The organism is Geomonas diazotrophica (genome assembly GCF_018919385.1).
GTDB classification, from domain to species: domain Bacteria; phylum Desulfobacterota; class Desulfuromonadia; order Geobacterales; family Geobacteraceae; genus Geomonas; species Geomonas diazotrophica.
This window is the reverse complement of sequence record NZ_JAHLMF010000011.1, coordinates 1-57,671: the sequence shown is the minus strand read 5'-3', so window position 1 is coordinate 57,671 and position 57,671 is coordinate 1. Positions and strand designations below refer to the sequence as shown.

The 57,671-nt window shown below is 65.4% G+C and carries 41 protein-coding genes (1 of these 41 running past the window's edge); 22 read left to right on the top strand and 19 right to left on the bottom strand.

What is annotated here, in order from left to right:
* The 7 genes from moaA to KOM00_RS13095 form a co-directional block, all read left to right on the top strand.
* Positions 1–487, top strand: partial view of a GTP 3',8-cyclase MoaA gene (gene moaA / locus KOM00_RS13125; protein ID WP_216499392.1) — the final stretch only. 494 nt of this gene lie to the left of the window's left edge; only the last 487 of its 981 coding nucleotides appear in the window; its start codon lies beyond the left edge, outside the window; it ends in the stop codon at positions 485–487.
* Positions 488–596: 109 nt separating this feature from the next.
* On the top strand, positions 597–1,028 hold the full coding sequence (locus KOM00_RS13120; RefSeq protein ID WP_216499391.1) for an MOSC domain-containing protein: 432 nt from the start codon (positions 597–599) through the stop codon (positions 1,026–1,028).
* Between the two features lie 41 nt (positions 1,029–1,069).
* Positions 1,070–1,246 (top strand): hypothetical protein, encoded by a 177-nt coding sequence (locus KOM00_RS13115; protein ID WP_216499390.1) that lies wholly within the window; start codon positions 1,070–1,072, stop codon positions 1,244–1,246.
* A 150-nt stretch (positions 1,247–1,396) separates the two neighbouring features.
* A complete protein-coding gene (locus tag KOM00_RS13110; RefSeq protein ID WP_216499389.1) occupies positions 1,397–2,209 on the top strand; it encodes an electron transfer flavoprotein subunit beta/FixA family protein in 813 nt (270 codons plus the stop codon).
* A 108-nt stretch (positions 2,210–2,317) separates the two neighbouring features.
* Entirely contained in the window at positions 2,318–3,667 is a 1,350-nt protein-coding gene (locus KOM00_RS13105; protein WP_216499388.1) for an electron transfer flavoprotein subunit alpha, read from the top strand.
* Between the two features lie 289 nt (positions 3,668–3,956).
* Positions 3,957–5,927 carry a (Fe-S)-binding protein gene (locus tag KOM00_RS13100; RefSeq protein WP_216499387.1) on the top strand — a complete coding sequence of 657 codons (1,971 nt, stop codon included), beginning with the start codon at positions 3,957–3,959 and terminating at the stop codon, positions 5,925–5,927.
* 227 nt (positions 5,928–6,154) lie between these two features.
* Positions 6,155–7,495, top strand: coding sequence for a radical SAM/SPASM family putative metalloenzyme maturase (locus KOM00_RS13095; RefSeq protein ID WP_216499386.1), 1,341 nt, complete (start codon positions 6,155–6,157; stop codon positions 7,493–7,495).
* Here KOM00_RS13095 and KOM00_RS13090 read toward each other — a convergent pair.
* The 5 genes from KOM00_RS13090 to KOM00_RS13070 all read right to left on the bottom strand — a co-directional run bounded on the left by KOM00_RS13090 (position 7,479) and on the right by KOM00_RS13070 (position 13,504).
* Positions 7,479–9,776: a response regulator gene (locus tag KOM00_RS13090; RefSeq protein WP_216499385.1), complete on the bottom strand. Its 2,298-nt coding sequence runs from the start codon at positions 9,774–9,776 to the stop codon at positions 7,479–7,481. The genes KOM00_RS13095 and KOM00_RS13090 overlap by 17 nt on opposite strands.
* 67 nt (positions 9,777–9,843) lie before the next feature.
* Positions 9,844–10,704: a substrate-binding domain-containing protein gene (locus tag KOM00_RS13085; RefSeq protein WP_216499384.1), complete on the bottom strand. Its 861-nt coding sequence runs from the start codon at positions 10,702–10,704 to the stop codon at positions 9,844–9,846.
* A 146-nt stretch (positions 10,705–10,850) separates the two neighbouring features.
* Complete coding sequence (locus KOM00_RS13080) at positions 10,851–11,261, bottom strand: hypothetical protein (protein ID WP_216499383.1); 411 nt, start codon at positions 11,259–11,261, stop codon at positions 10,851–10,853.
* A gap of 5 nt (positions 11,262–11,266) precedes the next feature.
* Positions 11,267–12,439: a vWA domain-containing protein gene (locus tag KOM00_RS13075; RefSeq protein ID WP_216499382.1), complete on the bottom strand. Its 1,173-nt coding sequence runs from the start codon at positions 12,437–12,439 to the stop codon at positions 11,267–11,269.
* A 3-nt stretch (positions 12,440–12,442) separates the two neighbouring features.
* The gene (locus tag KOM00_RS13070) at positions 12,443–13,504 is read right to left on the bottom strand and encodes a hypothetical protein (RefSeq protein ID WP_216499381.1); all 1,062 of its coding nucleotides are present in this window, start codon (positions 13,502–13,504) and stop codon (positions 12,443–12,445) included.
* A gap of 158 nt (positions 13,505–13,662) precedes the next feature.
* Between KOM00_RS13070 and KOM00_RS13065 the strand changes: the two genes are divergently transcribed.
* Both KOM00_RS13065 and KOM00_RS13060 read left to right on the top strand, forming a co-directional pair.
* On the top strand, positions 13,663–14,007 hold the full coding sequence (locus tag KOM00_RS13065; protein WP_216499380.1) for a YtxH domain-containing protein: 345 nt from the start codon (positions 13,663–13,665) through the stop codon (positions 14,005–14,007).
* Between the two features lie 36 nt (positions 14,008–14,043).
* Positions 14,044–14,235 carry a ferredoxin gene (locus KOM00_RS13060; protein WP_216499379.1) on the top strand — a complete coding sequence of 64 codons (192 nt, stop codon included), beginning with the start codon at positions 14,044–14,046 and terminating at the stop codon, positions 14,233–14,235.
* Between the two features lie 143 nt (positions 14,236–14,378).
* Here KOM00_RS13060 and KOM00_RS13055 read toward each other — a convergent pair whose 3' ends face one another.
* From KOM00_RS13055 to KOM00_RS13045, 3 genes are read right to left on the bottom strand one after another with little or no spacing between them, the layout of a single operon-like run.
* Complete coding sequence (locus KOM00_RS13055) at positions 14,379–15,566, bottom strand: cytochrome b/b6 domain-containing protein (RefSeq protein WP_216499378.1); 1,188 nt, start codon at positions 15,564–15,566, stop codon at positions 14,379–14,381.
* Positions 15,563–17,278 (bottom strand): nickel-dependent hydrogenase large subunit, encoded by a 1,716-nt coding sequence (locus KOM00_RS13050; protein WP_216499377.1) that lies wholly within the window; start codon positions 17,276–17,278, stop codon positions 15,563–15,565. The genes KOM00_RS13055 and KOM00_RS13050 overlap by 4 nt, the downstream gene beginning before the upstream one ends.
* Before the next feature lie 57 nt (positions 17,279–17,335).
* A complete protein-coding gene (locus KOM00_RS13045) occupies positions 17,336–18,523 on the bottom strand; it encodes a hydrogenase small subunit (RefSeq protein ID WP_216499376.1) in 1,188 nt (395 codons plus the stop codon).
* A 286-nt stretch (positions 18,524–18,809) separates the two neighbouring features.
* On the opposite strand from KOM00_RS13045, the gene KOM00_RS13040 reads away from it, so the two are divergent.
* The 5 genes from KOM00_RS13040 (at position 18,810) to KOM00_RS13020 (ending at position 33,882) form a co-directional block, all read left to right on the top strand.
* Complete coding sequence (locus KOM00_RS13040; RefSeq protein WP_216499375.1) at positions 18,810–23,432, top strand: pilus assembly protein; 4,623 nt, start codon at positions 18,810–18,812, stop codon at positions 23,430–23,432.
* Between the two features lie 2 nt (positions 23,433–23,434).
* Positions 23,435–28,651: an MBG domain-containing protein gene (locus KOM00_RS13035; RefSeq protein ID WP_216499374.1), complete on the top strand. Its 5,217-nt coding sequence runs from the start codon at positions 23,435–23,437 to the stop codon at positions 28,649–28,651.
* A gap of 69 nt (positions 28,652–28,720) precedes the next feature.
* Entirely contained in the window at positions 28,721–30,211 is a 1,491-nt protein-coding gene (locus tag KOM00_RS13030) for a M15 family metallopeptidase (RefSeq protein ID WP_216499373.1), read from the top strand.
* A 390-nt stretch (positions 30,212–30,601) separates the two neighbouring features.
* A complete protein-coding gene (locus KOM00_RS13025) occupies positions 30,602–31,357 on the top strand; it encodes a substrate-binding domain-containing protein (protein ID WP_216499372.1) in 756 nt (251 codons plus the stop codon).
* 32 nt (positions 31,358–31,389) lie between these two features.
* Positions 31,390–33,882, top strand: coding sequence for a methyl-accepting chemotaxis protein (locus KOM00_RS13020; RefSeq protein ID WP_216499371.1), 2,493 nt, complete (start codon positions 31,390–31,392; stop codon positions 33,880–33,882).
* 105 nt (positions 33,883–33,987) lie between these two features.
* Here the strand turns inward: KOM00_RS13020 and flgM are convergent, their stop codons facing one another.
* Positions 33,988–34,272, bottom strand: a complete 285-nt coding sequence (gene flgM / locus KOM00_RS13015) for a flagellar biosynthesis anti-sigma factor FlgM (protein ID WP_216499370.1) — start codon at positions 34,270–34,272, stop codon at positions 33,988–33,990.
* Between the two features lie 395 nt (positions 34,273–34,667).
* On the opposite strand from flgM, the gene KOM00_RS13010 reads away from it, so the two are divergent.
* The 6 genes from KOM00_RS13010 to KOM00_RS12985 all read left to right on the top strand — a co-directional run bounded on the left by KOM00_RS13010 (position 34,668) and on the right by KOM00_RS12985 (position 40,804).
* Positions 34,668–34,868, top strand: coding sequence for a hypothetical protein (locus KOM00_RS13010; protein WP_216499369.1), 201 nt, complete (start codon positions 34,668–34,670; stop codon positions 34,866–34,868).
* Between the two features lie 13 nt (positions 34,869–34,881).
* Positions 34,882–35,250 (top strand): rhodanese-like domain-containing protein, encoded by a 369-nt coding sequence (locus KOM00_RS13005; protein ID WP_216499368.1) that lies wholly within the window; start codon positions 34,882–34,884, stop codon positions 35,248–35,250.
* Between the two features lie 261 nt (positions 35,251–35,511).
* Positions 35,512–36,936, top strand: a complete 1,425-nt coding sequence (locus tag KOM00_RS13000; RefSeq protein WP_216499367.1) for an OmpA family protein — start codon at positions 35,512–35,514, stop codon at positions 36,934–36,936.
* 222 nt (positions 36,937–37,158) lie between these two features.
* Positions 37,159–38,154, top strand: coding sequence for an aldo/keto reductase (locus KOM00_RS12995; protein ID WP_216499366.1), 996 nt, complete (start codon positions 37,159–37,161; stop codon positions 38,152–38,154).
* Positions 38,155–38,385: 231 nt separating this feature from the next.
* Positions 38,386–40,458 (top strand): transketolase, encoded by a 2,073-nt coding sequence (gene tkt / locus KOM00_RS12990; RefSeq protein WP_216499365.1) that lies wholly within the window; start codon positions 38,386–38,388, stop codon positions 40,456–40,458.
* Between the two features lie 52 nt (positions 40,459–40,510).
* Positions 40,511–40,804, top strand: coding sequence for a J domain-containing protein (locus KOM00_RS12985; RefSeq protein ID WP_216499364.1), 294 nt, complete (start codon positions 40,511–40,513; stop codon positions 40,802–40,804).
* 250 nt (positions 40,805–41,054) lie between these two features.
* On the opposite strand, the gene KOM00_RS12980 is transcribed toward KOM00_RS12985, so the two are convergent.
* The 9 genes from KOM00_RS12980 to KOM00_RS12940 form a co-directional block, all read right to left on the bottom strand.
* On the bottom strand, positions 41,055–41,516 hold the full coding sequence (locus KOM00_RS12980) for an SRPBCC family protein (RefSeq protein WP_216499363.1): 462 nt from the start codon (positions 41,514–41,516) through the stop codon (positions 41,055–41,057).
* A gap of 19 nt (positions 41,517–41,535) precedes the next feature.
* On the bottom strand, positions 41,536–42,132 hold the full coding sequence (locus tag KOM00_RS12975) for a chemotaxis protein CheD (protein WP_216499362.1): 597 nt from the start codon (positions 42,130–42,132) through the stop codon (positions 41,536–41,538).
* A 37-nt stretch (positions 42,133–42,169) separates the two neighbouring features.
* A complete protein-coding gene (locus KOM00_RS12970; RefSeq protein WP_328758478.1) occupies positions 42,170–44,707 on the bottom strand; it encodes a hybrid sensor histidine kinase/response regulator in 2,538 nt (845 codons plus the stop codon).
* A 237-nt stretch (positions 44,708–44,944) separates the two neighbouring features.
* Positions 44,945–47,908, bottom strand: a complete 2,964-nt coding sequence (locus KOM00_RS12965) for an NAD-glutamate dehydrogenase domain-containing protein (RefSeq protein ID WP_216499360.1) — start codon at positions 47,906–47,908, stop codon at positions 44,945–44,947.
* 201 nt (positions 47,909–48,109) lie between these two features.
* Positions 48,110–49,750 carry an anaerobic C4-dicarboxylate transporter gene (locus tag KOM00_RS12960; RefSeq protein WP_216499359.1) on the bottom strand — a complete coding sequence of 547 codons (1,641 nt, stop codon included), beginning with the start codon at positions 49,748–49,750 and terminating at the stop codon, positions 48,110–48,112.
* A 432-nt stretch (positions 49,751–50,182) separates the two neighbouring features.
* Complete coding sequence (locus KOM00_RS12955; RefSeq protein WP_216499358.1) at positions 50,183–50,404, bottom strand: glutaredoxin family protein; 222 nt, start codon at positions 50,402–50,404, stop codon at positions 50,183–50,185.
* A 15-nt stretch (positions 50,405–50,419) separates the two neighbouring features.
* Positions 50,420–50,614, bottom strand: a complete 195-nt coding sequence (locus KOM00_RS12950) for a hypothetical protein (protein WP_216499357.1) — start codon at positions 50,612–50,614, stop codon at positions 50,420–50,422.
* Positions 50,615–50,789: 175 nt separating this feature from the next.
* Positions 50,790–52,202, bottom strand: coding sequence for a sigma-54-dependent transcriptional regulator (locus KOM00_RS12945; RefSeq protein WP_216499356.1), 1,413 nt, complete (start codon positions 52,200–52,202; stop codon positions 50,790–50,792).
* Positions 52,199–53,971, bottom strand: a complete 1,773-nt coding sequence (locus KOM00_RS12940; RefSeq protein WP_216499355.1) for a transporter substrate-binding domain-containing protein — start codon at positions 53,969–53,971, stop codon at positions 52,199–52,201. The genes KOM00_RS12945 and KOM00_RS12940 overlap by 4 nt, the downstream gene beginning before the upstream one ends.
* A gap of 192 nt (positions 53,972–54,163) precedes the next feature.
* Here KOM00_RS12940 and KOM00_RS12935 point away from each other — a divergent pair, with 192 nt between their 5' ends.
* Positions 54,164–56,062, top strand: coding sequence for a methyl-accepting chemotaxis protein (locus KOM00_RS12935; RefSeq protein WP_216499354.1), 1,899 nt, complete (start codon positions 54,164–54,166; stop codon positions 56,060–56,062).
* A gap of 336 nt (positions 56,063–56,398) precedes the next feature.
* Positions 56,399–57,025 (top strand): fibronectin type III domain-containing protein, encoded by a 627-nt coding sequence (locus tag KOM00_RS12930; protein ID WP_216499353.1) that lies wholly within the window; start codon positions 56,399–56,401, stop codon positions 57,023–57,025.
* 371 nt (positions 57,026–57,396) lie between these two features.
* Here the strand turns inward: KOM00_RS12930 and KOM00_RS12925 are convergent.
* On the bottom strand, positions 57,397–57,671 hold a 275-nt coding region (locus KOM00_RS12925), incomplete at its 5' end, for a hypothetical protein (protein ID WP_216499352.1).

The following is a 57,671-nucleotide window of genomic DNA, read 5'->3' as shown; positions in this document are numbered from 1 at the left end:
CGTGAACGACCAGGAGATCCTGGACTTCGCGGCGCTCACCCTGGAAAAGCCGTTCACGGTCCGTTTCATAGAGTACATGCCGACCTTGAAGGACGAGGGGTGGGGTGCCCAGAGCATGCCGGGAAGCGAGATCCTCGCAGCCATCGGCGAGCGCTATCCGCTCCTGCCGCTGGTCAGCTCGGAGATGGCGGGACCGGCCAGGAACTACAAGATACAGGGGGCGTCGGGCGCCATCGGGATCATCACCCCGGTCTCCGGCCACTTCTGCGAGAGCTGCAACCGGATCAGGATCACGGCGACCGGCCGGGTGCGCGGCTGCCTCTTCTCGGACCAGGGGACGGAGCTTAAGCCGCTTCTGGCCTCCGGGGACCCCGAAGCGCTTGAGCAGACCCTGCGTCGCATCGTGACCCAGAAGCCGGGAAGGCACCATATCGCGGAAGAAGGGGCCGAGCAGTCGGTGGTGAACATGTCGAGGATCGGCGGGTAAAGGCAGGGGCTAGGGACTAGGGGCCAGGGGCTAGCGAAAAAACGGGGTACAGGGGACTGGCTCCGCAGGTGCCTGTCCCCCTGACTACCCGGCTCACATGGAGGAAGTTATGAGCGCATCGGTAGTGGCGGTCAACATAAGCCGCAACAAGGGCGAGAGAAAGAAGGCGGCGCCGGAGGTGCACCTTAGGGAGAACTTCGGCATCATCGGTGACGGTCACGCGGGGGATTGGCATCGCCAGGTGAGCCTCCTCGCCCAGGAGAGCATCGACAAGATGGTGCAACTGGGGCTTTCTGTGGGCGCCGGGGACTTCGCGGAAAACATCACCACGCGGGGGATCGACCTGATGCACCTCCCGATCGGCGCGCGGCTCGGCATCGGGCCGGTGGTGCTGGAGATCTCCCAGATCGGGAAGGTCTGCCACACCCGCTGCGCCATCTACTACCAGGCCGGCGACTGCGTCATGCCCAAGGAAGGTGTCTTTGCCACGGTGGTAAGCGGCGGGGTGGTGCGCCCCGACGACAAGATCGAGCTGCTTTAAGCGCAGCATATTTTCAGGATGTCTAAAGAAGGGGAGAAGTCATGAAGGACAGAAGCCAGAAAAAAGTGAACATCATCTCGATCCGTATGAGCGACGACGAGCGGGACGCAATCCAGAAGCTGATGGACAAGAGGGGGAAGAAGGCTTCCTTCATCATGCGCGAGGCGTTCGCTCTGTTCCGTGAGCAGTGGGAACTTTCCCGGCGGATGGAGGCGTAAGCCGCCAGCCACCAGTGCCTCGCGCCGAACTGCCACCGGAACCCTGATGGACCCGGCGGACGCAATGGACCTGGTGGAGCCGATGAACTGTGGCTGAAAGTCGGTGGAAGCTTTTCGGTCAATGTTTGTTTGTGAAGGAGAGGAGTTCGCATGTACGTAGTTGCTTGCATCAAACAGGTGCCGGATACGACCCAGGTGCAGATTGACCCGGTCACCAACACGCTGGTGCGCGATGGCATTCCCTTCATCGTCAACCCTTACGACACCCATGCCCTCGAGGAAAGCCTGCGCATGAAGGCCCGCTACGGTTTCAAGGCCGCCGCTCTCTCGATGGGGCCGCCCAACACCGAGGCGACGCTGAGAAAGGCGCTGGCTTTGGGCGTCGACGAGGCGATCCTCTGCTCGGACCGCGCCTTCGGCGGGGCGGACACCCTTTCAACCAGCAACGTGCTGGCCGCGGCGATCAGGAAGCTGGCCCAGGAGGACGAGGTGGGGATCGTGTTCTGCGGCAAGCAGACCATCGACGGCGACACGGCCCAGGTGGGCCCGGGTATCGCCATACGCCTCGGGTTCTCGCAGCTCACGCTGGTGGACCGGATCGAGCACCTGGACTTCCTGTCCAAGAAAATAAGGGTCCGGCGCAAGCTGGAAGGGCGCTACGAGATCGTGGAGGCGAAGCTCCCGGCCATGATCACCGTGGTGCGCGAGCTGAATCGCCCGCGCTACCCGACAGTCCCCATGCGGCTCAAGGCGGCCAAGGCCGAGGTGAAGGTCTGGGACAACAACGAACTCAAGCTGGACCCGAACAGCGTCGGCCTTAAGGGGTCTCCCACCTGGGTGAGCAGGATCTTCTCGCCGCAGCGTGCCGCGGGCGAGATCATCGGCGACGGCATGGGCGACCCGGCGGGGACCGCCCGGTTGCTGCTGGAGAAGCTGGTGGCGAGCGACATGCTGGCGGTGTAATCGCCAGGCCGACCGGAGCAGGAGCTCCCCCCCAAAAAACCTCCCCATCGGGGAAGGGTACGAGGACCTGTCGGCGCTGTGTAATTTATTAACGAGAGGACTGAGCTGATGGCTGAAGCCAAAACCAAACTGAAGAAGCCGCGGGGCAAGGTTCGCCTGATCGAGGGGAAGTGCATCGCCTGCGGCGCGCGCTGCCAGAGCAGCTGTCCGGTGGACGGCATCCAGATGAGCGAGGGGGGCGAGCCGCAGATCGAGCTCTCCAAGTGCATCGGCTGCCTGAAGTGCGTGAAGGCCTGCCCTGGGTCGGCCCTGGAGATCTTCTACTCCCCCGAGGAACTGGAGATCCTGGCGCAGCTCGCCGGGCAGCAGGAGCTGGCCGAAGAGGATGCGGACCCGGACGAGCTGGCGCGCCGCGAGCTGGTGGCGGCCTACCGCGGGGTCTGGGTCTTCGTGGAGCAGACCGAGGGGGAGGCGGCCCGCGTATCCTGGGAGCTCATGGGCAAGGGTAAGGAACTCGCCGCCAAGCTGGGGGTCGAGCTCTGCGCGGTGGTCATGGGGGACCAGGTGGAGCACCTGTGCCACGAGTCCTTCAGCTACGGCGCGGACAAGGCCTACCTCATGGACCAGCCGGTGCTCAAGCACTACCGCACCTACCCGTACCTGGACGCCCTGTGCCACCTGATCGACAAGTTCAAGCCGGAGATCGTCCTCATGGGCGCGACCGGCATGGGACGCGACCTGGCCGGCGCCGTGGCGACCCGGGTCAAGACCGGCCTCACCGCCGACTGCACCGGCCTGGACATCGACGCCAAGCGCAACCTCATGCAGACCCGCCCGGCCTTCGGCGGCAACATCATGGCGACCATCATGTGCGACCGCTTCCGTCCCCAGATGGCGACGGTGCGCTCCCACGTGATGCCGATGCCGGCGCAGATGCCGGGTCGCAGCGGCAAGATCGTACCGGCCAGCCTCCCTATCTCCGAGGCGGACATCTTCACCAAGGTGCTCGAGGTGATCCGCGACAAGAAGGCGGGTGACGTCGACATCGCCGGCGCGGAGTTCATCGTCTCGGGGGGACGCGGCATGATGGCCAAGGAGAACTTCGCCATCCTGCAGGAGCTGGCCGACGAGTTGGGCGGCGTGGTAGGCGCCTCGCGCAGCGCAGTCGACGCGGGATGGATGCCGGGCGACCGCCAGGTCGGGCAGACCGGGAAGACGGTGCGCCCCAAGATCTACATAGCCTGCGGCATCTCCGGCGCGATTCAGCACCTGGTGGGTATGCAGGACTCCGACCTGATCGTCGCCATCAACCGCGACAAGGAAGCCCCCATCTTCGAGGTGGCCAATTACGGCATCGTGGGCGACCTGTTCGACGTGGTCCCGGCCCTTGTCGCCGCCCTGCGCGAGATGAAGGCGAGCAAGGGGAGCGTCGAGGTCAAGGACAGCAAAGCGGCGTAGCGGACGGCTTCTCCCGTCGCAGCCGGCTTACAGGAACTCTCCCTCGCCCTTCGGGCCTTCTCCCGCCGTAGGGCTTCGACCCGCAGGGAGGAGAGGGGAGGGGTGAGGGGACCGCTTGCCGTGGTAATGCGTCGACGTGGGGTTGAGGCATCCCCCTCCCCCTGACCCTCTCCCACCTCCGGACGGCGCCCTACGGTGGGCGAGCCCGGGGGGCGAGGGCTGAGTGGGCCTCGGGAGAATGGAGCAAGCGACCGCCACCGCTTACCATCACACTTACAAGGACACGCATATGCAACCTGATCCTGTCATCTTCACACCGCTTCTGGCCGCAGCCTGCGCGATCTTCGCCTGGAGCTGCTACCGCCGTTTCAGCCTCGTCGCCGTCGGCGCCGCCGAAGACCGTTTCTCGAGCCTCCCGGAAAGGCTGCAGGGGATGTTCGAGTTCGCCTTCCTCCAGAAGAGGGTGGTGAGCCGTCCCTTCGGCGTCAACCATCTCTTCATCTTCTGGTCGTTCCTGATCCTGGCCGTTGCCAACACGGAGTTCCTGGTGGCGGGGGTATTCCCTGCGGCCAGGCTTTCGGCAGTTCTGCCGCAGGCGCTCTACCTGCCGCTGGTCTTCGTGTTCGACGTGGTCTCGCTCTGCGCCCTTACCGCCGTGGCGATCGCGCTGGTGAGGAGGGCGGTGGCGCCTCCCTACGAGGGAGCCCGCACCGGCGAGGCCTTCGGCATCCTCTCCATGATCGGCACGCTGATGCTCGCCTACTTCGGGCTCCACGCGGCCGAGATCGCCCTGGGCGCGGAAGGCGCCGCCCAGTCCATGCCGGTCTCACGGGCGCTCTCCTCGCTTCTTTCGGGGGAGGGGGGGGAGACGCTGAAGAGTGTGGCCCAGGTTTCCTGGTGGCTGCACGCAGGCGTGCTCCTGTTCTTCCTGAACTACCTTCCCTACAGCAAGCACATGCACATCCTGGCCGCGATCCCCAACTGCTTCTTCAAGGGGCTCGATGCCCCGAACACGCAACCGCGCGAGGAGTTCGTCGAGGGGAACGTGTACGGCGCCGGGAGCATCGACCGCTTCACCTGGAAGGATCTCTTCGACTCCTTCTCCTGCACCGAGTGCGGCCGCTGCGAGAAATCCTGCCCGGCCGCCAGCACCGGCAAGCCGCTCAACCCGCGGCTGGTGATGCACGACATCAAGGTGAACCTTCTGGCCAACGGCGATCTGTTGCAGCGCGGCGGCGAGCCCACCGTGCCGGTGATCGGCGACGCCGAGGGGAGCATCAGGCCCGACGCTCTCTGGTCCTGCACCAGCTGCGGCGCCTGCCTGGCGGCCTGCCCGGTCTTCATCGAGCAGATGCCCAAGATCACCAAGATGCGCCGGCACCTGGTGCAGATGGAAGCCGATTTCCCGGAAGAGCTCCTGAACCTCTTCGAGAACATGGAGCAGCGCTCGAACCCGTGGGGGATCGCCCCCGGCGAGCGCGGCAAGTGGGCCGGCGGCCGCGACGTGCGGCAGTTCGAGGCGGGCAAGACCGAGTACCTCTACTTCGTGGGGTGCGCGGGATCCTTCGACTCGCGCAGCAAGCAGGTTACCCTCGCCATGACCCGGATCATGGAGGCGGCCGGTGTCTCCTTCGGCATCCTCGGCAAGGAGGAGAAGTGCTGCGGCGACAGCCTGCGCCGGCTGGGGAACGAGTACCTCTTCGACAAGATGGCCAGGGAGAACGTGGCGCAGTTCCAGGAAAAGGGTGTGACCAAGGTGGTCACCCAATGCCCCCACTGCTTCACGACGCTCAAGAACGATTACCGGCAGTACGGGCTGGAGCTGGAGGTGATCCCGCACGCCGAGTTCATCGAGTCGCTTCTGGCCCAGGGGAAACTGAAGCTCGACCACCACGAGAAGAAGGGTGGCAACATCGTTTTTCACGATTCCTGCTACCTCGGCCGCCACAACGGGGTCTACGAGGCGCCCCGCACGGTGATCGCGCAGGCCACCGGGAGCGCGCCGGCCGAGATGGAGAGAAACCGCGAGAATTCCTTCTGCTGCGGGGCCGGCGGCGGTCGCATGTGGATGGAGGAGCATCTCGGCGAGAGGATCAACCTGAACCGGGTCAACGAGGCGCTGGCGGGCAAGCCGAGCACCATCTGCACCACCTGCCCCTACTGCATGACCATGATGGAAGACGGCCTGAAGGATCGCTCCAACGGCGGCACCAACGTGAAGGACATCGCGGAGCTGGTGGCCGAGGGGCTTAAAGCCTAAGGAAAAATCCTGGGTTAGGGATAAGCAGGGGCTAGGGGGGCGGGCTGGAACAAAAACAGCGACAACCGGCTCCACACGAACTCTTCGCCTCCCGGGAACGGCCGGACGGGACGTCTTGATTGGGGCGGCACCTCCCCGGTCCGGTCGTCTCCCGGGGGGCGAGGGGGTAGTCGAACCTCCTCCCGTACCTGGGAAGGCACACACGCGACTAAGACGAGGATCGATAGATGCAGACCAACGCAGCGGCGCTGTCAGAATTCATGCCGGCCAACGAGCCGGCCTTCCGGGAATACCCTTCCAAGCTGTTCGTGGAAACCACCAGCCGCTGCAACCTGAACTGCGTGATGTGCATGAAGCAGAACGGTGACGGCAGCCGGGACAGGGACGGCGACCTCGACCTCGCCACCTTCAGCGAACTGGAACCGGCGCTCCCCAACCTGGAATCGCTGGTCTTGAACGGCGTGGGCGAGCCGCTACTGAACACGCGCCTGGAGCACTTCATAAGCCGCGCCAAGAAGCTCATGCCGGCAGGAAGCTGGATCGGTTTCCAGAGTAACGGGCTGCTTTTGTCGCACCTGCGCGCCGTGTCGCTTCTGAACGCCGGCGTGGACCGGATCTGCCTCTCGATGGACGGTGTCGACGCCAACACCTTCAGCTCCATCCGCTCGGGGAGCCAGCTGGTCGACCTGGAGCACGCCCTCAACGCCCTGGGCGCCGCCAAGACCGCCTGCCGCCGTCCCGACATGGAGATCGGCGTCGAGTTCGTGGTGATGCGCGACAACCTGGGGCAGCTTCCCGCGGCGCTCTCCTGGGCGGCCGAGTTCGGCGTCAGCTTCGCGCTGGTCTCCCACCTGCACCCCTTCGACGAACCGCACCTGCAGCAGTGCAGCTACGACATCTGCACCGACGAGGCGATCACCCTGTTCCAGAGCTGGAAGAGCAAGGCCGACCTAAAGGGGGTCGATATCCGCCGTTATTTCGAGGTTCTCTGGAATTACCGCAAGACCGACAAGGACAGGCAGATCATCGATTTCGTGGCGGCCATGAAGTCCGATGCCCAGCAGCGGGGGATCACGCTGGACCTGAAGAGGCTTTTTACGCTGGATATGCCGAAGATCCACCACAGCCAGGATATCTTCGAGGAGGCTGCGCAGGTTGCGCGCAGGACCGGGATCGACCTGCGGCTGCCGGAGATAGCCCGGCGCGAGAAGCGCGGCTGCAGCTTCATAGAGAAGGGGAGCGCCTTCATCTCCTGGGACGGCGGCATGCACCCCTGCTACCACCTGTGGCACCACTGCAGTTCCTACGCCAACGGCTGGCAGCACCCGGTGCACCCCTGGGTGTTCGGCAACGTGAAGGAACGCGGCGTGATGGAGATCTGGAACAGCCCCAGGTTCCGCGGCTACCGCGAGAACGTCGTGCGTCACGACTACCCTTCCTGCGCCGAGTGCAACACCTCCCCCTGCGACCTGGTGCAGGCAGAGCGTTTCGACCAGGATTGCTACGTCAACACCGAGCCTTGCGGCAGCTGCCTCTGGAGTTCCGGCGTGTTCAGGTGCCTGGACTGACGTTTCTCAGGATCTCCCTCAGTTCCGAGAGCTTGTAGGGTTTCTGGATGAACCCGGCGACCTCCTTGCCCAGGAATTTCTGTTTCAGCTCGACCTCGCTGAAGCCGCTGGACATGACGACCTTCACGCCGGGGGCGAGCTTTTTCAGTTCGTTCAGGCACTGGTCGCCGTCCATGTTGGGCATGGTCAGGTCCAGGATGACCACCCCGATGCCGGGGGTGGCCTGGTACGCCTCGAGCGCTTCCTTACCGTCGCTGGCCGTTATCGGGGAAAAGCCCAGTTCTTTGAGCATCTCCGACCCGATGTTGCGCACGGTCTCCTCGTCATCGACCAGAAGGACGTTCCCGGCCCCTTGCCACTGCACGGAAGCCCTGGGCTGGGGCCTTGCGGGCTCTGCCCGCTGGTCGCTGGCCGGTATGAGCACCTTGATGGTGGTCCCGAGGTCGGGCTCGCTGTAAACCACGATGGCCCCCTTGTGCCCCCTGACAATCCCCAGGACTGCCGCCATCCCCAGGCCGCGACCGGTGAACTTGGTGGTGAAGAAGGGATCGAACAGCTTGGCCAGGGTGTCGTCATCCATGCCGCAGCCCGTGTCCGTTATCTCGAAATATACGTAGAGCCCCTCCGGAAGTTCCTCGTTTTGCCACACGTTCCTCAGGTAGCTGCGGTCGCACTCGATGCTGCCGGTTTTCACCGAGATGGTCCCGTTTCTTTCCCCGATGGCTTCGGATGCGTTGATGACCAGGTTCATGATGACCTGGCGGATCTGTGTCGTATCGGCTTCGATATGAGGAAGCGACTCGGCGAGATCGAATTGCAGCACCGCCTTCTTCGAGATGGAAACCTCGAGCATGTGCAGCATCTCCTGCAGGAGGCGGTTCAAGTCGAGATGTTCGATGATGAACTTGCCTTTGCCGGAGTAGGCCAGCATCTGGGCCGCCAGGTCGGCGGCGCGGGCCGAGGCCTGCTCTATGCTGCGCAGGTTGCCTATGGCCGGCGACTCCTTGTTGGTCCGCATGAGGGCAAGTTCGGCGTTGCCCATGATGGCCATGAGGATGTTGTTGAAATCATGGGCGATCCCTCCGGCCAGCACCCCAAGGCTTTCCAGCTTCTGGGAATGCAGGAGCTGTTTCTCCAGCTGCTGCTGTTCTTCGACCATGCGCCTGCGCTCGGTGACGTCGCGGGCCAGCATTATGAAGCCGGTGCAGGGGGTCCCCATCGCGGTGACCGAAAGTTCGAACCACATCTCCCCCTGCGGCAAGGCGAGGGAATATACGGCCCCTCTGTGAGAGCCGTTTTTCTCCGCCTCCGCCAAGGCCGCCATGATGATCCGGGCCGGTTCTTCCGGCAGTATGTCCGGGATGCTCCTCCCCATGAACTGCTCCGGCGGGAGGTAAAGGAGGTTCATGGCCGATGAGTGGAACTCCTTGATCACCCCGTCCCGGTCGGTCCGGAACATGAGGTCCGGCATCGAGTTCAGGATGGCTTCCTGAGACTCCTGGGCGAGACGCACGCTCGCCTCGGCGCGCTTGAGCTCGGCGATGTCGCCCTCCAGCCGCTGCGCCATCAGGTTGAAACTTCTGCAAACCGTTTCGATTTCGCCGACCGAGGAGGAGGTCACCCTGGCCGCCATGTTCCCCGCCGTGAGCTGGTCGGCGACCCGGGCCAGTTCGCTGACCGGGCGCAGCACCAGCCGGTTCGCGGCAACGTTCAGGGTGATGGCGAGGGTGAGCGACATGAAGAGCATTCCCACCAGGATGATGGCGGTCTGCCGCAGCAGTTGCGCGTGGATGTTGTGCTTGCTGAGCCCGATCCGCACCGCCCCCTGCACCGATGAATCGACCATGATCGTTTGGGACAACTCCACGACGTCCAGGTCCTTTTTCAGGGCCGCGATGATGGTGCCGATGGGAGCGTCGGGGGGGAGCTTGTCCAGGTAGGGCTTTAGCTTGGCGCGGGAGCTGTTCAGGCTGGCGACGGCGGTGGTGAGGGCGTTTCCCCGTTCGTCCTCGATCACGGTGTAGATGATCTCGTCGTCGTGCACTTCGGCGACCAGGGCATCCAGCTGCAGGGTGTCTTTCAGGATGAGCGCGTCGGTGCAGACCGACGAGACATACCTCGCGAGCCCTCTCCCCTTGTTCTCGAGCGAGCGCTCAAGCTTGTTCTTCTGGGCGGCGAACAGGGTTGCCGCCACGGCCACTGAAAAAACGAGGATGATGCTGAAGGAAAGGAGGAAAAACCTTCGCCGCAGACTCAGATTGTTGATCTGCCACCACCCCATGAATACCTGCCTTCCCCTGGCGGCGCCCCCTGCGGTTTCCGAAGCGGGCTCCCTTGTGGGCGGATACCTACTTGATGTTCATCCTGAGCCACTTCTCCATCTCGCGAACCGAGTCGTAGTCGGCATCCCTGGGGACGATGAACCTGTCGATCTTGATGGCCGAGAGAATCGCTTTCCCCTCCGGGTCCTTATGCATGTTCAGGAAGATGTCCCTGACGCGCGCCTTCAAGGCGGGGTCGATGTCCTTGCGGGTGACGATGGGAGGGATGCCGTAGCGGGGTGACCTGGCGATGATCTTGGTCTGGCTGGTGAAACGCGGGTCCTTGCTGGCGGCGTAGTTGTAGATCAGGCTGTCCACGCTGGCGCCGTCGACGATTTTCTTCGCTACGGCTTCGATGGCCTTGTCGTGGGTCTTGGTATAGATGATCCTGCCGAAAAACTTCTCGGGGGGGAGGTTGAATCTCTTGCCGATCATGTAGGTGGGGACGATCTTGCCGGTGTTCGATTTGGGGTCGGTGAAGGCGAAGCTCTTTCCTTTGAGCTGCGCCAGGTCGGTGACGTTGCTGCTTTTGTGCGCGATGATGTAGGCGTAGTAAAAGGGCTCCCCGTACGATTGCGGCGCCACGAGGAGCTCGACGCCGAACTTCTCCTTGTCCATCACGTAAGGCCCCGAGCAGACGAAGGCCATTTTCAGCTCGCCTTTTTCCAGCAGCCTGTCCGTCTCGTCGTAATTTTGCTTTTGCACCATCTCGACCGGTCGTCCCAGTCGCTTGCCCACGTATTCGATGATCTGCCGGTAGTATTTCACCGTTTCCTGCGGCGAGATCATGGCCGCGACGCCGAACTTCAGCGGTTCGGCTGACGATGCTGTAACGTCAGCAACGCAAAGAGTAGAGATAAGAGCAGCTAGGACTGCGGCCAGCTTCATCGCGTACCTCCTGCAAATTCCGATTGTTTCTGATGCAGATCTGTATGCCCTGGAAAGTCAAAAGGACTTTTTTATGACAGAGTCACGAATCATTGACACAGTTTAACACCGCGGGCAGAGTAATCAAACCGGTGCACTGCCATTAATTACAGATCCCCGGTCATCTCCTGCAACAGGTACAGCTTGGGATTCACCTTGCGCACGCAGTCGATCACCTCGCGCAGCATCGTCTCGTCCAGCCCGCACTCCTCGTCGATCCCCTGGAAATAGGGGTACCCCTTGGGGAGCGGGGTGAGCGCGCCGTCGCGCAAGAGCATCACGTCGACCAGCTCGTTGATCCTTCCCTCGGCTTCCCACGGGTCGCGGTAGTTGAACTGCCGCGCCACCACATGCAGTCCCATTCCGTTCTCGAAAATCGCCTTCACCTCGAAGGAGAATTCCCTGGGGGCGCTGTAGTTCTCGCTGCGCCCGGAGCGCACCATCACCTGGGCGCCCGCCTCCCTCAGGATCTCTCCGACCGATTCGGCGGTCATCGGCACCGGCGTCGTTTCTTCCATATCCGTCACACCTCCAGTCTCAGTTCGATGCCCCACGGGGCCGGTTTCTCCCCCTCCGCGGTCAGGACCCACAGGGTCGGGAGCTCCATCTGCTCCGGTACCGGGCCGATGCCGTCGGTGAGGTAGATCACCGCGGCGGGGAGGGGATGCATGGTCTTCGCGTACTCGAAGACGGGGCGCAGGTCGGTGAAGCCGCCGCCGTCGTAGCGTTCCGGCACGAAGGCGCTCCCCTTGAACGCCTCCACCTGCTGGATCCTGCTGTTGGCGTAGAGCACGGTGATGGCGGCGTCGCGGCCGCGGGCGATCTGCAGCAGCTCCGTGGCGAACGCCTCCCTGAGCTCGACGATGTCGGTGGAGTCGCTCACGTCGATGCCGACCAGGAGTGTCAGGCGGTGCCGCTTGCGCGAACCCGGGGTGTCGTGCTCGAAGCGGCGGTGCTCGCGCATCCAGGTGCTCTTCCTGCCGATCCTCCCCGCGGTGGCGACGAACTGCCGGAGCACCTGGCGCCAGGGGATGGGGGAGGGGCGTAGGATCGCCTCCACCACCCCCCTCACCTCGGCCGGGGCCTCGCCGTCGCTGCCGCGCAGGCTCTCCCGGGTCACCGCGCGCAGCATCTCCTCGGCCAGCGGCAGCGGCGTGCTGTCGGCGTCGCTCCAGATGGCGTGATCGTCGAGCGTGGAGGCCCCAGCGGGATCCCTGCCCGCCCCCGAGGCCCCCTCGACCTCCTGCGCCTCGTCGCCGAAACCGCTTCCCGAGAGGTTGCCGACGTCGAAGGGGCGCACCAGCAGCCGGTAGTACTCCTCGGCGGCGAGGCCGTCGGGTAGGTCGAACTGGTTCGGGTAGATCGCGTCTTCGGGGAGTCCCGGGGTGTCCGGGTTGATGGCCAAGTCGCAGCAGAGGTCCCAGTCGTGCGAGTTCCTCCCCTTGCCGCGCAGCATGTGCAGGTGCAGAAGGTGCTTCACCAGGTGCTCGAGCAGCGCCTGCTGCTGGGTTGCGCTGAGGAGGGAGAAGGGGGCGGGATCGACGGCGAGCGTCGGGGTGCCGTTGCGGATGGTTACCCCGGCGGCCTTCCCGTTGAGCGGGCGTTCCTCGCGGCGCAGGTTGAGCAGGAAGTGGCCGTAGAAGGGGCGCTCCTTCAAAAGCCGCACCACGGCGTTTTGCAGCGTGCCGGGTGACACCGGTTACCCCGCCTGTTGGCTGATCGCCTGCATGGCGTCGAAGATGACGGCGTCGTGCTTGTCCTTCACCAAAAGCAGCGCCACTTCGGGGATCTTCAGGAGCGATTTGACGAAGCCGAAGCGGAGGTCGCGCGGCAGGACGGCGATGTAGGATACGAGGTTGTCTTCCTGCTCCTCGCTGAGTCCGGGGGAGACCTGGAGCAGGGCGGAAAGGTCGTTGATGGTGGCGGCCTGCACGTCGTCGCGCTGCGCCTCGGCCCGTCCGGCCACGCCCGCCCAGTCGTTTAGCACCTCGTCCGCCGTCACCGGCCTTCCCTTGCGGTCGGAAAGCCAGCGCATGAAGGCGATGGCGGCCTCCTTGCCGACGATCCCGGAGTAGACCTCCATCTCCAGTTCGGCCGGGAAGCGGCAGTTCTTCTTGAGCACGCTCACCATCTCCCAGGCGCGCTCGCTCGGCTCCACCTGCATATCCATCGGCATCCCCTGCTTGGCGAGGAAGCCGTGGTTTCCCGCGAGGAACTGGCGCACCTCGCCGGCGAACTCCCGCCTCTGGGCGTAGCGTGCCCAGCACTGGTAGTCGGTCTCCACGAAGAGCATCACCATGCGGTCGATGAGCGCGCGGTCAAGGGTCGCCACCTGGTAGCTCCCGTCGGGAGGGTTGATGCTGACCACCACCTTGTGGCGGCGCGAAAGGGTATGGGTGTGGATGGCGCGCAGCATCCCCTCGCCGGGGGGCTCGACGAACTGGAAGATGGCCTGCAGGGTGTCCTCCTGCTGGGCCCGGTTCAGCTCGTCGCAGTGGATCACGGTCGGGAGCTCCTCGTCCCCCGGCAGCCACGACGGGCGCGACCACTGCATCACGTCGCCGCTTCGAAACGGGATGCCGACCAGGTCGCCCACTTCCATCTGTCCCAGGCGCAGCGAGACGTAGCGCCGGTCCAGCTCGCGGCAGGCCTGGAGGATCCCCGCACTCTTGCCCACCCCGCGGTGTCCCACCACGCAGGGGGTGAGGTCGGTCTTGGAGAGGATCTCCTTCACCACGATCTTCATCTGTTCCACGTTCATGGCTTTGCCACCTTCCTGCATCTGAAGTTCGAGCCGAAACGATATCTTACACAGATTCATGAGAAGGTGGAAGGGGAAATTGGCAGCCCGGTTGGACGAAGTTAATTTTGTTGGTAGTATTACGGCTGTTGTCAAAACCAGCGGACGGAGGAGACGGTATGGGACACAAAGAGTGCTGCGAAGGAGGGTGCATGGTGAAGCTCGTGGTGGGGGGACTGATCGGAGCCGGGCTCGCGCTGTTACTCGCTCCCCAGGCCGGCAAGAAGACGCGGAAGTACCTCGCCTCCTTGGCCGAAGACGTCGGGGGCAAGGCCAACGATGCGGTGAGCGACTTCGCGGAGACGGTTTCGGACTTCGTGGAGCGTGCCAGCGACCGCGCCGCGGATTTCCTGAAGGAGAAGGAAAGCCTGACCAAGGAATCCAAGAAGATGTTGCTGACGGCGCTGGAAAAGGCACAGGAGAAACTGGAAGAGCAGAGGAAAAGGCTTGAGGATAGCATCTAGCGGGGTCTTCACAATCAAACAACAGGAGGTATCACCATGGCAAAAGAACCCTGGGTCGACCAAGACGTCTGCATCAGCTGTGGTCTTTGCACCGACAACGTACCGGAAGTGTTCCGGTTTGCCGACAACGGCAAGGCAGAGGCCTATGACCCGGCCGGCGCTTCCGAGGACGAGATCCAACGTGACGCCATCGACGTCTGCCCGGTGAGCTGCATTCATTGGCGCTGATGCCCCGATAGCAAAGGACGCAGCAAAAAGGCCGCACCCCCAAGGGGTGCGGCCTTTTTAGTTACCCCTCACCCCGACTCCGTGGGGAGAGGGGATGCTGCGGACCTGCTTCTCGGGCGCTTGTCGTTGTCCATTGTCCATCGTCAATCGTCAATTGCATCCGCGTCTTCGAACCTGGTCCCCTTGCGGCACCAGCGGCCGCCGCTCACGATCGAGGAGAGGGCGCCTTCGCGCTCGACCGTGTCGGCGCGGACCGAAAGGTAGACGTGGATGGGAATGAAGGCGAGGAAGATCCACATGATCAGCTGGTGGGCCAGGCGCAGATACTGCACCCCGACCAGGTTGTCGAACCGGACCAGGTAACCGAAGAACCAGTTGTCGGGGGAGTAGAGCGCGTACAGGGCGAACCCGGTGAAAAGCGCCAGCAGCCCGACCCCGAAGATGGCGGTGTAGGCGACCTGCTGCAGCGGGTTGTGACCGATGTAGTGCGGGGGACGATCGAAGCGGCAGAAGAGGTAGTTCTGCGCCACCTGGAGCAGGTTCTTCAGGTCGCGCAGCCGCACCGGGAACAGGGCGTACCAGCGCTGGAACCGGTTGGAGGCGAGGAAGAGCCCGGCGATGCGCAGGATGGCGGCGCACAGAAGGAGCCACCCCGCCACGAAGTGGGTCAGCCTCAACCAGCTCAGATAGTTGGAGTAGCCGTCGGTCACCCCGTAGACGAACCGGCTGCTCCCCATCAGCAGGCCGGTCAGGGAGAGGATGACGATCAACAACACGGACAGCCAGTGCAGCACGCGCAGCTGCCAGTCCCACACCGGGACGTAGTAGAAATCCCGAGGCTCCTCGCTGCGCCGGCTCTTCTGCCTGGTGGCCCGCACCGGGATGTAGCCGAGGAATTCCCACCGCTCTGTGCCGTCGGCGGCAATGCTCCCTCTCCCAACGCCAAGCGCGCGGAAGCCGTGCGTCATCTGCATCTCCGCCTGGAGCTCCGCGCGGTAGCGGGTCGCCTCGTCCGGGTGGCAGAGGTAGAGGATGGTGTCCACCTCGCCGCGGGCGATGAGCGCCTCCTCGCCGGAATCCACCCGCCGCACCCGGGCCACGCTCCGGGCCAGTTGCGGCTCCAGCGGGGTGAAGCCGGTCTGCTCGTAGTGACGCAGGTCCTCCTTCTTGGAGGCGGCGCTCAAAAGCGCCAGGTCGACCGGGTCCGCGGTCCCGAAGGGAGCCCCAAGGGCTGCGGCGATGAGCAGGTCGCGCCGCTTCCTCCCGGCAAAGGGGACCGGGTCGCCAAGCTCGATGCGGATTTCCGATTCCGGGATCTGGTAGAGGCTCATTGCACCTTTACCTCCACGCCGCCGCCACCGGGCACCAGAAGGTGCACGGCGCAGGACTCGCACGGGTCGAAAGAGTGGATGGTGCGCAGCACCTCGATGGGGCGCTTGGGGTCGGAGAGCGGGTGCTTGCCGTCGCCGGCCAGGGCCTGCTCGAAGGGCCCCATCTGGCCGCCGGGGTCGCGGCCGGAGCTGTTCCAGGTGCTGGGGACCACTGCCTGGTAGCGCGAGATGCGCCCGTTTTCGATCTCGATCCAGTGCGACAGGGTGCCGCGGGCCGCCTCCATGAAACCCGTTCCCTGGGCCTGGCGGGGCCAGCTCGAGGGCTCCCAGAGTTCCGGGTTGAAGGTGGCCACGTCACCGGACCGGATCCTCTCGTTCAACTGGGCGAACCACTGGTCCATGCGCCGGGCCAGGAGCACCGACTCCAGCGCCCGGCAGTAGGTCCGTCCCAGGGTGGAATTGAGCGCGGCGACGCCGCCGCCGAGCCTGGCGAGCCCCTCGCCGGCGAGCCCGACCGTCTCGGCGTGTCCCTGCGCGCAGGCGACCATGATGCGGGCGTTGGGTCCCACCTGCACGGCGCGCCCATCGTAGCGCGGCGCCTTGCACCAGGTGTACTTGGGGTGGTCGGAGAGCTCTTTGAAGGGGGGCTTCGGGCCGGTGTAGTTCGGCTCGGTGCGCCCCTGCCAGGGATGGAGCCCCTGCCGGTCCCCCTCGGGCTGGCTGTACCAGGCCGAGGAGATGAACTCGGCGATCTTCTTGGGATCGAAGGGGTGGGGCGTGCCGTAATCGCCGTCCAAGACCAGCCCGGCCGGGACCACCCCTCCCGCCGGGGCGCCCGAGCAGGAGTAGGCGCTCTCCCCGGTGGCGAGGAGGGTGGGTGAGGAGACGCCGATGGCCGCGTATTCCGGGTAGAAGGAGGCGATGGCGAGGACGTCCGGGTAGTAGACCTCGAGCACGAAGCGCCTGGCCTGGTCGATCATCCCGGCGATCTCGTCCAGGCGCACCCGGTTGATGGCGATCTGGTTGTCGAGGTTGATGGAACAGGCCATGCCCCCCACCAGGTAGTTCGGGTGCGGGTTCTTGCCGGCGAAGATGGTGTGCAGGCGGATGATCTCGCGTTGCCAGGAGAGCGCCTCCAGGTAATGGGCGAGCGCCATCAGGTTCGCCTCGGGGGGGAGGCGGTAGGCGGGGTGTCCCCAGTACCCCCCTGCGAAGATGCCGAGCCCCCCGCCGGCCGAATCAGCCACCCGCTTTTGCACCTCCCGGAACCAGGTTGCCGAGTTGTTGGGCCAGGGGGAGAGCGAGGCTGCCAGGCGGGAGGTGGCGGCGGGGTCGGCCTTGAGCGCGCTCATCACGTCGACCCAGTCCAGGGCGTGCAGGTGGTAGAAGTGCATCACGTGGTCCTGCAGGGTGGCCATCCCGGAGACCAGGCTGCGGATCAGTTCCGCGCAGGGGGGGATCTTGCACTTGATGGCGTCCTCGACGGCGCGGACCGACGCGATGGCGTGCACGCCGGTGCAGACGCCGCAGATGCGCTGCGCGAAGGCCCAGGCGTCGCGCGGGTCGCGCCCCTGCAACACCCTTTCGATCCCCCTGAACTGGGTCGCGCAGGCCCAGGCGTTGCCGATCCTCCCCCCCTCGCTCTCCAGCTCGATGCGCAGGTGCCCCTCGATTCGGGTGATGGGATCGATGACGATACGCTCGCGGGCCATCGCGACCTCCTTTTGGTGTTCAAAACCAAAGACGCCGAATATCAGCTCTAAAAGCTGTTACGCCCTTTTGTCTCCCTCTTCTTCCGGCTTCTCCTTGTCCCCGAGTACCGCGAGCGGCAGGGTCTCCGGCTGGGCTTTCTTCGCCCTCTTCTTCGCGATCACGGTGGCGGCCGAATGGACCATCACGCCGCCCACCGAGGCGACCACGGCGGCGGCGCCGATGGTGTTGGCGGTTGCCTCGACCCCCAGGCCGGGGACCACGAAACCGGGGAGCCTGCGGTAGAAGGGGGTCATCCGGTCGTAGAAGTGGCGCTCGGTGCAGCCCAGGCAGGGATGTCCCGCCTTGATCGGGAAGCTCTGTCCCAGGTTCCACTCAAGCGTCGCGCAGGGGGCGAAGGTGGCGGGACCTTTGCAGCCGAGGCGGTACAGGCAGTGTCCCCGACGGGCGTTCTCGTCGTCGAAGCGCTCGGCGAACTGCCCGGCATCGAAGCTGGCCCGGCGCGGGCACTTGTCGTGGATCCTCTGGCCGTAGGCGAAGAGCGGGCGCCCCATGCCGTCCAGGGGCGGGGGGTGTCCGTAGGCGAGGTAGTAGGTGAGGGTGGCGGTGATGGTTTCGGCGATGGGGGGACAGCCGCTGATGTTGACCACGGGGCGGTCGGTGATGACGTCTGAGACTCCGACTGCGCCGGTGAGGTTGGGGGAGGCCGCCTGGACGCAACCGTACTCGGCGCAGGCGCCCACGGCCATGATGGCGTCCGCCTTCTGCGCCGCGCGGCGCAGGATATTGGCGGCCGAATCGCCGCCGATGGTGCAGCAGGCCCCGTCGTATCCCAGGGGGACCGACCCGTTCACCAGGAGCAGGTGCGGCTTCGCAGCCGCCTCACGCAGGACCTCTTCGGCGGCGCTTCCCGAAGGGGCCATCAGCAGTTCGTTGTAATCCAGGGAGACCTGTTCCAGGACCAGCCGGTCGATGGGGCTGCTCCCCGAGCGGAGCAGGCTCTCCAGGCAACCGGTGCATTCCTGCAACTGCAGGTAGATGACGCTTGGGCGTCTGGCGCCCGAGAGCTTCTGCGCCATCTCCTCGGCCAGGGCATGGGAGCCCCCCGGGAGCGCCGCGGCGGCGGCGAAGCAGGCCGCCATCCTGCCGCAAAAGGTGAGAAACTCGCGCCTGCTGACGCCGCGCCGCGACAGAAACTCCTCGAAGGTCTCGCCGCGCGACCAACCGCCTTCCACGGGATCTTTCATATCCGTTCTCCAACTCCGCTTCCTTCCCGCTGGGGAAGGCAGGTGCGAGAACCGCCAGGGCCGATGGGAGTGCCGTCGAATGTTCCAATGAACACGAGGAAAAGATTAACGCTATAAAAAACTATGTCAATTAGAGGTTTGGCCGGTTCCCCGGCCGGAACTCCTTAAAAGGTGTGGGGACTTTTTTTTCGCACTCTCGACGCTATACTTCTCTGATTGAAATTTTCTAATAATAGAGGCGCGTCCGGCATCCCGACGCGAGCCTTTAATGGGAGAGGTGGCCGAGATGGGAAAGGGTAGGGTACTGGTCGCCCGGGTGATCGCCCCGGCTGTCGTATGCTTTGTGGTGCAGGTGCTGCTTTGGCTGCCGCTGCAGGCGCGGGGAGAGGATGCCGCGGTCTCGATGCCGGCCTATTGCAGCGTCCCCCCCTTGCCCGGCCTGGGCATCAAGCCGAACCTGCTCCTTTTGATCGACAACTCCGCCAGCATGTACGATCTCGCCTACACCGACCCCGGCACCTTCTGCCTGGATGACAGCTTCGATCCTGCCCACAACTACCCCGGCTATTTCCAGCAGGACAAGCTCTACCGCTACGTCGTCGCCAGCGACAGCTTCGCCGTCGCCACCGGCACCGGCATCGACGGGAGCAGCTGCAACCTGGCCGGCACCACCTTTTTCTGCGTCAACGTGGATGCCAAGAAGAAGGCGGACCGCTTCCTCGCCACCGGTAAGTTCCTGAACTGGCTCGCCATGAGCAAGCTGGACCTGGAAAAGCTGGCCCTCACCGGGGGGAAGTACGACCCGGCCACCGGCAGGCTTCAGGCGGAGTCGCGCGGCTGCCAGGGGAAACGGTACGTGAAGATAGTCAACGACGGCAACGGCGTGCCGCTTCCGGTGACCTTCGGGGTGCGCGGACCGATCCCCTCCGAGTCGGGGTACGTTTCCCAGTCCAGCCACGGCGGCCCGACCCGGATCGACATCTACCCGGCCAGGTACAACAAGGACGACTGCCTCGCGGCGGTGCGGAAATGGCAGGAGGGCGCCGGCGCGACCGACCTCGCCGATTCCGCCGGCAGGTGCCTGGGGCCGCTGTACGACGCCAACAACGTGCCGACGCCGGGCAAGATCTTCACCCAGGCCCTGAGCCTTTGTTACTCCCATCGGGCGGGGGCCCCGATCCTTCCCGGCGAAGTGACCCTGCTGCAGGCGGACTGCGCGACCCGCTACCTGAAGGTGTACGGATCCAACCTCATGAAGATCGTCAAGAACACCGGCGACGACGTCTGCGCCAGGGGGATCTTCCACGACCTGCGGAACCACGAGGGGATCACTTTCAGCTTCGGGTACCTGGGGCAGTGCTACAAGATGGGTACCGGCGGCTGGCTCCCGCAGTGCGCGCCCTACGTGATCGAGGACTTCTGCAGCGACCTCACCGACCCGTGGCTGGCCGACCCGTCGGCCAACGCGAACCAGGCCGGGAGCAGGGCGAGCCTCCCCTCCTTCATCCTCGACGCGGGTATCACGAGCCTCGGCGCCGTGGCGCTGACCGCCCAGGTTCGCCTCGCCCCGGATGCGGCGCCCGCAGGGCTCGTGCAGCAGTTCGCCTCCGACATCAATTTCGGCGCCATGGTATTCAACGACGACGGGGCCGGTTCCGAGTGCGGCGGCGCCATCGGCTGCTTGAGCCACTGCAGTAACGCCAACGACCCCGTGCCACACAGCGAATGCAACTTCAACGTGGACTGCGACGGCGCTATCCCGAACTCCGGCGTCTGCCGCCCGGATCCCCGCAAAGACGGGGGGAGGGTCATCTCCTACCTCAACCTGTCGCCGCTGGGGGATCACTCCAGCGGGCTGGTGGCGGCCATCGACGCCGTCAGGGGGACCTCCTGGACGCCGCTGGCCGAGACCTTCTACGAGGCCATCGGCTATTTCGCCGGCAACCCCTCCTTCAGGTTCCAGCCGGAGGACTACGACACGGCGTACCCGCCGTCGAAGTACGGCTGCCAGAGGAACAACGTCCTCATCCTGAGCGACGGCATGTCCACGGCGGACCGCGCTGCCGCCACGAACGGCTTCGTGGAGGCGGCGGTGGCGAGGTGGGGGGGCGGGGGCGATCCCATGCCCGCGAGCCAGGTCACCGGCTCCGGCACGGCGGCGACGGCCGCCCCGGAAAACGCGGGGAGCTACAACCTGGACGACCTCGCCTGGATCGCACGGCACCGCAACATCATCGACCCGGCTCAGCCCATCGAGCTGCAGAGGCAGTACATCACCACGCACGTGGTCTACACCGGGCCCCCCTGCGGCGACCCCGGGACCGGGACCGGGTACAACGCGGACGGCAGCTGCGCGACCGGCGACGAAGGGGTCCCCGAGAAGATGATGCAGCTCACCGCCGCCAAGGGAGGGGGGAGCATCAAGACGGTGCAGGATCCCGCCGGCTTGCAAAACGCGCTGAAAGGGGTGTTCCAGCAGGTGATCGGCGGCCCAAACGCCGGGACCAGCAGCTCGATACTGGCAACCGGGGAGGGAAACGGCGCCCTGTTCCTGCAGCCCCAGTTCTACCCGAACAAGAGCTTCGACGGGGGGCAGAGCTCGGCCGCCTGGATCGGGGAGCTGCAGGCTCTTTGGTACTACATCGACCCCTTCGTGGGGAGCAGCGGCGCCGCGAGCGGCATCAGGGAGGACACCGACGGCGACAAGACGCTCGACCTGAAGCGGGACCGGGTGGTCCGGTTCGTCTCGGACCCGGCGCTGGGCGAGGCCCGGGCCAGGCTCTACCTGGACGCCGACGGCGACGGGGTCGTCGACCCGGGGCAGCCGGCCGGCTACCCGCTGGAGGTGGCGCCCGAGGCGGTGCAGAGCCTTTGGCGCGCCGGGCGGCAGCTCCGGGAGAAGGGGGCGTCGGACCGGACCATCTACACGCAGACCGACGGTGCCTCCCTGGTTCCCTTCCTGGACGGCTCGGTGGCGGGAAACCGGCAGTTGCTGCTGGCCCGGGACCAGGCCGAGGCGGAGCAGATCGTCGCCTTCGTGCGGGGGATCGACGACAGTGAAGGGAGGAGCGGGGCGCCCACGAGGGACCGCGGCGTGGCGGCCTACGGCGGCAGCGACAAGAAGGTCTGGAAGCTCGGGGACATCGTCTCCTCCGCGCCGGTGCTGCAGACCTCGGTCCCCCTCGGGAGCTACCACCTTCCCCCCCCGCGCGGCTACGGGGACGGCTCCTATCTGCAGTTCATCGACCCCGGGGGGACCTACGCCAACCGGGGCACGGTCTACGTCGGCGCCAACGACGGCATGCTGCACGCCTTCCGGCTGGGGATGCTCAAGGTACGTCCCGGCAAGTCCGAGACCTGGCCGGCAGATCGCAAGGCGGTACTGCTCGGCAGCGGGGTGGGGGAGGAGGAGTGGGCCTTCGTTCCCCAAAACGCGCTCCCCTACCTCCGGTACCTGAAGGAGCCGCTCTACCCGCATCTGTACTTCGTGGACGGCCCCACGGCGCTCGTCGACGCCTGCATCGGCGATCCCGAGCGCTGCAGCCGCGACGACTACTGGAACTGCCTCAGGGAGGGCGCGGGGAGCTGGCGCACCGTCCTGATCGGGGGGATGGGGCTGGGAGGGGCGAGCAGGCCGGCAGGGGCCTCCTGCAGCGACCAGGGGAGCTCCGCCACCTGCGTCAAGGCCCCGGCGGTGGGCGTTGGGGGGCTCTCCAGCTATTTCGCCCTGGACGTGACCGGGCAGGGGGGGGACGGCAGCGGCACGCCGCGGCTCCTCTGGGAGTTTTCCCACCCGGAGCTCGGTTTCGCAACCTCCGGCGCGGCGGTCCTGCGCATCAAGGCGCGCACCCTGAAAGGAACCGACCTGGTCCACGACACCGACAAGAACGGGCGCTGGTTCGCCGTCTTCGCCTCGGGCCCAACCGGTGCGGTCGAGAGGGAGAGCCGGAGCTTCACCGGCACCTCGGACCAGAACCTGAAGCTCTTCGTGATCGACCTGAACGCCGTACCGCCGCTCACCCTGGGGCGCAACTACTGGGTCATCGACACCGGCATAGCCAACGCCTTCGGCGGCAGCATGGCGGGTGCGGGGATCGATGCCGACAAGTGGGACAGCTCCCCCGCAAAGGTCGGGCAGTACGAGGACGATGCCCTCTACCTCGGCTACACCCGGCTCGCCGCGGGAGGGGGGTGGACCGGAGGGGTGCTGCGCCTTTTCACCGGGCATGACCCGGACCCGGGCAACTGGAAGACAAGCCGGGTGATCGACGACGTGGGGCCGGTGACCGGCGCGGTGGCCAAGCTCCAGGACCGCCAGTACAAGAGGCTCTGGCTCTACTTCGGGGGGGGGAGGTACTTCAACACCCAGGACGACCTCTCCCCGCAGCGCGCGCTCTACGGCGTGAGCGAGCCCTGCTACGCCGGCGACAACACCCTGCGGGGGGACTGCAGCACCCCCACCCTCAAGCCGTCCGACCTCAACGACGTCAGCGACGTAGCCACCGCCGTTCTCCCCCGGAACCAGGGGAGCGGCTACCAGGGGTGGCGCATCCTCCTCGACCCCGCCTCCGGCGCCCTCGGGAGCGAGCGCGTCGTGGACAGCCCCGCCTCGGTCACCGGCGGCGCCGTCTTCTTCCCGACCTTCAAGCCCCCCCTGGACCCCTGCCTGGAGGGGGTCTCCTACCTGTGGGGGGTGCACTACAGCTCGGGCGCCGGCATCCCCTTAGTCTCGGCCCAGGCCCTGGTCCCGCTCGCCAACGGCAGCAGCGCCGAGATCGACGTGGGGAGCCTCGGCGACCGGGGCAAGCGGCGCAGCGCCCCGCTGCCGGGTAAGGCGCTCAAGCCGCGGCTGGTCACCAACAGCGGCCTGAAGCCTCTGAAAAAGATCATCCACATCCAGGAGCGCTAGCTATGCGAGAGGTGGCTGCGGCAAGAAGAACCCCGGTGCCGGACGCGCGGGAGATGCCCCGTGGGCCCGGCCGCGAGACGAGGAGGTCGCTCGTTGCGATCGTGCTGTTATCGCTGTTGCTGGCGTTGACGGCGTCCCCCTCCCTTGCCATCTCGCCCGGCCTGGACGGTTTCGGCATCTACAACGGCGGCAGCGTCGCCATCAGCGGCTCCGTGCACGCCATCGCGCAGCAGCGCCAGGACGGGAAGATCGTGATCGGCGGCGACTTCACCCTCGCCGGCGCCGCCCAGACCCGCAGGAATATCGCGAGGATCAACCCCGACGGCACCCTGGACACCTCCTTCGTTCCTCCCCTTCTGGACGGCCCGGTGCATGCCCTGGCGCTCCAGCCCGACCCGGTCAGCTCAGCCAACCCGGACCTCGTGCTGATCGGCGGCGGCTTCACCACGGCCGGCGCCACCTCCCGCAAGGGGGTGGCGAGGCTGTCGGGGGGCGACGGTTCCCTCGACCCGGGCTTCGACCCGGTCACCACCCCGGCACCGGTGAGCGTCAACGCCATGCTCCTGCTGCCGGGAGGGAGCGGCATCCTGGTGGGGGGGACCTTCGCCGAGATCAAGGCCGGTGTAGCGACCCGCAACCTCGCCGGGGTGTCGGTGGCGGGGGCGGCCAGCGGGGAGCTCAGCTGGAGCTATCTCGGCGGGCTCGGAAACGACGCGGGGAACGTGGCGGTACACGCCCTGGCGCTGCAGGACGGGTCGGTGCTGGTCGGCGGGGAGTTCGCCACCCCTTGGTCGGCCAACATCGCCAGGTTCTCCGCCTCCGGGGAGTACGACGCCGGCTTCAGGCCTCCCGCGCCGGGAGGGGGGGTGCGCGCCCTGGCCGTGCAGGAGGACCGCTATATCCTCGTGGGGGGCGATTTCTCGGGAGGGCTCCTCGCCCGCGACTACCTGGCGCGGCTCAAGGAGGACGGCACCCGGGACGACGGCTTCGATGCCGGCTTTATCCAGGCAGCCGGCGCCCGGGTCTCCTCGCTGCTGCCGCAGCCCGACGGGAAGATCCTGGTGGCGGGGGAGTTCGCCGTGGGACCTCCCCTGGCCCAACGCAGGAACCTGGCCCGCCTGAACCTGGACGGCTCGCTCTCCGCGGTGACCTTCCCCCCGGCGGACGGGGCGATCCGGGCGCTGGCCAGGCAGGGGGACGGCAAGATCCTGGCCGGCGGCGACTTCGCCAACATCGGCGCGGCCCCGCGCACCTCGCTGGCGCGTTTCTATCCCGAGCAGGGGGCGCTGGACGACGACCTCCCCCAGTTGGTGGACGACCCGTGGGAGATGGTGGTCAGGGCGTCGCTTGGGACCGACGGCAGCACCTACCTTGCCGGTACGTTCACGACGCTCATGGGGAATGCGGCTCCCTACAACGCAAGGCTTAAGCAGGATTGGTCCCTCGACCACTCTTTCGGGCCGCTGGAGTTAGAGCAGCGCGTCTTCAGCATCGCGCAGCTCCCCGACAGGGGGATGCTCCTTGCGGGCGAGTTCCTGACGGTCAATGGCGTCCCCCAGCGCGAGCTGGTACAGGTGGACCGGGCGGGGGTGCCGGGGCCGGCCTCGTTCAACACGGCGGTCGATTCCCGCCTCAACGCGGGGTGGGGGTGGATATCGGCGCTGGTCCAGCCGGCCGACGGCACCCTCGCCGAGGACGGCATGTTCTACGTCGGGGGGTACTCCGATGCCGTCTCGACCTGGCGCTACCTGTCCCGGTTCAAGGGTTCGGGGGAGCGCGACGAGAGCTTCGTTCCCCCCGCCGAGCTGGACGGGGTGGTGACCTTCCTGGCCATCCAGCGCGGCAACCTGCTCCTGGTCGGCACCGACACCGGCAAGGTGCTGCGGCTGCTGCCCGACGGCTCCCTCGACCCCGCCTGGAACGGCGGCACACCGGTGCAGTTCCCGGGGGAGGTGGACACCCTTTTGGAACTGCCCGACGGGGGGATCCTGGTTGCGGGGAACCTGAAATACCCCGGCAGCGTCACCGACCCCGTCACCGGCCTGCCGGTGCCGCTCTGGAGGAACCTGGTGCGCCTGGGCAGCGACGGGGCGGTCGACGAGGGGTTCGTGTTCGAGTCCCGCTCCAGCAACCCGGTCTACCCCTCCCTCATCACCAACGTAACCCTCCAGGCCGACGGCGGCATGCTGGTCTACGGCATCTTCGACCGGCTCTACGACGGCTTCGGGACCGTGCTCGACCGCTCCTGCCTGGCTCGGGTCACCGCCGAGGGGCGCCTGGACCCCTCCCTCGACCTGGCCATACCGGTCCCGGGGTGGGGGCCGGGGGGGCTCGTGAACAGCGTGACCCTGCAGCCCGACGGCAAGATGCTGGTGGCCGGCGATTTCGTCGGGGTGGGGGGAAGGAACAAGCTGGCCCGCTTTGCCAACGGCTGGAGCTCCGAGGAACTCTCGGTCTCCCCCGCCGGGGACACGGTTACCTGGCTCAGGTCCGGGAGCGCACCCGAGCTCTGGCGGGTGAGCTTCGACTACAGCGAGAACCCCGACGCGGCCGCCCCGGTCTGGATACCGCTGGGGCAGGCGCACCGCATTCCCGGGGGATGGCAGCTCGACCGCCTCGACCTTCCCTCGCTGGGCACGGACGTAAACCGCTACCTGCGCGCCAGGGGGGTGGTGGCGGGGGAAGCGGGGAGTGCCGGGGACCTGGTGGAGTCGGTGCGGCTTTACCGTCTCAGGCCCCGGAAGGTCACCGTCACCGTCACGGCCCACGCAAAGGAAAAGATCTACGGCGCGGCCGACCCACCGCTCACCTACAGCTTCGCCCCTCCACTAAACGGCGCCGACCGGATCAGCGGGGAACTCTCCCGGGTCTCCGGCGAAAACGTCGGGAGCCACGCCATCACCCGGGGGACCCTCGCCCTGGGAAGCGGCTACGACCTCGTCTTCAACGGCGCCAGCCTCACCATCACCCAGGCCCCGCTGCTGGTGAAGGCCGACGACCAGGCAAAGACCGCCGGCTTCGCCAATCCCCCGCTCACAGCAACCTTTTCCGGACTCGCCCCCTGGGACAGCGCGGCCAGCCTCGGGGGAGCTCCGCTCATCACCACGGCGGTCGATGCCGCCACCCCCAGGGGGAGCTACCCCATCCACGCCGAGCTGGGGAACATCACCAGCGCAAACTACCGCTACAGCTTCGCCGACGGCAGCTTCACCGTCGCCGGGCGCCCCCAGAGCATCACCTTCGCGCAACCTCCCCCGAAGGTCTACGGTGCCCCCCCCTTCGCAGCCGGGGGGAGCGCCGGCAGCGGGCTCCCCGTGAGCTACGTCAGCTCCAACCCGGCCGCCGCCGTCGTGGTCGGCGGGGAGATCCGCATCACCGGCGCGGGGAGCACCGTGATCACCGCCTCCCAGGGGGGGGACGGTTTCTGGGATCCGGCCCCCGAGGTCCCGGTGACCCTGGCCGTCGCCAAGGCCCCCCTGCGGGTGGTGGCCGAGGACAAGTCCCGCGCCTACCTCACCCCGAACCCCGAACTGACCGCAGCCTACCTCGGGTTCGTGAACGGGGAGGGGAACTCCGTCCTGACCGGCGCCCCTGCGCTAGCAACCCTCGCCAGCCTGTCGAGCCCGGCCGGGAGCTACTCCATCGTGGCCGGCGCCGGCACGCTGCAGGCGGCGAACTACCAGCTGGTGCCGGTGAACGGCACGCTGACCGTGTACAGGTCGTGCCAGGAAATCACCTTCCCCGCCATCCCGGAACGGACCTTCGGCGATCCCCCCTTCCAGATCGTCGCCTCCGCCTGCAGCGGGCTCCCGCTCGGCTTCCGCAGTTCCAACCCGGATGTGGCCCGCGTGGACGGCGACGTCATCACCATCACCGGCGCGGGGAGCGCGGTAATCACCGCTTCACAGGGGGGGGGCGGCGACCTGGAAACGGCCCCGGAGAAATCGCAGCCTTTCGTGGTGCACAGAAACGGACAGCAGGTGAGCTTCACCTCGCCGGCCCAGAAGGTGGTGGGGGACCCACCCTTCGACCTTGAGGGGAGCGCGAGCAGCGGGCTCCCGCTCAGCTACCGCAGTTCCGACCCCGCCGTGGCTACGGTGGAGGGGAGCACGGTGACCGTCGTCGGCGCCGGCACCACGGTCATCAGCGCGCTGCAGGAGGGAAGCGGCAATTACCTCCCCGCCTTGCCGGTTTCGAGGACGCTCGCCGTGGCCCAGGAGGGAACCCCGCCGCAGCTCTCCCTCTCCACCCTCAACGCGGGGGCGAGCACCGCCAACCCGGTTCTCAACATCATGGGGAGTGCCGCGGACGTCTCGGGCATCGCGAGCCTCAGGGTGGCCGGCAGCGAACGCAGCGCCGACGCGGCGCTCTTCAGTTCCGCCGTCATGTTGGCCGACGGGGAAAACTCCATCGTGGTGACCGCCCGGGACGGAGCCGGAAACGCGACCACGCACACCTTCAGCGTCACGCTGGACGCGCTGGCGCCGGTCCTGGCGGTGAGCGTCCCCGCGGACAACAGCGTCACCGATGCCGTGAGCTGCGCCGTCACGGGGACCGCACCCCCGGGGAGCACCGTGAGCATGGCGGTGAACGGCGCAGCCCTGCAGCTCCTCCAGGTCGGCGGCGGGGGATTCACGGGAAGTGCCCTCCTCGCCGAAGGGGTGAACACCATCGAGCTGAACGCGGAACTGGATGGACGCAGCGCGAGGGTCAAGCGGAGCGTCACCTTCAACCCGGCAGCCCCGGCGCTCTCCGTGAACGACCCGGTGCAGGACCTGAGGACCGAGGCGGAGTCGGTCACCATCCGCGGCACGGCGGGGAGCGCGGCGGCGGGAAGGGTGCAGATAGAGGCGGGAGGGGCCGTGTTCGCCCCCGAGGTGGCCGCCGGACTCTTCCAGCAACAGCTGCCGCTTGCCCTGGGGGAAAACCGGATCACGGTACGGGCCAGCTCCGCCGACGGGACGACCAGCGTGGCGCACAGGAACCTGGTGCGGATCGGGCTGATCGGCGGCGACCTCGACGGCAACGGCAGCGTCGATATCCGGGATGCCTTGCAGCTATTGAGGATCTCGCTGGGGGCGGAGCCGGCGACCGCCGCGGCACTGGCCCACGGGGACCTGGCCCCGCTGGTGAACGGGGTGCCCCGGCCGGACGGTGTCATCGACGTGGGGGACCTCCTGGTGCTCTTGAGGAGGATCGTGGGGGTGCTGCATTTTTAGGAACTTTTCCTTGCCTTTCCCGCTCCAACATCGTAAAGACGTCTCTAATCTATCCACCAGGAGCGGCGCATGAAAAGGAGTTGGCGATCCATCTTCGGCGGCTGTGTGTTCTTAACCGTCGGCCTCGTTATGGGGTGCAGCTCCGGGGGGGAGCTGCCGCGGCGCATCGGCGAGAGCCTGGACGGCCTCGCCCGCAACTCCGAAAGCGGCCAGTTCCTCTACGTCGACCCCGGCACCCCCGGGCTGCCGCAGGCGACCCTCTACCCGGTGCGGCGCTCGCTTTTGGGGTGGGAACTCGCCTTCCCGCCGGTCGCGGTCAACCTTGGGCGCAACGGCGTGGCGCCCCCCTTCGAGAAGCGGGAAGGGGACGGGCGCACCCCGGCCGGGATCTTCCCGCTGCGCACCGCCTTTGGCTATCCGGCCACCTTTCCCGGCAAGTTCCCCTGCCGCCAGGTCGACACCCAGGACCTCTGGGTGGACGACCCGCAATCCCCCGACTACAACCGCTGGGTCTGGCGCGGCGAGACCAGGGCCGCCTCCTTCGAGGAGCTCCTGCGTCCCGACCCGCTCTACCGGTACGCCCTGGTGCTCGACTACAACAGCGAACCGGTGGTGCGCGACCTGGGGAGCGCCATCTTCATCCACGTCGAGCGCGGGCCGGAGACCGGCACCGCCGGCTGCGTCTCGCTGCCGGAAAAGGAGCTGGTGCAGCTTATGGGGTGGCTCGACCCGGAGCAGCGCCCGCAGGTGGTGATCGGCACCGCCTCCGCCGTCGCGGCCGCTTCCGCCGGCATCGCGGGACAGCTGCCGGCCGACCTGCCGGCAGGGCTTAAGGGGAGGCTCGCCGAGGGGGGGCGCCTCCTCGCGCTGCGTCACGGCACCGGGGGGTTCTTCGCCGCCGCCGTGTCGCTGCCGGAAAGCGTCGGACGGCAGATGCAGGAGAAGAACTCCTGGCGCCCGGAGTGCCCGGTCCCCCTGGACCAGCTCGCCTACCTGGTCACCTCCTTCTGGGGCTTCGACGGCAAGCCGCACTACGGCGAACTGGTGGTGCACCAGGCACTCTCCGCCTTCTTCATGGACTCCCTGCACCACGCCTACAACGGCCGTTTCCCGATCGAGAGGATGGAGCTCATCGACGCCTACGATGCCGACGACTTCCGTTCCATGGCGGCCAACAACAGCTCGGCCTTCAACTGCCGCGAGGTTCCCGGCAGGCCCGGCGTCTTCTCCAGGCACAGCTACGGCGCCGCCATCGACATCAACCCGCGGCAGAACCCGTACCTGATGCTGGAGGAGGGGGCCCGGCCGCAGACGGCAGGGATCACGGGGGGCGCTGCCGCCCGCGAGTTCTGTCTGGGGAACCCCGCCCTGTGCCGCGTGCTCCCCGCCACTTCCGCCGACCACCTCGACCGGCAGCAGCAGCGCCCCGGCATGCTCCAGCCGGGGGACCCGATGCTCGCCCCCTTCCGCCAGCGCGGCTTCACCTGGGGGGGGAGCTGGCGCTTCCCCGATTACCAGCACCTCGAATACGACCTCGGCAGGCTCCTTTCCGGGCCGTAGCGGTCGAGTCGACCCATTATTTTTGATTAACCATGGTGTTCCGCTCGTCCCTCTCCCTCTGGGAGAGGGTGCCCGGGGGGCGGACGAGGGCTCTGCCGGCTGCTGGTATTTGCCCCATGCCAACGCTCACCCTGACCCTCTCCCGTTGCGGCCCAACACCCAGGAATGACAGGCCCATTTCAGTTCTCCCCGTCTCTTCTGCTCCTCTGCCGCACCAAGACCACCCGCAGTCGCTCTCGCCTTCGACTCCCGTCCCTTCCAACCTCGATGCCGTCGCCGCAACCGACCGAGCGCCATCTGCCCGATGCCGTATACGTATGCGGCTTTTTTTATCTCTAATGGTTTTATCAACAGCACCGATACATAGAAAAAAATTCCCGGAGGTACTTAATGAAAGCGATGGTGAAACTGGCAGTTTGTGGTCTCGTGGTGCTGGCATCGGCAACAGCCTACGGGGAGGATATCAAGGTCGGTGGCGGCGGCGCCTCCATCAGTGCGGTGTTCAACCCGATAAAAGCCCCCTTCGAAAAGGCGACCGGCGACACCCTGATCATCCTGCAGTCCTCGCCCAAGGACGGCCTGATCGACCTGGTCAAGGGGAAGGTCGAGATGGCAACCGGCGCGGTCCCCTTCGAGTCCATGGCATCGGGCGCGGAGAAGGAGGGGGTCAAGGTGAACCGCGATGCCCTGGTGGTGCAGCAGATCGCAGAGAACCGGACCGCCATCTTCGTGCATCCCTCCAACAAGGTCGCCAAGCTCTCCAAGGAACAGTTGAAGGGGATCTTCACCGGGAAGATCGGCAACTGGAAGGAGGTGGGCGGCGACGACAAGGACATCATCGTGGTATGGGGCAAGGGAACCCCGGGTCAGAACGCCCAGTTCCAGAAGGAGATCCTGGACGGGGCCGGGGTGACCAAGGACATCCTGGACACCACCAACTACGCCAAGATCAAGGAAGGTGTGTCCGCCACCCCCGAGGCGATCGGCATCGACCCCTTCGGCATGGCCGACGCCTCGGTGAAGGTCGTGGAGGCCCCGGCGCTCATCAGCCCGATCCTGGTGGTGACCCAGGGCAAGCCGTCGGCCAAGCTCCAGAAGGTGCTCGATTACATCAAGGGCGATGGCGACAAGTACGTGAAGAAGTAACCGCGACGACGCGAACCTGAACTGGTGCCATTATGACGATAAAGACCAAGCTGATCTGCAACGCCCTGCTCACCCTTGCCGGTATCGCCGTCATCGGCGGGGTGAGCCTCCTGGGCATGAAATTCGTTCAGGGCAAGCTCTTCATACTGACCGAACGTTCCACGCCGTTCCAGTTGAAGACCATAGAGATGCAGCGCTCCCTGCAGGAGCACACCGCGAACCTGTCCGAGGTCGCCGTCGCTGCCAACGTCAACTCCCTCGCCGCGGCTCGCAGCAACGCGGAGCGCACCCTGTCGGAGCTGCACAAGGCGGGGGGGGAGCTTGCGGCACTGAAGGGGAACGAGGGGGCAGCCGCCGACGTGGAGGAGGTGGAGCGTCTTGAGCGGCTGACCCGGGAGATGTTCGACACTACCCAGGGAAGGCTCAAGGCCGAGGAGGGGGCGCGCCAGGCCGACCTGGCCATGAAATCGGAACTGACCGAGATCACCCGCAAACTCTCCGAGCTGGATGTTTCCATCCAGAAGCGTCAGAAATCTTCGGCGCGCCAGCTCTCGGTCTCCAGCGGTTCCGCCAGCGAGATCACCCAGAAGCTGATGAACCTGACCACCGCGAGGGACTTCCTCAAGGACGCCAATTTTGCCCTTGCCGAGCTGCTCAAGGCGACGGGCAAGAAAGGGGTGATCATCGCCCGCGGCAAGCTGGACGCGGCCCTCAACGAGTTCGGGAAGAACCGGCTGGTCACCGCCGGGGACCCCAGCGTGAAGGCCCCGGTGGAACTGGCGGCCGACGCGCGCAAGCTGGTGAACGGCCCGCAGGGACTCCTCGAGCTGAAGGGGGGGGTACTGGCCAAGGGGGGAGAGCCTTCCCCCGAGTACGAACAGATGGCGCAGAACGTGGCCGCCAAGCTTTCGGGAGCGGTGATCGAGATCGAGCAGTCGGTGACACTGGCGACGGGCAAGTACAACCAGGAAAGCCGCAGCCACGACGATTCCTTGAAGGGTTCGAACATGGCGGGGGACATCCTGGCCATGAACGGGACCCTGATGTCGCTCGGTCTGGACATAAAAAGCGGCATCAAGGAGCTCTTCGCGGCCCGCACCAGGGAGGAGATCGCCCAGGTGAGCGGCGAGCTGCGGCAGAAATTCACCACCGCCGAAGGAATCGAGGGGCGCATGGCGGCCGCGCTCGGTTCCAGGAACACGGCCGAGGCGGGGGTCCTGCGCGGGGTGGCGGCCAAGCTCGCGGCCATCAAGTCGCAGTTGATGAACAGGGACGGGGTGATCGACAAGCTGCAGCTGGTGGTGCAGGTCCGCGCGCAGGCCGCCGCGCTGAACCTGAAGCTCAAGGAGTTGGTGGCCCAGCAGAACGAGCAGGGGAAAAAGGGGGTCACCGCGGCGCAGGGGGAACAGGAGAAGGCGGTCGCCTCGGTGAACCGCATGGTGCGAAGCTTCGTGGTGGCGGTGTCCCTTCTGGGGGCGGCCATGATGATCTTCGGCCTGGTCACCAGCGTCCTGCTGGCGCGCTCCATCACGACGCCGGTCCGGGAACTGATCGTCCTGGCCACCGGGTTTGGCAACGGCGATTTCAGCGCGCAACTGGACGCCCGGCGCAAGGACGAGTTCGGCGAGGTGGCGCGGCACTTCAACCAGACCACGGCCAAACTCGGCGAGATCACCGGCGCGCTCAGCCGCGCCATCGGCAAGCTGGCGGAACACTCCCGCCACCTCTCGGTGACCGCGGAGGAACTGGCGCAGGGGGCGCGCGAGCAGGCCATCGCGACGGAACAGTCCGCCGACGCAGTGGGGCAGATGTCGCAGAGCATCAACGAGGTGGCGGGGAGCGCGGCCCAGGCCTCGGAGGCCAGCCAGCAGGTGCTGTTAACCGCGGGGCAGGGTGGGGAGGTGGTCGCCACCACGGCCCGGGGGATGGAGCAGATCGCCGCCTCGGTGCGGGAGGCAGCGGCCCAGGTGCACAGCCTCGGGGAGAGATCGGAGCAGGTCGGTTCCATCGTGGGGATCATCAACGACATCGCGGACCAGACCTCGCTTCTGGCTCTGAACGCCTCCATCGAGGCCGCCCGTGCAGGCGAGATGGGGATGGGGTTCGCGGTGGTTGCCGACGAGGTCCGCAAGCTCGCCTCCCGCACCACCGAGGCCACCTCCGAGATCGGCGCCATGATCCGGGAGATCCAGGAGGGGACCACACGCACGGTGCGCGCCATGGAGGCAGGCACCCAGAACGTCTCCGACGGGGTGCGTTGCGCCGGTGAGGCGAGCCGCTCCCTGGAGCAGATCCTCACCGTTTCGACCCGTGGTGCCGAGATGGCGGAGCGGATCGCGGCGGCGGCCGAGCAGCAGTCGACCGCCATGGTGGAAATATCGGCCAACGTGGACGGCATGGCCGATATCACCAAGCGCGCCGAGCAGTCAACCGACGAGGTCAGGCGTGCCTCGGTGGAATTGCGGCAGATAGCTGAGGAGCTTTCCGGCATGGCGGCCTGGTTCCGGCTCTCCGGGGCCGCCTAGCCCCGCCGGGCGCGGGAGGGCTGCATCGGCAAGGGAGCACCAAATGAAAACGGCGCGTCACCGGTTGGGTGACGCGCCGTTTGGCGTTTCAAGGGAGGCTGCCGCTCAGACGCCGCTCGCTGCCGAGAGCATCTTCTCTGCCACCTGCCGGGAATCCACCCGGTATTCTCCCGACTGGATCTGCGCCTTGATGGCGGCTACGCGCCGCGCCTGCTGCTGGTCCAGCTCCTTGGTGGAGATCTCGGACAGGGACGTGGAAAGCTCAACCAGGTCTTGCTGGCGTTCCGGGCTGCGGCCCGATTGCTGCGCCCGGGTCCGCGGCGCGGTATCCATCCTTCCCTCTACGGGAATTGCAGGCTTGGCCTGCTCTATTTTATCGGTGATGTTCATATCTCCGGCTCTTTGCTCGTTGTAGGTGTGTATGCGGGAACTATCTGAATGGTAGTTGTTTTTCTGCATAAAGCCCAGTGATTTTTATTTCATTATCATTGCGGCAGATCATCGCCCGCAGGGACGTTCGCCAGACTACCCGGCGCACCCCGACAGTCATTGCCTTCCCCCTTGAGTGCATCGTTGTTCTTCGACTCCTCTTTGGCGTCTCCGCATCCTTTCCCCCGGTTGTACCCTGTCAACTTGACGATTGCGCCGGGTGCTCTGCTACCTGCTTCTGCTCCAGTCACCGTAAAAAACAAAGATTGGCGTGTTGACATTAAAATACACTAAGTTATTTTTGATGGGTGCCGCCCGCCGGGTAACAGCGGGATGACCGGCAAAAGGAGGAGGCCATGGCCACTGTGCAAGCGCAAACCCAGGCGCCGTCGACCGTTCCCGCCCCGGCGGTGAAGCAGCATTCCTTCGCGACCTTCGCCCTGAGCGTCACCCTCTTCATCGTACTGGCCATCGCCCTCTTCGTGTACCTCACCTTGAGGAGGAAGGTCGACGGCAAACACGTGGACCAGAAGGCCGGCGACGAGGGGGAGGACTGACCACGGAGGGATCATGCAGCGCGATCTGGCGGTTTCAACGGATTGGGTATGGGAGCGGATCAAGGAGGGGGAGCCGCTTTTTTTTGTCGAGTTGCGGCACCCGGGCGACGCCGACTTCGCCGTCCAGAGGGTCCGGGGGGCGCTGCGGGTCAACTTCGACGACGCCAGGCGGCACCTCCAGGAACTGCCGCGCGACCGCCTGGTGGTGGTCTGTTCGGCCGCGCCGACCGACGAGCCTGCCCTGGAGCTGGCCGCATTCCTCGGCGACAACGGTGTCCGGGCGCGGGCGCTCGAGGGAGGGGTGTCCGGGTACCTCGAGGCGGGGCTTCCGGCAGAGGAGGTCAAGGCGGCCCGCGACATGACCCGCTCCCGGGGCGAGTGAGCCGCGAACTGTGCATGCTTTGCGCAGCGGCTCCCAGCGCGGTTTTTGGCGGGTTGACAGCCAGACGAATGACGATATATTGGTAAACGTTAATTTTTCCGGCAGTGGCAGACGAGGCGCTGCGGGTACTGAATCAGGGAGTTAGCGGGATCTTTCACGCCGGCTAGGGCCGGGACTGGATGGGCCGGACAGAGGCCGGCTCGAAAAAATTAGCGGGAGGATCCCGGGAGAGGGATCCTCCTCAACAAGGAGGCTACCACGATGAAAAAGATCACCGGCTTTATCTGCATCATGGTCCTGGCCGTGATGGCGCTGGCCGCCACGGCGCACGCCGGAGAACGTGCGGGGGCGTTCTCCATCTCCCCCTTCGTCGGCGGGTACATCTTTGACGACTCGAAGCTGCCGCAGCGCAACTACACCCAGGACCGTCTGCTGGGCGGCTTGAGGCTCGGCTACGACTGGACCGACAACTTCGCGACCGAGCTGGTGGGGACCTACCTCAAGGTGGAAGACGCCGCCACCGACGATGAACACGGCATGTACTCCTACCGTCTCGACCTGATCTGGAACTTCATGCCCAGGTCCGTCATCGTCCCCTACCTCGCCCTGGGGGGGGGCGGGACCACCATCAGGTACAAGCACGCCAATTCCCATGACGGCACGGCCAACGGCGGCGCCGGCTTCAAGATCTTCCTGAACGACAACATCGCCCTCAGGGCCGACGGCCGCCGCATCATCGACTTCCAGAGCGACCACGCCCGGGAAAACATCGCCAGGAACTGGGAATACAGCCTCGGCCTCACCTTCGTGATGGGCGGCCGGACCATGAAGGCCGCTCCTGCCAAGGCCGCCGCTGCCGAGCCCGGTGGCACCGTAGCCCCGCCCCCGGCCCCGGCGCCTGCGCCTGCGCCGGCACCCGAACCGCAGCCGACAGCCGCCGAGCCGACCCCGGGGCACTACAAGTACTGCATCACCCTGCAGGGCGAGTTCGACATCGACAAGGCCATCGTGCGCAAGGAACTGCGCGACCAGATCGCACAGGTCGGCAACTTCATGAAGAAGTATCCGACCACCACGGCAGTCATCGAGGGGCACACCGACAACGTCGGTTCCTACAACCACAACATGGACCTCTCCCAGCGCCGCGCCCAGGCCGTGGTCGATGTCCTGACCGAGCAGTACGGCATCGATCGCTCGCGCCTCGCCGCCAAGGGGTACGGCTTCACCCGCCCCATCGCCGACAACGCGACCGATGAAGGGAAGCAGAAGAACCGCCGCATCGAGGCGATCATCGACTGCGCCTTCGACGTGCAGCAGGTCACTCCGCCGGAGCGGCTCTGCATGTCCCTCGTGGTTGACTTCGATCCGGGCAAGGCCGAGATCAAGCCGCAGTACCGCGACGAGATCGCCAAGGTGGCCGACTACATGAAACGCTACACCACAACGACCGCCGTCATCGAAGGTCACACCGACAACACCGGCGACGCAGCCCACAACATGAAGCTGTCCCAGCAGCGCGCCCAGAACGTGGTCGACTACATGGTGAAGAACTTCGGCATCGAGCGCTCCCGTCTCTCCGCCAAGGGGTTCGGCTCGACCCGCCCCGTCGCCTACAACAACACCGCGGAAGGGCGGCAGAAAAACCGCAGGATCAACGCCATCATCGACTGCGTAGTCAACAAATAGCCATGAGCGGCCAGGGCACCAGCGCTCGCCTTCAGCACCCTGGCCTTCGGCAACCCTAACCAGTGCTGCCGCAAAAATAGCCCATATCCTATATGGGCTATTTTTGTTGCCGGCGTTTTCAGGCGGTTCCAGGTCCTACGTTTTAATTCAACCCGGATGGTGGACACGTAGAACGTGGAACGTAGAACGAAGAACATAGAGCCTGTTTTGCGGGAGGTTTCCATGCACAAACGAAAACTGGGGCAACAGGGGCTGGAGGTGTCGGCGCTTGGGCTTGGCTGTCGGGGGCTGACCTACTGCTACGGTAGCGGCGACCTCTCCGAGTCGATTCGGGTGCTGCGCCGCGCCATCGAACTGGGCATCACCTTCTGGGATACGGCCGAGGTCTACGGCCCCTTCTGCAACGAGGAGCTCCTGGGACGCATCTTGAAGGAGGTCCCGCGCCAGAAACTGGTGCTGGCGACCAAGTTCGCCTGGCGCTTCGGCCCGCACGGCAGGCAGATCGGGCTCGACAGCAGCCCGGCGCAGGTACGCCGGTCGATCGACGGCTCCTTGAAGCGCCTGGGGACGGATTACATCGACCTCTACTACCAGCACCGCCTGGACCCCGCGGTCCCGGTCGAGGATACGGTGGGCGCCCTGTCGGAGCTGGTGCGGGAGGGTAAGGTGCGTTACATAGGCCTTTCCGAGGCGGGGCCGGGCATCGTGCGTCGGGCCCACGCCGTGCACCCGCTTTCCGCGGTGCAGTCGGAGTACTCGCTGTGGGAGAGGGGGGTGGAGGACAAGCTCCTGCCGGTGCTGCGCGAACTGGGCGTCGGCTTCGTGGCCTACAGCCCGATGGGGAGGGGTTTCCTGGCGGGGAAGATCCGCACGCCGGACGACCTGGAGCCCTGCGACTGGCGCCGCAAGAACCCGCGCTTTCTCGCCGAGAACCTGCGCCACAACTTCACCCTGGTCTCCATGGTCAACGAGCTCGCCTGCGCCCACGACGCCACCCCGGCACAGGTGGCGCTCGCCTGGCTGCTGCGCCGCGGCAGCGACATCGTCCCGATCCCGGGGACAAGGCACCTGCGCTACCTGGAGGAGAATGCGCAGTCCGTGGGGCTGAAACTGTGCGACGACGTCTGGTGCACCCTCGACAAGTCCGTCTCCGGCTTCCGGGTGGCAGGGGCGCGCTCCCCCGAGGCGGCGCTGCGTTTCGTCGACGGCCCGGAGTAGTCGGCCCCTGAAAGGGAACAGTCCGGGAGCAAAACTGTATCAGGAGAGCGTGGCCAAGTCATAGAGTCGGCAGACACAGTTCCTATTTGCCCTATCACTTGTTATAGTCATGGCAGGAAGCATCGCACTTTTCCTGTCACAGTTCCTTCAGAAGCTTCTCGGAGATCGATGAAAGAAGCGTGGCGGAAACGGTGCGATGCTCCCGGACCTCATACCTGAAGGAGCAGCGCCATGACCACGCATCCCGTTACCGACCCCGCCGCCGACCTGGACCAGCTCTGCATCAACACCCTGCGTTTTCTGGCTGTCGACGCCATTCAAAAGGCCAACAGCGGCCACCCCGGCATGCCGATGGGGGCCGCTGCCATGGCGTACCAGCTCTGGACCCGATTCCTGAAGCACAACCCGGCCGATCCGGGGTGGTTCGACCGGGACCGCTTCGTGCTCTCCGCGGGGCACGGCTCCATGCTGCTGTACTCCCTCCTGCATCTGACCGGTTACGACCTCCCGCTGGAGGAGATCATGCGCTTCCGGCAGTGGGGGAGCCGCACCCCCGGGCACCCCGAGCGCGGCCTCACCCCCGGCGTGGAGGTGAGCACCGGGCCGCTGGGACAGGGGTTCGGCAACGCGGTCGGTATGGCCATGGCCGAGGCGCACCTGGCGGCCCGCTTCAACCGCCCCGGCTTTCGCCTCATCGGCCACTACAGCTACCTGATCGCCGGCGACGGGGACCTGATGGAGGGGGTGGTCTCGGAGGCCGCCTCCCTGGCGGGGCACCTGCGACTGGGGAAGCTGATCTGCCTCTACGACGACAACCGCATCACGCTGGCCGCCTCGACCTCCCTGAGCTTTTCCGAGGACCGCGCCGCGAGGTTCGCCGCCTTCGGCTGGCAGGTACTGGAAGTCGAGGACGGCAACGACCTGGCGGCCATCGCGGGCGCGCTCGATGAGGCGCGTGCCGAGTCCCGACGCCCCAGCCTGATCATGGTGCGCACCCGCATCGGTTTCGGCTCCGGCAAGCAGGACAGTTTCGAGGCGCACGGGGCGCCGCTGGGCGCGGACGAGGTGCTGCGCAGCAAAAAGCGGCTGGGGTGGCCCCCCGAGCCGGAGTTCCTCATTCCGCAGCCCGCGCTGGGACATTTCCGGCGGGCGCTGGAGCAGGGGGGCGCCGCGCAGCGGGAGTGGGAGGCGTTGCGCGCCCGCTACGCCGTCGAGTATCCCGAACCGGCTGCCGAGCTCGAGCTTGCCCTCTCGGGGGAACTCCCCGCGGGGTGGCAGGAGGCCCTGCCGGAGTTCCCCGCGGACGAGAAGGGGATGGCGACCCGCGCCGCCTCCGGGAAGGTGCTGAACTCGCTGGCGGGGCGCCTGCCGCAGCTCTTTGGCGGCTCGGCGGACCTGAACCCGTCCACCGTCACCGCGCTCGCCGGGAAGGGGGACTTCCAGAGCGAGTCCTGGCAGCCTGAGGACCGCCAGGGGGCGGTGGGAGGGGAGTGGGGAGCGGGGGGCGCCAACGTCCACTTCGGCGTGCGCGAGCACGGCATGGCCGCGATCCTGAACGGCATGGCCGCCCACGGCGGCACCATCCCCTTCGGGGCCACCTTCCTCACCTTCTCCGACTACCTGCGGCCGTCGCTGCGCCTGGCGGCACTCTCGGATTTGAAGGTGGTCCACGTCTTCACCCACGACTCCATCGCCCTCGGCGAGGACGGGCCGACCCACCAGCCGGTGGAGCACCTCGCCTCCCTGCGTGCCATACCGCGCCTCATCGTGCTGCGCCCCGGCGACGCCAACGAGAGCGCCTTTGCCTGGCGTGCCGCGCTCTCCATACGAAACCGACCGGTCGCCCTGGTGCTGTCGCGCCAGGCCGTCCCCACCCTGGACCGGGAACGCTACGCGCCGGCACAAGGGCTTTTGCAGGGGGGGTACGTGCTGGCCGACTTCGAGGGGGACGGGACGCGCCTCATCCTTATCGCCACCGGCTCCGAGGTTCCCCTGGCGTTGAAGGCGCGCCTGAGGCTTAAGGAGGAGGGGCTCGCGGTGCGCGTGGTCTCGCTCCCGAGTTGGGAGCTCTTCGACGAGCAGCCACGGGAGTACCGCGAGGCGGTGCTCCCGCGGGACGTTCCGCTCAGGGTGGCGGTCGAGGCGGGGAGCCCCCAGGGATGGCACCGTTACGTGGGGGATGCCGGGGTGGTCCTCGGCGTCGAGGGGTACGGCGCCTCCGCGCCGGGAGACCGGGTCCTCGAAGAGTACGGCTTCACCGTGGCGAACCTCTGCAGGCTCGCCCTGCAGTTGGCGGGAAGGTGAGGCGGCGCCCCCGGATGGCATGGGGGCGCCCGGTTGAGGCCGGGAGGAGGCTATGACCTACAAGGAGTTGCAACTGGCGCTGGCAGTCTTCGGCCTCGAAGAGCGGGCCAGTCTGAGGCAGATCAAGAGCCGGCACCGGGAACTGGTGAAAAGACACCATCCCGACCTGGGGGCGCCGGCCGACAGCGAGGAGATGAGGAAGGTGAACGCCGCCTACCGGGTGCTGCTCGACTACCTCTCCGACTACCGCTTTTGCTTCGCGGAGGACGAATTCTACGAGCAGAACCCGGACGAACGTCTCAGGCGCCAGTACTTCGATGACCCGCTCTGGGGCAACAACCGTTAGTACGTCGCGTTATATTTCGTCAATACGGTGTCGCGGCTTCCCGAAATGCCGGGAAAGTGCATAAAAAACCGCCCGCTGAAGCTATCTCCCTGCTGGGCGCGGATTCGCTGTACACAGTTTCGTGGAAAACACTGTGGATAACTTTCGGGATCGGGCCGGTTTCTCCTCAAAGATCATGGTTTTTTACCTTTTTGCCTAAAAAAGGTGCAGGGGGCAGGCTCCTGCAGCGCTACCCGCTCCTGCACCTCGACTAGAGGGTGAACCCGAGCTCGCCGGCCAGCGCCTGCCGGCGGTACTCGAAGATGCTGCGCACCCGGCGCGCCACGAAGGGGGCGGCGACTTCACCGAAGGGGCCGAAAGGAAGGACGTAGTGCACCAGGTCCGTCATCAGCGTCCCCCGCGGCGTCTCCTCGAAGATGTGCTGGTGATGCCACATCCGGTACGGGCCGAAGCGCTGTTCGTCCACGAAGAAGTACGGTTCCTGCATGTGGGTGATCTCGGTGACCCAATTGACCGCAACCCCGAGGAACGGGGTCACCGTGTAGCTCACGATCATCCCGGCGTGCATCTTCTCGGGGAGATCCCCCGTGATCCTGAAGCCCAGGTCGGGGGGGGTGATGCGCGGCAGGTTGCCCGGGTGCACGAAGAACTCCCAGGCCTGTTCCAGCGACAGCGGCATCAGTTGTTCCTGCTTCAATAGGTGCATCTTCATTGCCAACCCGCCTTTTCCGTCACCAGAGATCGACCTCGGGGAGTGCCGCCTGCTGCTGCTCGATCGCCTTTTGCCAGCAGTAGCGGTCCCGCTGTGCCAGCTTGCTGCTGCGGCTTGAGTCCACCTTTCTGCGGTGCACCGCGAAGTCGCCGTTGGAGAAGTGGATCACCCTCCCGAAATCGCCCCCTATGTCCATGGCATCGATCGGGATCCGCTCCTGCTCCAGGTACTGCAGGATGAACCTGCAGTTGACCTGCCCCACGCAGAAGAAGTTGTCCGTGTTGCCGTCGGCGTTGATGATGGTGGCTCCCCCGAAGATCTTGGCCCTGATCCGGGACCGGTCGGTTCCCTGGGCCATCATGGCGTTGATCAAAAGGTCCATGGCATGGATGCCGTAGCGCCCCGCGTCGGTGATGTTGAGCGGCAGTTCCTTGGAGTAGCGCGGGTTGCTCAGCATGAAGTGGTTCATCCCGATCAGGCGTCGGGTCGGGTCGTACAGGCAGGCGGCGATGCAGGAACCGAGCAGGGTGGTGATCACGCCGGGCTTGCCGGTGACGTAGAACTCCCCCGGTGCGATGGTGACCCGCTCACCGTTTTGATATTTCTCGATCTTCATGCCGCTCCTGCCGCGTTGGGTGCCATCTCCATCTGCCTCAACCCTTTTGCCGCTCCGCCAGCATCTCCGCGATCTTCCTGTTGAGCTTCTCCATCTCCAGCGGCTTCTGGATGTAGTGCATGCCGGCTTCGATGACGCCGCGCTGAATCACGTTGTCCGAGGTGTGCCCCGACATGAAGAGCACCTTCGCGTCCGGCCGGCTCTCCCGGATCCGCTCCGCCAGCTCCCTGCCGTTCATCTCCGGCATCACCACGTCGGTCAGGACCAGGTCGATCTCCTCTCCCCGCTGCCGGCTGATCTCCAGGGCCTCCAGGGGGTCCTGCGCCTGGATCACCTTCAGCCCCATCTCCTCCAGGAGCCTCGTGGTGAGCCAGAGCAGCATCTCCTCGTCCTCCACCAGCAGGACCGTCCCGGAAATCCGCTGCTCCGCCGGGAGGTTCCCCTGCGGCGGCGCGTCGCTCTGCTGGAGGCGGGGCAGGTAGATCCTGAACACCGCCCCCTCGCCCGGTTCGCTGTAGACGTTGATGAAGCCGCCGTTTTGGGTGACGATACCGTACACGGTGGAGAGGCCCAGGCCGGTCCCCTTTCCCTGCCCCTTGGTGGTGAAGAAGGGCTCGAAGATGTGGGCGGCGACCGTCTTGTCCATGCCGTGGCCGGTATCGCTCACCGAGAGCTGCACGTAGTCCCCCGGTCTCGCGTCGGGGTGGAGGTAGGCGTAGTGGCTGGGGATCTGGACGTTGGCCGTTTCGATGGTGAGGTTGCCGCCATCGGGCATGGCGTCCCGGGCGTTGACCGCGAGGTTCATCAGGATCTGGTCCACCTGCGAGGGGGCGATCATGACGCTCCAGAGTTCCGGTGCGGGTCGGAAGGAGAGTTTCACGTCCTCGCTGATCAGCCGGGCCAGGATCTTCAGGGAGTCCTCGATGAGAGCGTTCAACTGCACCTGCTTTGGTGACACCACTTCCTTGCGGGAGAAGGCGAGCAGCTGGCGGGTGATGTCGCTTGAGCGCCGGGCGGCGTTGATGATCAGCTCGAGGTACTGTCCGATCGGCTCGCCGTCCTCAAGCTTGCGCTTGGACAGCTCGGCCGCGCCAGAGATGACGCTCAGCATGTTGTTGAAGTCGTGCGCCACGCCGCCGGCGAGCCGGCCGATCGACTCCATCTTCTGCGACTGGCGGAACTGCTCCTCCAGGTGCCTGCGCTCGGTCGTGTTGATGAAGGCCACCACCGCACCCACCACCTTGCCGTCCTTCACCTGGGGATAGGACCAGTACTCCACCGGGAAGCTGCTGCCGTCCGCGCGCCAGAACACCTCGTCTGCCACGTGGCTCCCCTTCCCCTGCAGCATGGTGTTGTGGGCGCCGCACTCTTCCTGCGGCATGGGCCTGCCGTCGGGGTAGCTGTGGTGCATGATGTCGTGGATGTTCTTTCCCAAAAGGTCGGCGTCGCTTTGGTAGCCGAGCATCCTCAGGCAGGCGCGGTTGCAGAAGGTGCACTTGCCTTCGATGTCTATGCCGTATATCGCCTCGCCGGTTGAATCGAGCAGAAGGCGCAGCCGCTCCTCGCTCTCCCTGAGGGCCTCCTCCGCCTGCCAGCGCTCGGAGACCTCTTCCTCCAGAAGGGTCGCCTGTTCCTGCAGCGATTCCTGGGCCGCCTGGCGCTCGGTGATCTCCTCCTCCAAAAGCGCGGCCTGTTTCTTGATCTCCTCCTCGGCGCGCTTGCGCTCGTCTATCTCCATCTTCAGGTTCCAAAGCGTATAGGACACCCCCAATATCAGTAAAAGCGAGATCGCCTTCAAAAGGTGCAGGCGCCAGTCGCTGCGCCCCTGGTAGCGGGTGACCCGCAGCATCACCCCGCTCTCCGGGCCGGTGACGGCCATCTCTTTGGTGCACTGCCGGTCCAGGGGGCCCGTGGTCGGCATGGTGGCCAGCAGGCTGCCGCCGCTGTCGGTGAGGCTCAGGTGGTACAGGCGCGGCTGGGTATGCGCGACGAGCTGCCGCAGGAGTTTGTCGCAGGAGTAGATGCCTCCGAAGAGGCCGAGGAAGGTGTCCCCGCGAAATACCGGGACCCAGACCTCGAAGGAGGGCCTGCCCTGGATCGCCTCGAAGGGGCGGGTGTAGACCGGCTTGCGCCGTTCCCGGGCCAGGGCGGAGACCCGCTTCGGTTCAGGCAGGTTCAACTGGAGCCCGACGATCTGCCGGTTCGGCGCCAGCGGCGCCACGTCGGTGATACGGAAGTCCGCGTCGACCCAGGTGATGTTGATCAGCTGGGGGTGCGCCTGCACGTACTGGCCGGCACGCTCCTGGAAAAGGTGCGCCGTGAGTTTGCCCGAGGCGCGGTCGAGCGCCAGCAGCTCCAGGTAGCTGACGTCCCCTTCCAGGGTGAGCTGCAGCGATCCGCTGAAGGTCCTGGTCCTGCTGGCCAGGTCGTTTTGTTTCGCCCTGAAGTTGTTCCCTTCGGTAAACCACACGATCAGCCCGAACACCACCAGGAAGGCGGCGAACAGGATGGCGCTGTAGCGCACTGCCGCGGAGCGGTTGCGTGGATGCTGATGTTGACCTTTGAGGTAAGACACTACTTCCTCCGACAGGATGCGTGACGATGTGTTCCTCATCGGCAATGGGGCGCAAATGTTGAATTCCGGTTCGTTCCGGGGCGGGCCAGCTTAATGATAGTAGCAGCAAAATCGTCTTCCTCAAACGAACGAGCCCGCCGTTGCCGGCGGGCTCGTTCGTTTTCCCATTTCGACTGACGCCCTTCCCTCGCCCCCTCCCCTCTCCGGAGGGGGAGGGGAGGGAGGGGGGAGGGGGTGTCAGAAGGCGAAGTTGCGGTCTATGTGCAGCCTCAGGATGTCCTCGAACTCGGTCTCCTGGTCGCCGCGGTACACCATGGAGGAGCCCAGTTCCGCCGCCAGGATGGCGCAGAGGTACTTCTGGGGGAGGGAGCCGATCCTGCGGCGGTAGAGCGCCTTTTCGGCCACCAGGGCCGGGAGGTGGGCCAGGATCACCCGGCGGAACGGGGGCTGCCCCAAGAGCTCCGGGCGCCCCTGGAAGAAGCGGAACAGGCGCGCGTAGTATCCGTTGATCTCGGTGCTGATGGCGTCGGAGATCTCGGTGCAGGGAAGCGTCGGGCTCTCGCGGTGGCGCTTGAGGATGAGCCGTGCCTCGTCGGCCGCCCGTTTTTCCAGGATGGAAATCACCCCGGCCACGTACTCCTTCTTCTCGGCCAGGAACTCGCTGTCCTTCATGAGCAGGTTGGCGATGATCTCGTAGGAGGAGGAGATCACGCCGCACTTGTTGGCGGAGGCGTCGCGCATGATGATGACGCCGCGCTTTTGCAGCCGGGTGCGCGCCTCCGGGGTGATGAAGGAGTTGGCCCCCTCGATGATGGCCCGGGCGGAGGGGGTGCCGTCGGGGAGGAAGAAGCGCTCCCAGTTGCCGGCGTCGATGGTCTCCGGGCGACCGCCGCCGGGGATGAAGAGGTCTGCCTCGGTGGTGAAGACCAGGTCCCCGAACTCGCGGGAGAACTCGTCGATGGAGATCCACTGCTCGCAGACCCCGGAGGCGCCCATGGTCACCTTGCGGTACAGGGTTTTGAGCCCCTCGGTCCTGCTGCCGCTTCTAAAGAGCATGAAGCCCCCTTCGTGCAGCGCCTGCGGGTTGAAGCCGTCCAGGTCCTCCCTGAGGAGCATGCGCGACAGCTCGCCGTGGCGCGCCCCCTGCGGATCGTAGAGCGCCGCGGTGCCGTCCAGGATGAGGCGGATCTGCATCCTCGGGTAGCGCTCCAGCATGATGCGCATGGCGTTGCCGGCCACGTCCCCGTTGGGGCCGCCGGTGAACTTCACGCTGAAGGGGTCGTTGACCATGTCGATGCCGAGGTCCGCCATGGTGATCTCCGCGAAGCGGACCACGCCGGTCGAGGTGACCCCGAACTCCTTGTGGTTGATCCCGACCTTCTTGCTCGACATGATGCCGATCCCCAGGAGGTAGCCGCGCGCCTTGGATATCCGGGCGATGCTCTCGATCATCGAGTCGTGCATGTTCTCGTCCGGCCCGAGCTCGATCGGCTCGTCCTCGCGGTAGTAGTCCACCACCGCCGGGAGCCTGGCCACCCCGTTCTCGGTCACGAAGATGTCCAGGAAGGCGTTGGCCACCCCGTACTGCAGCTTGTACAGGCGCAGCACCTCCTGGTCGCGCTCGCCGCTTCTTTGCAGGTCCCCCGCGTCCAGGATAAGGACCAGCTTGGAACCCCCCTCGTAGATGTCCTTGTTCTTCAGGTGCTGGGTGTGGGCGAGGACGAAGTTCTCACGGAAGATCGTGTTGGCGTTGGTGATGAAGTCGTCGCCGTTGCGGGCGATAACGGTGCGCCAGCCGCCCCGGGCGATGTCGGAGAAGCCGATGTGGTAGCCAAAGCCGAAGCGGCTGAAGAAGAAGGTGACCCGGAAGGGGAGGGCGCAGGGGAGGTCGGAGGTGAACTCGGCCCCGAGCTCGGCGAGGTAGGAGGGGTCCAGCCGGAAGGCGAGCGCCTGCTTCTCGAGGACGTAGAAGTTGCTCTTCAGGGTGTGCTTGATGAAGATGAGGCAGCAGCGGAAGATGGCGCGGCGCACCTCGTCCAGGTAGCGGTGACCGGTGTTGTAGTCGCCGACCATCCGCTCGGTTTCCTCGAGCTTGGCCGCATAGCGGAGCTCGCGCTCGGCGACCGCGGGATCGAAGCGGACGGCGAAGAGCTCGGCCAGCTGCAGGGCGATCTCGGGGTGCGAGAAGAAGGCGCTCTTCACGTCGTCCAGGCCGAAGCGGTCCGGCTGGTTGTGGGCCAGGTTCGTGTGGCAAAAGGCGATGAAGGCGTTTATGAGCGACCCTTCCCTGCCGCTGAAGGTCCCCTTGGTGACGAAGTCGCGGTAGGCGATCGAGGTGGTGGCGAGGATCTGGGTGTTGCAGAGCTCGTCCTTCAAGCGGCTGAAGAGCTCGCTGCCGCGGGAGAGCACCTCGCCGTCGCGGCGGCGCACGTAGAAGGTCCCCAGGAAGTAGGGGTGGGTTCCGTTGGAGATGGTGAGGCAATAGGCGCGGTTCACCCCGAGGTCGAGGCGGTTGAAGACCTCCATCACCTGGAGCAGGAAGTCGTGCTGGGGCGGGTTGCCGACCGCGAAGTGGATGCGGGATTCCCTCCCCCCTTCCATCTCCTCGACGTCCAGGTAGAGCCCCCCGGCCTTGACCCCCTTCTGGTACAGGTTGAGCACCTGGGCCACCCGTTCCGGCCAGGCCATGCGGACGTACTTCTCGTTGTTGAGCCAGAGCATGCGCAGCAGGCGGTCCAGTTCGCCCATGACGAAGTCGGGGTAGCTCCGGCGCAGCGACGAAACGATCTTGGCGCGGATGCCCGGCGGGATGACGACGTCGCCACCTTCCTGGATCTCCTTGTTGTTCTTCCGGTCGAACTCGAAGCGCTGGATCTCGAGGGTGCGGTCGCTGCCGGGGAGGGGGCTCTCCGAGTGGGCGATCATGGCGTAGGAGATCTCCCGCTCCGGGATGCGGCGCAGCGTGTCGTAGAGGGATCCCGGCATGTTGGGGAGCGCCTGGATCAGGCACTTCTCCCGGTCGGAGAGCACCAGCCGGCGGTTGTCGGCGAGGCTTCCCATCTCGCGCTCCAGCAAGGCCATCGCACGGGGCTCGTCCTTCATGGCGATGAAGAAGTACGGGGGGAACTGTTCCGTGAGCCAGCCCCGGTTCTCCATGGTTGCGGCACTCAGTCTCTTGAACTCTGCGGTGTTCGTTTTCATTGTTCGTTGCTCCCTTTGAAGGCGGGCGAATGGTTGTTCGCCACTTGTGTATTTCCTGTGGTGGTGAGCTGTTGTAGGGGCAAATAATTATTTGCCCAGCACCATTGCCCGATCACTGCCGATGGCGAGAGACGCCGAGGTGACAGATGCGGTAAAGGCGGGCGAATGATCATTCGCCCCACAGGTTTGCCGTCAGTTTTCCTAGAACATCAGCTTCACCAGCAAAAACCCGATCCCGATGGACGAGGAGGTGGCAACGAGCCCCGGGATCATGAAGCTGTGGTTCAATACGTAGCGGCCGATCGCGGTGGTGCCGGTGCGGTCGAAGTTGATGGCTGCGACCACGGTCGGGTAGTTCGGGATGAAGAAGTAGCCGTTCACCGCCGGGAACATGGCGATCAAAAACGGTGCCGGGATGCCAAGGCTGATCCCGAGCGGCATGAGCGCCCTTACCGTGGCCGCCTGGCTGTAGAGCAGGATGGAGAGGGCGAACAGCGCGAAGGCGAAGAGCCAGGGGGCGGTGGTGACCATCCCCTTGATGGAGCCGCTCAGAAACTCCATGTTCCCCTGGAAGAAGGTGTCCCCCATCCAGGCGATGCCGAAGATGGCGATGACCGCCTGGATGCCGGCGATGAAGACGCTCCCCTCGGCCACGCGGGAGACCTTCACCTTGCAAATAAGGAGCATGAGCGCCGCGATGGTCAGCATGACGATCTCGATGACGTGCGGCATCCCCATCTTCTCCTTGTTCTGGGCGGGACGCTTGTCGTCGAACTTCACGATGTGGTAGCCGAAGGGGGTCTTGATCACCTCGGTCAGGTCGCCCGGCTTCTTCAGCTTGGCGCAGGCCTTCTCGAACTCGGGGATCATCTTACCCTTGGCCTGCCAGCCGAGGTCGCCGCCGGTCGCCGCGGCGGCGTCGATGGAGCATTGTTTCGCGACGTCGGAGAAATTGCCGCCCGATTTGAGCTGGGCCAGCACCTGCTTGGCCTCGGTCTCGCTCTTCACCACGATGTGGCTGATCCTGGTGTCGCTCCCCACGCTCCACTCGGGGCGCATCTGCGGGAAGGAACCGAACAGGACCACCAGGATGGTCCCGAAGAGGAACAGGGCCACCGACACCTTGGCGCCGGCAGGCGTGTTCCTGATCGCCTCGTTCACCTTGGCGCTGTCCGCGCCGGCGTTGCGCGGCGCAGGCACCACCCCTTCCTGCAGGCGCTTCTGGTATTCCGGATCCTTGTCCAGGTCCTTGCCGAGCTTGTTGGAGACGAAGGCGGCGATGATGACGCCGAGGAGGGTGGAGGGGATACAGACCTTGAGGATGTCGATCAGTTCCACGTTGAAGCCGAGCTTCGCGGCCGAACCTCCCAAAAGGCCCAGAAGCGCCACGGTAGCGGCGGCGATGGGGCTCGCGGTGATGGCCTGTTGCGAGGCGATGACCGAGATGGACATGGGGCGCTCGGGGCGGACGCCGGTTTCGCGCGCCACCTCCGCGATCACCGGGAGGACCGAGTAGGCGACGTGGCCGGTCCCCGCGAAGAGGGTGAAGAAGTAGGTGACCATCGGCCCCAGGAAGGTGATTCGGTCCGGGTTGTTCCTGAGGATCCTTTCCGCGAGGGAGACCAGGTAGTCGAGCCCGCCGGCCGCCTGCAGGACGCCGGCGGCGGTGACCACCGCGGCGATCATCAGCATCACGTCGATGGGGGGCGCGGTCGGTTGCAGGTGGAACAGGAAGGTGAGGACGGCGAGGCCGAGCCCCCCCATCACCCCGAGGCCGATGCCGCCCAGCCGGGCTCCGACGAAGATAGCTGCCAGTACCACTACGAACTCTAGCCAGAACATGATGTTTCTCCCCTCTGAGATGGTCGGGCCTTTGCGCCCATGACCGGTACATAGCATCGGCGATGCCAAGGGGCGGTTATGTCGTTAATCGTAGTGGGATCGGCAGCTTATGCCGTAATGGGGGCGTGGTTCTTGTTGGCGGGGGGTATGCCGCAGGTTATGGGGGGAGTGGGGAAGGCGCGGGGATTTGCGTAGATACGGTGAGTTAGGTGGGACTATGCCGAACGTCATACTATGCCCTGGGGCATACCCCTTCGAGCGATGGTCTGACTCTAGTCCCATCTCCCCCGGGAGACGTGGCTAGAAGGGCGGGTGGAGGGGTGGTGCCGTCATGCTGCCTTCAGCAACTCCCTCACCCTGACCCTCTCCCTGGGGGAGAGGGGAAATGGACGTACGGGGATTTGCCTTGGATTGTTTGGAGATCCGCCTTGTTTACTCCCGTCCGACCGGCGCCCCCCCGTCCTCAAGCTCACGCAGCGCCCGTTCGATGGCGCGGACGTCGCACCCGTCGACGATCTTCTTGCCGTTGTCGAAGACGATGAGCGGGACGATGTCGCCATGGTAGCGCTCGCGCCATTCCTGGTGCGCCGCGTGGTCCGTCCGGATGTCGCGGGTGGTATAGGGGATCCCTTTCTCGGTGAAATAACTTTCCACCGCGGCGCAGTAGCTTCAGCCGCTGCCGGTGTAGATGGTTATGGCGGGAAAGTGCCGGGCGTCCTTCTCCTCCCCACGGAGGGGGGAAGAGGACGTGGTGGCGCAGCCGAGGAGGGATAGCGCGAGCAGGAAGAAAACGAGCGCGGCCGGCAGCGGTTTCATCCGGTGCGGGGGTGTCGAAGCGGTCAAGCTCTGGTGGTCGTGCGCCATCGGTCACTCTCCTTAAGGCGGTCATCCTAGCACTACCGGGGTGCCACAGGCAACCCGTTCGTCTCGCGAGAAGGGGGGCGCCTCCCGCCTCGCCATCCTGACAAGCCCTCTCCCTCCCCTCCGGGGGAGGGGAGCTGAAGCTGCAGCTTCGCCTGGTTCAGGGGCGTCAGTTCATTTACGACCGCTGCTGCTTCAGCCGCTTGCTCAGGGTCGGCTGCGACACCCCCAAAAGCCGCGCCGCGATGGACTGGTTCCCCTCGGCCCGCCTGACCGCCTCGGCGACCAGAAGATCGATCGCCTCGGTGAACCCGGGGAGCCGGTCCATGCCGAAGAAGGGGTTGTCCGAAGGCTCCGCCGGCTGTTCGGCAGCGAGCAGCACCGGCCGCTCCCCGATGGCACGCACGAACGCCTCCATGGAGAGCACCCCCCCCTGGTGCAGGCTCACCGCGTCGTAGACCATCGCCTTCAGTTCCCGCACGTTGCCGGGGAAGTCATAGGTGGCGAGGAGCACGGCGAGTTCCTTGGGGAGGGTCGGCTTCTTCTTGCCGAATTCCCTCGCCGCCAGTTCCAGGAAGTGATCCAGCAAAAGCGGTATGTCCTCCTTTCGTTTCCTCAAGGGGGGGATATGCAGGTGGTGCGCCCGCAGCCGGTAGTAGAGGTCCTTCCTGAACTCCCCCGCCGCCTGCCGCGCGGCCAGGTCCTGGTGCGTCGCCACCACCACCCGCGCCCGGATGCGCCGGGGTCGGTCGCTGCCGATCGGGTAGTATTCACCCTCCTGCAAAAGCCGCAAGAGCTTCACCTGGGAGCCCAGACTCAGGTCCCCGATCTCGTCCAGGAAAAGGGTCCCGTCGGCGGCCTGTTCGATCATCCCCTTCCTCGCCTCCCCCGCGCCGGTGTAGGCACCCTTTAGGTGCCCGAAGAGGGTGTCCGACACCATGGCGTCGTCGAGCCCCGCCACGTTTACCGCCACCAGCTCACCCTTGCGCCCCGAGAGCCGGTGCAGGGCGGCGACGATCAGCTCCTTGCCGACGCCGCTCTCCCCGGTCACCAGGATGGGTTGCGAGGAGAGCGCGACCGCCTCGACGTACTGGAAGATGGAGCGCATCCCCTTGTCGCCGGTCACGATCTCCCGGAACGCCTCCGGGTGCTCCAGCCGGTCGTAGAGGAACCGGTTTCTCAGTTCCCTGTTCTCCAGTTGCAGCTCCTTCTCCCGGACCGCCCGCTTCACCCCCTTGACGATGCGCCCCTCCTCCGAGGTCTTCACGTAGTAGTCGAAGGCGCCGCTCCTCATGCAGTTCACCGCGGTCTCCAGCTGGTTCAGGCCGCTTATGATGATCACCGTCACTTCGGGGTGCTCCTCGGCGATCCGCTCCAGGAGCTCTTCCCCCGAGAGGTGCGGCATGGTGAGGTCGAGCAGCACCACGCCCACCGTCTGCTCCGTCATCATCCCGAGAGCCTCCTGGCTGTCCGAGCAGGTGAGGATGTTGGTGAGCCCGGCGCGCTCCAGGGTGATGCTCATCGAATAGAGCCAGTCCGGTTCGTCGTCCACCAGAAGGATGCCGAAGGCCGGGTAAAGGGTCGTGGTCATGATAGAGACTCCTTGTCGGGCAGGGCGAAGGTGAGGCGCGCAGTGGTACCGGCGCCCGGGGCGGAGCTGAAGGAGAGCTCGCCGCCGTGCTCCTTGACGATGCCGCTCGATACCGAGAGCCCCAGGCCGGTGCCGCCGCTCTCGCGCTTGGTGGTGAAGAAGGGATCGGTGAGATGCGGCAGGTGTTCCGGTGCGATCCCCGTCCCCTGGTCCCGCACTTCCAGGACCACCTGCCTGTGCTCCGCGTCGAACCAGGTCGCCAGCTCGATCCCCCGCTCCGGGGAGGGAAGCGCCTGGCAGGCGTTCACCAGGAGGTTCACCACCACCTGTTCGATGCGCTGGGCGCTGCCGTTTAGCCTCGGGATCCCGGCCCCGAGGCTCACGCTGAAATGTTCCGTGCTCTTCTCGACCAGGTTCGCCAACAGGCGCAGCGCCGCCTGCACCGTCTCGTTCAGGTCGAACTCCGCCGTCTGCCCCGGTTCCTGCTGCCTGGCGAAATCCTTCAGGTCCTCGACGATCAGCTTCACCCGCCGGGACCCCTCCTGCATCTGCTGCATCAGTTTGGGGAGCGCCTCGCGCATCCGCGAGTAGGAGAGCCCCCCGAACTCGAAATCGCCGTTCTTCTCGTAGTACTCCTCCAGGATCGGTTCCGCGTCCCTAAATGCCTCCATCACCACCGGCAGGTTCAGCAGGATCAGGCCGTTGGGGTTGTTGATCTCGTGCGCGACCCCGGACACCAGGATCCCCAGTGCCGCCATCTTGTCCGCCTGTACCAGCTGCTGCTGCCGGTTTCTGAGCTCCTCCTCGGCATGGCGGCGCTCCTCCACCTCGCGGGTCAGCTCCGCCGTGCGTGCCGCCACCTCGCGCCCCAGGGTGCGCGACCAGAGTACGGCCCCCCCGGCCAGCAGGACGAGCGGCAGCACCACGACGGCGCCGTACTTGAAGACCTCGCTCCAGGAGAGCCCGGGCGGTTCCAGGACGCCCAGCCACCGGTTGTAGATCTTCTGGTACTCACCCGTGTTCTTCAGGATGGCGAGCCCCTCGTTGAAGCGGGCTAGAAGCGCCGCGTTCCCCTTTTTCACCGCGAAGCAGTACTGCTGCGCCGATACCGGGTCCCCGACCGCCTCCAGGTTGGAGAGCCCCAGTTCCCGGATCAGGTAGAGGCCGGGGAGCTTTGCCATGACCGCGTAATCGTGCTTGCCCGAAGCGAGCGCGCGCAGCACGTCGGCGTGGGTCGGGACCGGCACCACCTTGGCGCCGGTGCGCTGCGCCGCGAGAAACTCCTGCATGATCCCGTCGTTCAGCACCAGGACTTCCTTGCCGCGCAGGTCCGCCAGGGTCGGGTGCCTGTTCCCCCCTTTGCGGGCGAAGATCGAGTGGTGCACGATGGTGTGCGGCGGAGAGAAGTCGACGCTTTTGGCGCGCTCGTCCGAGTAGGACATCCCCTCCAGGAGGTCGACGTCCCCCCTGACCAGGTCCTGGCGCCGTTCCGACCACGCCCCCAGGCGGATTTCGACCTTCAGCCCCATCACCCTGGCCACGGCGCGGGTCAGCTCCACGTTGTAGCCGCTTGGCCTGTCGTCCTTGTCCAGGAATTCATAGGGGGGGTAGCTGCGGTCGCCGCCGACGATGACCAGTGAGGAAGCGGCATCGGCGGCTTGAGCCGGTGTTCCGCAGCAAAGGGCGCAGAGCGAGAGGAGGGCGGCGAGGAGAACGCGCAGGTGCCGGATGCGGTTATTTGGGCGGTGACTGTTGCTCGCTGATGGCATGGATGCAGCTTATCCATCAAATTCGCGCGTTGCAAGACCATCCGACGCGGTCGGCATGATAAGACGTCCGCTGGTACATTATTTTCAACTAATGTCTTAATGCATGTCCCTTAAAGTACTCAAGCACATTTCACTTTGCGCCGAAACAGTATGAATGAAACATCCCTTCTGGGAGACTATGAGAGGTGCCTTATGAATCTGAGAAACAAGGTCAATCTGACAGTCGTGATAGCATTTGCCATCGCGATCGTTGCCCTGATCGTCACTGCCGCCACCAGTTCACGCAAGATCATGGGGAGCATGGTTAACACCTCCCAACTGTCCCTTGCCGGCGACAACGCCGCCAGCGTAAACTCCTGGCTGCTGGGCAAGCAGGCCATCATCGCCGCGGGCGCCAAGGAGCTTTCCAAGGAGTCGGGGCAGTCCAAGGAGTACCTGGGCAACCTGGCGAGGCTCCTCGCCTCCGCCGGCGGCTTCTCCACCGTCTATCCTGGATACGAGAACGGCCTGTTCGTCTCCTCGGACGGCTGGGTTCCCGACGCCGGCTGGGACCACCGCAAGAGGCCCTGGTACGAGAAGGCGAAGTCCGAGATGAAGGTGTCCCAGACCGAGCCGTACGTGGACGCGCAGACCGGCAAGACCATCATTTCCTTCATCGCGCCGATCACGGCCGGCGGGAGCTTCACCGGCGTGCTCAGTTCCGACATCATGCTCGACGATGTGATCAAGCAGGTCCTGAACGTGAAGGTCGGCAGCACGGGGTACGCCTTCATCATGGACAAGAGCGGCAAGATCCTGGTGCACCCGAAAAAGGAACTCGTGCTCAAGAAAAAGTTCCAGGAGGTCACCTCCGGGATGGACGACCTGAGCGCCAGGATTGCCGCGACTCCTAGCGGCAGCCTCGAATACAAGATGGGGGATGTCGCCAAGATAGCCTCCTACGCTCGCATCCCCGCTGCGGACTGGTACCTCTGCGTCACCGCCGACAAGGCCGATGTCTTCGCCCCGGTCAACAGGCAGGTACGGACGCTGCTGGCCATCGGCGCCATCTTCCTGGCTGCGGGAATCGCGGTGATCTTCTTCATCGTGAGAAGGCTGTTGAGCCCGCTGGGCGTGCTCTGTCACCGCGTAGCCGACCTTGCGGAAGGGGAGGGGGACCTGACCAAGCGGGTCGACGTCGGGAGCCGCAGCGACGAGATCGGTCTTTTGGCCGAAAAGCTGAACACTTTCGTGGAGAACATGGGGAGCATCATCTCCCAGATCGCCTCCGCCTCCAGGTCTCTCGCCTCCGAGTCCAATACGCTCACCTCCACCTCCATGTCCATCTCGGTCGGCGCCGAGTCGGTAGCCGGGCAGACCGCCACCGTGGCCACCGCCAGCGAGGAGATGGCCGCCACCGCCGCCGACATCGCCAACAACTGCCACCGCGCCGCGGAGAGCGCCCAGCGCGCCGCCGACACCACCGAGGACGGCTTCAAGGTGGTGACCAGCACCGTGGAAGGGATCCGCCATCGCGGCCGGATGACGCGCCAGAATGCCGACCGGATCTCATCCCTTGGCGAGCGCTCCGAGCAGATCGGGGCCATCGTGGCGACCATCGAGGATATCGCGGACCAGACCAACCTGCTGGCGCTGAACGCGGCCATCGAGGCCGCCCGGGCCGGCGAGCAGGGACGCGGCTTTGCCGTGGTCGCGGACGAGGTGCGCGCCCTGGCGGAGCGTACCACCCGCGCCACCAAGGAGATCAGCGACATGATCAAGGCGATCCAGCAGGAGACCAAGGGCGCCATGACCTCGATGGAGGAAGGGGTGCGCGGCACCGAACAGGGAGCTGCCGAGGCGGAGCAGCTCGAGGGTGCTTTGCACCGGATCCTGGAGCAGGTGAACGACGTGACGGCCCAGGTGAGCCAGATCGCCACCGCCGCCGAGGAGCAGGGTGCCACAACCGGCGAGATCACCAACAACATCCAGCAGGTGACCGCCGTGGTGCAGGAGACCGCCAGCGGCGCCCAGGATTCGGCCCAGTCCGCCTCAAGGCTCTCCGAGTTGTCAGCCGAACTGCAGCGCATCGTCGGCAAGTTCAAGCTCTAGGCCTGCCGGCACCATTTCCATCACCCACGAAGGAAAGCGGGGGGCGAGTCGAAGACTCGTCCCCCGCTTTTTTCGTCGCTGATCCCGGAATCCGGGAGCTAGCGATGTTTCGCCTCTTAAATAGTATCCCGCATTCTCGGGCCGGTGGTGGGACATCACCACGGCGACCGCATTTGCAGCGGTACCGGCAGCGCATCAGCCTCCCTGGACGTCCCAACCCGAGCACCCAAAAAAACATTACATTTTGGTTCGCCCCTTGAACATTTGCTCTTGCAATGGCCGATCTGCGTGTTAACGTATTGGTGTTTTCTAATTTAACAAGCGGAGGCCAAAGACATGGGGAAAAATCGTAACGGCGGGGAAAAGGATGAGGATCTCATCCGCGCAACCGGCGACCTCCTCACCAACTTGATCAAGGATCCCTCCATCATGCAAAGCATCTATGCCCTGTTGCCCAACCTGGAGAAGATACAGGGCGCCTATGACCGGCACCGCAACGCCTTCTACCAGGTCCTGGACGGTGCCCATGACAAGGAGGGTGAACTGGAGGCGGCCCGAAACGACTTAACCACAAAGATAAGCCTTGTGAACGGTATGGCGCACCTTACCGGCAAACACGACCCGACCATTCCGCAGAAACTGGGCCTCGTTCAGCAGATCGTCGGCAAGCGTCTTTCGGCTGCGGGGCTCTTGGTGCCGGGGAATTTCAGGATGGCATACGAGGGGCACAGCATCGTCGCCCGCGCGTCCGCCGTAAAGGGGGCCAGAAGTTACGAAATATGGGTTTGTGAAGGCGATCCGCTCTCGGAGGCAAGTTGGAGGCACCTCACGACCTCAGGCCGAGTCAACCGGATCGAAATAACCGGTCTGACCCCCGGCAGGCTCTACTACTTCAGGATCAGGGCCGTGGGCGCCGTTGACGCAGGGCCTTTCTCCAACTTCGTCAGCATGATGGCGATCTAGAACATCTCTAAGTGCCACCGCCGTCCGGTCCGGTTCCGTGCCGGTGGTGGCACTCCCTCCCAATCTCCCCCCCTGACAACGGATCGAGAAGTAGCCGGTAAAAGGGTGAACGAGACCCTCCCTGCAAGATCCGAAAAACGTCCCGGTAAAATTGCAAAACGTAACTACGAAACCGCGAAGTGCCACCGTACTTTCGCAAAGTACGCACCTACTTTCGCAAAGTACGACCTTACTTTCGTAAAGTACGACCTTACTTTCGCAAAGTACGTCACTACTTTCGCAAAGTAGGACCTTACTTTCGCAAAGTAGGACCTTACTTTCGTAAAGTAGGACCTTACTTTCGCAAAGTACGACCCTACTTTCGCAAAGTACTACCCTACTTTCGCAAAGTACGACCCTACTTTCGCAAAGTACGACCCTACTTTCGCAAAGTACGACGTAGAATCGGAAAAACGCCCGCCAAATCCCAAAACACGACCAACAGCATGCCCCGTCGAGCGGTCAAGTCCAGGGGCCTTCGGCGGGCCTGTAAAGAATTTTGTGTAAATGGCCTTGGTTAAGATTTTGGCAATCTGTCTTCGAAGAGGATGGCGAATCGAGCCATTGCCGCTTTCCAGTTTATGATCGGCTTCTTCCATTTCTTCGT

Bases quoted from the DNA above. Each gene is read 5' to 3' on its own strand.
- KOM00_RS13120 (WP_216499391.1), top strand. From the start codon at position 597: ATGAGCGCATCGGTAGTGGCGGTCAACATAAGCCGCAACAAGGGCGAG.
- KOM00_RS13115 (WP_216499390.1), top strand. From the start codon at position 1,070: ATGAAGGACAGAAGCCAGAAAAAAGTGAACATCATCTCGATCCGTATG.
- KOM00_RS13110 (WP_216499389.1), top strand. From the start codon at position 1,397: ATGTACGTAGTTGCTTGCATCAAACAGGTGCCGGATACGACCCAGGTG.
- KOM00_RS13105 (WP_216499388.1), top strand. From the start codon at position 2,318: ATGGCTGAAGCCAAAACCAAACTGAAGAAGCCGCGGGGCAAGGTTCGC.
- KOM00_RS13100 (WP_216499387.1), top strand. From the start codon at position 3,957: ATGCAACCTGATCCTGTCATCTTCACACCGCTTCTGGCCGCAGCCTGC.
- KOM00_RS13095 (WP_216499386.1), top strand. From the start codon at position 6,155: ATGCAGACCAACGCAGCGGCGCTGTCAGAATTCATGCCGGCCAACGAG.
- KOM00_RS13090 (WP_216499385.1), bottom strand. From the start codon at position 9,776: ATGGGGTGGTGGCAGATCAACAATCTGAGTCTGCGGCGAAGGTTTTTC.
- KOM00_RS13085 (WP_216499384.1), bottom strand. From the start codon at position 10,704: ATGAAGCTGGCCGCAGTCCTAGCTGCTCTTATCTCTACTCTTTGCGTT.
- KOM00_RS13080 (WP_216499383.1), bottom strand. From the start codon at position 11,261: ATGGAAGAAACGACGCCGGTGCCGATGACCGCCGAATCGGTCGGAGAG.
- KOM00_RS13070 (WP_216499381.1), bottom strand. From the start codon at position 13,504: ATGAACGTGGAACAGATGAAGATCGTGGTGAAGGAGATCCTCTCCAAG.
- KOM00_RS13065 (WP_216499380.1), top strand. From the start codon at position 13,663: ATGGGACACAAAGAGTGCTGCGAAGGAGGGTGCATGGTGAAGCTCGTG.
- KOM00_RS13060 (WP_216499379.1), top strand. From the start codon at position 14,044: ATGGCAAAAGAACCCTGGGTCGACCAAGACGTCTGCATCAGCTGTGGT.
- KOM00_RS13055 (WP_216499378.1), bottom strand. From the start codon at position 15,566: ATGAGCCTCTACCAGATCCCGGAATCGGAAATCCGCATCGAGCTTGGC.
- KOM00_RS13050 (WP_216499377.1), bottom strand. From the start codon at position 17,278: ATGGCCCGCGAGCGTATCGTCATCGATCCCATCACCCGAATCGAGGGG.
- KOM00_RS13045 (WP_216499376.1), bottom strand. From the start codon at position 18,523: ATGAAAGATCCCGTGGAAGGCGGTTGGTCGCGCGGCGAGACCTTCGAG.
- KOM00_RS13040 (WP_216499375.1), top strand. From the start codon at position 18,810: ATGGGAAAGGGTAGGGTACTGGTCGCCCGGGTGATCGCCCCGGCTGTC.
- KOM00_RS13035 (WP_216499374.1), top strand. From the start codon at position 23,435: ATGCGAGAGGTGGCTGCGGCAAGAAGAACCCCGGTGCCGGACGCGCGG.
- KOM00_RS13030 (WP_216499373.1), top strand. From the start codon at position 28,721: ATGAAAAGGAGTTGGCGATCCATCTTCGGCGGCTGTGTGTTCTTAACC.
- KOM00_RS13025 (WP_216499372.1), top strand. From the start codon at position 30,602: ATGAAAGCGATGGTGAAACTGGCAGTTTGTGGTCTCGTGGTGCTGGCA.
- KOM00_RS13020 (WP_216499371.1), top strand. From the start codon at position 31,390: ATGACGATAAAGACCAAGCTGATCTGCAACGCCCTGCTCACCCTTGCC.
- flgM (WP_216499370.1), bottom strand. From the start codon at position 34,272: ATGAACATCACCGATAAAATAGAGCAGGCCAAGCCTGCAATTCCCGTA.
- KOM00_RS13010 (WP_216499369.1), top strand. From the start codon at position 34,668: ATGGCCACTGTGCAAGCGCAAACCCAGGCGCCGTCGACCGTTCCCGCC.
- KOM00_RS13005 (WP_216499368.1), top strand. From the start codon at position 34,882: ATGCAGCGCGATCTGGCGGTTTCAACGGATTGGGTATGGGAGCGGATC.
- KOM00_RS13000 (WP_216499367.1), top strand. From the start codon at position 35,512: ATGAAAAAGATCACCGGCTTTATCTGCATCATGGTCCTGGCCGTGATG.
- KOM00_RS12995 (WP_216499366.1), top strand. From the start codon at position 37,159: ATGCACAAACGAAAACTGGGGCAACAGGGGCTGGAGGTGTCGGCGCTT.
- tkt (WP_216499365.1), top strand. From the start codon at position 38,386: ATGACCACGCATCCCGTTACCGACCCCGCCGCCGACCTGGACCAGCTC.
- KOM00_RS12985 (WP_216499364.1), top strand. From the start codon at position 40,511: ATGACCTACAAGGAGTTGCAACTGGCGCTGGCAGTCTTCGGCCTCGAA.
- KOM00_RS12980 (WP_216499363.1), bottom strand. From the start codon at position 41,516: ATGAAGATGCACCTATTGAAGCAGGAACAACTGATGCCGCTGTCGCTG.
- KOM00_RS12975 (WP_216499362.1), bottom strand. From the start codon at position 42,132: ATGAAGATCGAGAAATATCAAAACGGTGAGCGGGTCACCATCGCACCG.
- KOM00_RS12965 (WP_216499360.1), bottom strand. From the start codon at position 47,908: ATGAAAACGAACACCGCAGAGTTCAAGAGACTGAGTGCCGCAACCATG.
- KOM00_RS12960 (WP_216499359.1), bottom strand. From the start codon at position 49,750: ATGTTCTGGCTAGAGTTCGTAGTGGTACTGGCAGCTATCTTCGTCGGA.
- KOM00_RS12950 (WP_216499357.1), bottom strand. From the start codon at position 50,614: ATGGCGCACGACCACCAGAGCTTGACCGCTTCGACACCCCCGCACCGG.
- KOM00_RS12945 (WP_216499356.1), bottom strand. From the start codon at position 52,202: ATGACCACGACCCTTTACCCGGCCTTCGGCATCCTTCTGGTGGACGAC.
- KOM00_RS12940 (WP_216499355.1), bottom strand. From the start codon at position 53,971: ATGCCATCAGCGAGCAACAGTCACCGCCCAAATAACCGCATCCGGCAC.
- KOM00_RS12935 (WP_216499354.1), top strand. From the start codon at position 54,164: ATGAATCTGAGAAACAAGGTCAATCTGACAGTCGTGATAGCATTTGCC.
- KOM00_RS12930 (WP_216499353.1), top strand. From the start codon at position 56,399: ATGGGGAAAAATCGTAACGGCGGGGAAAAGGATGAGGATCTCATCCGC.